The following is a 43,230-nucleotide window of genomic DNA, read 5'->3' as shown; positions in this document are numbered from 1 at the left end:
GTCTAAGACCTGTTCTAATTGCGGATACAAGAAAGAATCGCTGTCCCTATCAGAACGGACGTTCCACTGCGAACATTGTGGAACGTCCATCGACAGAGACTTAAATGCTAGTAAGAACTTAGCGAATTTGGCAGTTTAACAAATTTGGCGGTAAGACCTACCGTGTCAGCCTGTGGAGTAAGTGTGCGATTCGTTTCCTGTGAAATCGCGGGAATTCATATGAATTCCGAGGTATAAGCAGGAGCAAGGTTAGAACCCTTCGGGGTAACCTTGACAACTGGATATCGATGACGGTGCAAGTCCGTCCCGCAAGGTGTGTTGTGTGAAAGCACATCCCCCATCGAGGAGACTGGTTATCAAATTGGTGAAGCGGGGATGAAAGGAGGTTAAGCCTGGGTCCAAACAGGTATCCCTTCGAGCAAGTGCTTACGGATAGAAAACGAAGTCATGTCAAAAGCGTCGTGACCACAACCCTGCGAAAATTGGACTGAAACGCAGGAACCAAAAGGTTAAGGATATTAGGAAAGGCTTGTACTTATAAGACCTTTCACACACCCGAAACAAACCCGGCGTACAGTGGCATCCTAAAGGTACAACCAATCGGTATCTGGAACGAAGTAACCCCCGTATGGCTCTCAAGGAATAAGGTCGATACCTTGAGTAGGAAACCATCCGCAAGCCTGCGGTGGGCAGGATAGAGTCAGAAGCGAATGCCAACCTGTAATGGGTTGGATAGGCTGACAGACTCTCGATGACTTGGAAGATAAGGTCGAAAGTAGCATGGATACGTCCAAAACGATTGGAAACAATACGGTGAGACTGGAATGGCGAGACATCGACTGGAAGAAGGTCGAGCGTCACGTCTTCCGCCTGCAAAAACGAATTTATCAAGCCAAGCGTCGTGGTGATGTCGCTACAGTTCGCGGACTCCAGAAACTATTGCTAAAAAGCTGGTCAGCCAGAGTGTTAGTGGTTCGTCGGGTAACACAAGATAACCAAGGCAAAAAGACGGCAGGAGTGGATGGTGTTAAATCATTGTCCCCAAAAGCACGTTTGAGCCTTGCAGGTCGTTTGAAACTCAACTCAAAAGCCAAACCCACACGTCGGATATGGCTACCCAAACCTGGGAGAGATGAGAAAAGACCATTAGGAATTCCCACGATGTACGACCGCGCACTACAAGCCTTAGTCAAGATGGCAATCGAGCCCCAGTGGGAGGCAAAGTTTGAACCCAATTCATACGGGTTCAGACCAGGAAGGTCTTGCCATGATGCAATTGATGCCATCCACCAATCCATTAAACAAAAAGCCAAATGGGTATTGGATGCTGACATCTCAAAATGCTTTGATAAGATTGACCACGCCAAACTACTAGACAAACTCGAAACATTTCCTGCCATCAGACGACAGGTACGGGCATGGTTAAATGCTGGCGTCATTGATGCCGGACAGCTATATTCCACGGATGAGGGTACACCACAGGGAGGCGTCATCAGTCCCCTGTTGGCAAATATCGCCCTCCATGGCATGGAAGAAAGCATCAAAGACTTAGTGGAAAGGTTGCCTGGAAAGGGTAGTCGTACAATACGAAGAAACGCAGTATCCTTAATTAGATATGCTGACGACTTCGTAATCATACAGTAATCATACATGAGAGTCAAGATGTAATCAACGAATGCCGTGACCACATCTCGGATTGGCTGAAAGGAATGGGACTAGACCTTAAAGAGGCTAAAACTCGTATCACCCACACATTAGAGGGCAAGGACCCAGGATTTGACTTCCTCGGTTTTACTATACGACAGTGTGAAGTCGGAAAATACAAAACCGGGAAAAACTCCAAGGGCAAGCCTTTGGGCTTCAAAACCATCACCAAACCCAGCAAAAAAGCCGTCCAAACCCACTACGAGAAACTGAAAGGGATAATAGATTCGCACAAAGCAGCCCCTCAAGAAGGCTTGATACAACATCTCAATCCAGTCATAAGGGGTTGGTGCAATTACTATTCCTCTGTGGTGTCAAAAGAAACTTTCTCCTACCTGGACGCACTCCTTTACTGGAAGTTAGCCAGATGGGGAAGATGGAGACACCTAAACAAAACCAATGAATGGGTAGCCCGGAAATACTGGCAAACAATTGGCAATCGCAAGTGGGCATTTGCAACACGTTCGGAAAACAATCCGATGCAGTTGAGAACCCACTCAGAAACACCAATTGTACGCCACGTTAAGGTCAAAGGTGAAGCCAGCCCATACGAAGGCAATTTGAAATACTGGAGTTCAAGGATGGGCAAACAACCTGGAGTTCCTACAAGAGTATCAAAACTTTTGAAGAAACAAAAAGGGAAATGCGCCCATTGTGGACTGACATTCCGTGAAGAAGATGTAATGGAAATCGACCACATCGTCCCGAAAGCTCTAGGCGGAAAGGACAAATACGATAACCTACAACTTCTTCACAAACATTGCCACGATGCAAAAACTGCCAACGATGGTAGTCCTGGTACTCATGACAAGAGCCAAGTTGTTGAGGAGCCGGATGACGCAAAAGTGTCAAGTCCGGTTTTGAAGACGAGTCGGGTGGGCGACTGCCCGGCTTAGTTTAACGGAGCCGACTCCTTTACTAGGAAGCAGGAAGAAACCTTAACGTCTGTGAACGTTTGTTAGTGTTTTAGAGTCGGTGAGAGAATTCTATCATATCATTGCGGCTAAAGCCGCCGAGTGGTTTTTCCGCCCCGCTTGAAAAAGACGGGGCTACCAAACTCCCGAATTTTTTCCGTGTTGGGGCATACCGAGCATGGGAGCATAGGAATAATGAAGGTTTTCCATTTCCCACGCTCGGCCGCTCCCAAGCTTCCAGGCTGCGAAGCTAGCGGATGATGAGTTGGTAGCGACCGCGACCGGTGCGATCGTAGGCGTTGACCAAAACTCGGTAGGAACCAGTGTAGGGGAGGTTGACCCTTAGGGCGGAGTTGGTATTTCCCCGGCGAAAGTCGTCGTTTTCTGCCAGTTTTTCACCGTTTTCGTCTACCAAAATCAAATACGTGTCGAAATCGGGACTTTCTAAAAGGATTTGTACCCGTTGCCCCCGACGCCCGGAAAAGGAGAAGGTGTCGTACAAACTCCTATCAGACAAACGGGAATCGCCCACTTCTAGCTCGCCGCGGCGCTGTAAAATCACTCTAGCGGTGCTGTTGCTGGGAGGTGCGTTGTTGCCATCAGCGATCGCTTGTAGGGTATATTGTCCCGATTCGTTGCTGCGATAGGAGTTGGCTAGCAAGGTGTATGTGCCGTTTCTGGGTAGGGTGACGGCAATACGAGCGTTAGCTTGTCTGCCACTGTCATCATCTTGGGCAATAGGCACCCCATTGGGATCGAATAGAATCAGATAGGGATCGATTTCTTGACTGTTCATGTCGATGGTGACTTGCTGACCCTGTTGCCCAGAGAAGGTATAAACATCAAAAAAGCTATTATCCACTGGCAAAACGTTATCGCCAGGGCGTAACTGTCCGGAAATGCTACGTCCGTTCAGGGCGATCGCTTGCGGTTCTTGTCGGTTTTGCGAGGGTCGGGAGCGTTGGTTAGCCCGCGGGGCATTGCCTTGGCGTACAGAAGCCAAAAAAGATTGCACGCGGGAAACCGAGATGGCAAAACCAATGCCAATATTGCCTTGCGATTGACCGCTGGTAAAAATGGCTGTATTAACACCAATGAGTTCGGCGTCGCTGTTGAGCAAAGGTCCGCCGGAATTGCCGGGATTGATGGCGGCGTCGTGTTGGATGAGTCCCCGTTGGCTGTCCAAACGACTCACAATCCCAGTGGTAAAAGTTCCTTGAAATTGACCGAAGGGATTGCCAATGGCAAAGGCTCGCTGGCCAACTTGAACCGATCCAGTATCGGCTAGGGGAATGGTGGGTAAGTTCTCAGCCCCGCGAATTTGCAAGATCGCTAAATCTTCCGAACTGGCAAAGGCGATCGCTTCTGCTGCCACACGCCGCCCGTCTTCCAGAGTCACGGTAATATTGTCCGAAGCGCCTTCTATTACGTGAGCGTTGGTTAGGACCAAACCATCGGCACTGATAATACTACCACTGCCGGCGCTATTGCCCGCTTCAATGGCAACCACAGCATCGCTGGCTTGTTCGTAGACCTGGATATTGGTGCGTTCTTCTTCATCTGCAGCTAGGGCAGGAGACTCCAGCAAATCAAATCCTCGCTGTTCTGCGGGGGATAGCAAGGTAGCTGCCGCCATTGGTAGCGTCGTCATACCAACTGCCAGCAAGCTAGAAGTAGCGAAACGATAAATCAGTTGCTTGGACATGGGGGATTGACTGGTAGCAGTTATCGGGAATACGGATTGTTTCTATTTTTATTGTCCTCATTCCGTTCCCAAGTAGACCGATTCCTTACCAAAAATCAATAAATTGTTCGGCTCTTTTCTATCCGCTCAACATGGCTTCTACAAATTCGTAGCTAGAGAATGGTCGCAGGTCTTCGATGCCTTCTCCCGCCCCAATAAACCGAATGGGCAATCCCAGCTGTTCCACCACGGAAAAAGCAATGCCGCCTTTAGCAGTTCCGTCCAATTTTGTCAAGACAATGCCGCTGAGATGGGCAGCTTCGGCAAAGACTTGGGCTTGTTGCAATCCATTTTGTCCGAGGGTGGCATCGAGTACCAACAGGGATTCTACTTTGGCATCGTCGGCTTTTTTGTCAATGACCCGGCGGACTTTATTTAATTCCTCCATGAGGTTTTTCTTGTTTTGCAGGCGACCGGCAGTGTCTACCAGCAACAGTTCTGTTTCCCGCGATCGCGCCGCGTTAATGGCATCAAACACCACCGAAGCTGGGTCGGTATTGCTGGTGGGATTGGCAATCACATCCACCTGGCTGCGTTGCCCCCAAATTTTGACCTGTTCGATGGCAGCCGCCCGAAACGTATCGGCAGCAGCAATGAGGCATTTGTAGCCAGATTTCTGGGCAATATGCGCCAGTTTGCCAATGGTGGTGGTTTTGCCGGAACCATTAACCCCCGTTATCAACCAAATATTCAACTGGTCTTTTTCCGGATACAGCAGCGGTGTGGGGCGATCGAGGGTGGGTCGATCCAGAATTTCCCGCAAAATGGTCTTGAGGTAGTTAATGGCGGCTTCTGGGGGCAATGCCTCTTCCCGCAATTTTTCCTGCAAAGCATCGATAATGCGATCGGTGGCTTCAACTCCCACATCTGCCCCCAACAGCAATGCCTCGATTTCCATAATGGCCTCTTCGTTGAGAGGCCCCTGACCGACAATCGATTTCAACTGGTTGATTAAATTGCGACGGGTCTTTTCCAACCCACGCCGCAGTTTTTGCAACCAGGTAATTTCTTCAATAGAAACATCATCGGGGTTGCGACCCTGTTGGGCAAGCAATCGCGCCGACCAGAGAAAACCTTCATCCAGATTGATATCCCCGTAGATATCTTGCAAAGTCAGGGGTTCGTTTGCCGATGGGGTTTCGGTTTCTTCGGTTTCGGGAATTTCTGGTTCTGGTGCTTCCACGGCTTCGGCTTTTAACCGTTCCATGCGCGCTTGCCGTTGGGATTCGGTTTCTGCCCAGATAGGAGTTTTGGGTTCGCTGGGGGGCTCTGGTGGCGTTTCCGATTCGGATTCGACGGTGGTTGCCGCTTCCGAACTGGTAGGCGTTGGGGATTCTGTAGCGGCTGGGGAAGTGGTGGTGGTTTCGGTTTCTGGGGCGGTCTCTTCTTCCTCTGTGGGTTCTGTGGTGGTTTCTGGTTCCGTTTCGGTGGTAGTAGATGGTTCTACCCCTTGACGTGCTTGAATGTTGCGGTAGGCGGCTTTTGCCCACTGCAAATATTCATCCTCTGCCTGTGAGGTTGCCGATGTGGTTTCTGTCTCGGGGGCTTCGGCTGGTGACGTTTCGGCAGATGCTGGAGACTCCTCCGATTTTTCTGCGGATTTGGAAGTATCGGTAAATTGGCGACGGAACCAGTTAAAGACCATTTCTTTTCCGTATCCGATTCACAATTTCAAAGTTGACAGGTTTGGGGATAGGAGGCGAAGCTGCTTTCGCTTTCCGAGGGATCTTCTGTCTTGCGCCTATTCTATAGATATTCTCTCGATGTGCTTTGCGGTGGGAATCTGGGTGGCGACTTCAGCTTCGCGCGTACTTTTTGCTGCTTATTTTACCGTGGAAACGGGGTTGGACTCAACAGCAGTTCCTTATTTGGAGGTGTTGGAGGTGGGAACGCTGCGATCGCGCAGGCGATCGCTGAGACGGCGTAAAATACCGTTAATAAAGCGATGTCCCTCTTCTTCGCTATAGCGTTTGGCAATTTCCACGCATTCGTTGATGGCGACTTGCTGGGGAGTGCCCATATACATCATTTCGGCAGCGGCAATGCGCAATAAATCCCGGTCGATGCGCGGCAGGCGTCTCAACTGCCAGGAAACCAAGGATTGCTGTAAGACTTCGTCGATTTCTTCGCGGTTGGTTTTGACGTTGCTGAGAATTTCCCAGGCATAGGCGCGCACTTCTTTTTGGTTGGCTAGCTGCAAAAATTCTGGCAGCTCCACAGCCATACCAACACGATTGATGGCGGCGCGCGCTAGTTCCATGGCTTCGCGAACCGCGTTTTTGCTGCTTTCCAAATCGGCGGCGCGGGTTTCGCTATCGAAAATAGAGTTTTCGCCGCGTTTGATTTCCAAAGAAGCTGTTTCTAGGAGTTCTTCGCATTCCGAACTGAGGGTGCGGATCGATGCCAGCACTAGGTCGTCTAGTTCGGCGCTTTCTTTGCCGCCGATTTGGCTGAGACTGAGCAGTGCAAGTTCCCGTGCAATTTGCCGAGCTTTCATAGGGGAATTTGTGGGTGGGAATGGGGTTTGCTAAGACTGGTTGGCGTTGTTGGCGGTTTCGGAGATGGAATGGTTTTCTCCAGTAGCCGCCTCGTTGTTATTTTCCAGCGACTCTAGTGTACGACTTTGCAGCTCTTTTGACGAGAGGGCAGGTAGGTTGCTGGGGCTGACAATACCGCCGGAAAGCAAGACTTTGAAGGCGTCTTCAATGGACATGGAAAGGTTGATAACTTCGTCTTCGGGAATAATGGCATACCATCCCGAGGTGGGGTTGGGGGTGGTGGGGATGAAGACACTCAACATGCCGCTTTCTAGGTGGGATTTGAGTTCTCCTTTGATGCTACCGGTCACAAAGGCGATCGCCCAAACACCGCGACGGGGGTATTCCACCAAAATCACTCGATGGAATTTTTCCCGAGAATCCCGCAGCAGGGTTTCGAGAAGTTGTTTGAGGGTTTTGTAGACCGAACCGGCGAGGGGAATTCCTTGAAAGATTCTTTCGCTAACATCCAACAACCAACGCCCCACGATATTGCGTGCCATCAAACCAATCAACAGGATGAGCGTTAGCGGTACGAGAATCCCCACCAACAAGTTCAACAAGCTCACCAGCAACGGATCCAATCCCTCAAAGGGATTGAGCTGCTTGGGAATGCTGGTTAGGGCATCGATGGCCCACCTTGCCATCGTAACGCTAATCCAGATGGTGGTGGCTAGGGGAACAATTGTGAGAAGACCGGCTATGAGGTCGTTTTTGAGATCTTCCATGAAGCGTTGTAGCACGGCAAACCTACTCTCCTTTCTGTATAAACTGGATCCTCATTTTGAGGTGGTTTCTGAATTTATTGTAAATAAATATTACAATTTTTTCTGGGAAATGATTCTATTTTGCCTGCCGCTCGCACCACTGCCGATATTATGTATTTTAGATCGCACTGGGAGTTTCTATACTTGGGTAGGGGTTTCTGGTTGTGCTACTCGATCGCTTTTGGGGGAGGCGTGTCTGAGTTCCCAAACTTTCACTACGATTAAAAACTCATAAAATGCCTGCAAAACGCACCAAGTAAATCCGGGATAGCCATCGAGAATGCCTCCGAGTAGAAAATACATGTAGAAAAAGCGCACCAACGGTCGCAAAGGCGTACGCAGGGAAAGGTCTTTCAAGGCACGCCGCCGTTCTACTTCGGTTTTTCCCAAGAAAATTTGCCGCCAGCTGACTTTACCACTTTCGAGTTGTCTGATGGTTTCTTTGGCTTCGTCGGTGGAGTAACGGTTGTGTTTTTCAATCCAGCGACTCATGCCTTTGCTACAGGTATAGTGCGGATAGGTATTTTGCAAGAAGCTCGTGGGTCCTTGACAAACTTCCCGTTCCGTGTGTCCGTAGTCGGTAAAGAAAACTTGATCCGGACGCAGCAACCGCAGTTGGTAGCGGGGATACTGGGTGGCATGGCGAATCCAGCGGTTCATGAACATTACCCGTTCGGCGACGTAGTATCCCACGCATTCGTTGGTTTGAATGGCTTGCTGGCATTCCCGAAACAGTTCTGGCGTCATGCGTTCGTCGGCTTCGAGAATGTAAACCCACTCATGCTTGGCTGGTACTGCTTGCAGCATCCAGGTCCGCTGTTTGCCGTGGCTTTCAAAGGCATGCTGTACCAGGCGTACGGGATATTGCTGGGCTATCTCGACGGTGCGATCGCTGCTAAAGGAATCTACCACAATTACATCGTCGCTGAGCATGGCCGATTCGATGCAATCGGCGATATCAATTTCTTCGTTGTAAGTAAGAATGTAAATGGAAAACATGGCATCCATAGGCGAAGCTCTTCCCCGGATTGAATTCAACGAAATTTCGATCCTGCCGCTGTTACAGGATCGAGCATTCATTATTTAGAATCAGCTGTACGTGCAGATGCACCGGGGGCACTTTTGACGCTCTTTAACCCCAACCAACCGACCATAATATACGCGATCGCAAGCAAGAGAGAGCTAAATCCAATCCGAATAGAATTTTTTAACGCCTCCGTATTATTTTCTTGTTTTAGTTCCTGCTCCCGTTCGCGGATTTGCGTTAAATTGCGATTGCGGAAATTATCGGCTTGCTGTTGCAAAAATTGGTCTAGAGCATTGGGATTTTCTTTAAACTCTTGCAATCTTTGTGCTTGCTCTTGGGGAACATTTTCCAGGGCTTGCTGGAAGTTTTCTTCGCTTTGCAAGAGGTTTTGAATCTGCTGTCTGACCTGACTTTGTTGCTGTTCCAAGCGTTGGGAGAATTCCTCGCTCCCCAATTGTTCTTCCGCTTGCTGGGATTGCTGTTCGATTTGTTGAATCGTACGCTTGTTCTGGATGCGTACGTCGTTGAGAAACATGGGTACGTACAGTAAATATACTAACCCTAATAAACTTGACAGGATAAGCGCCCAAGTCCGCAAATCCTGATATTTTTTGACGGGTTTGGGCTTGCCCATATAAACATCCGCCACCCAAAAACCTAGTAGCAACAAGGCAATGCCAATCATGGGAATAATACCCCTTTCGACTGTCTGGGTGACAACATTAATGCGCCATCCCCGGTCGAGAAATTGATAGGGAATGGGCAGGACCAAAAAATCGACAATGGCCGATAAAATTAACAAAATCCCAGTCAGCTTGAGGGCACGGGAAGCGATGGGAGCAAATTGGCGGCTGTCTATTACGCTCATGGTTGGTTTCCTAGCAAAAACAAAATATTAAAAAAGGAAAAGAAAATAATGAGTATAAAAATCATACCAGGCAACGAGGGTGGCGATCGCGAAGGGACACAAAAGGGCAAACGGGGGCAAGCCGTTTCCTCAAGATCTTGGCAACACCTCGCCTGCTGATTTTAGCACCCCGTGTTTTGTTTTGACGATAGCCCCACTGTTGCCTGTGGGAAGGAAGGTTGTACGAGGAAAACCCCATCCCCGCAGGCTGGCTTTCTGGATTGTCTTTGGGTAGCGATCGCCTCCCCATCCGATCGCCTACAATAAAAACAATCAAATCATAGCCATTCCGTAGGGAAAGTTGTCCAGCTAGCAGCACTTTTTTTACAAGATTTTTACAATTGAACGATAAGTAGGAGACAACGGCATTCGCCCTCACTCTGGCAGCATTCACGATTATTCACCATTTCACTGAAAACGCTATATTTGTTGTTTTTTTAAACATTTGGGGCGTTAGACTCTCCGATTGTATTTTTTCAAGATAGGTTTATGGAAGCGTTGCTCGTGGAAATTCAAGCTAGCTTTTTAAAATTGCTGGGAACCCTCATTCAATATTTGCCAAGTATTCTCATGGCGACGATTGTGGTTATTTTAACTCGCCATGTTGCCCAATTTGCCGGTAAGGTTGTGCAAAAAACCGCCAAACATACCGTTCGCAACAATTCCTTACAAGTGTTTGCCTTACAAGTCACCCATATTTCGGTTTGGGGAATGGGGTTGCTGCTGGCAAGCGTTTTTCTGTTCCCCGATTTGCGTTTGGGAGATTTGGTGGGTTTGCTGGGGCTGGGGTCGGTAGCTTTTGGTTTTGCTTTTCAAGATATTTTTAAAAACTTTCTGGCAGGCATTTTCCTCTTATTGCAAGAACCGTTTCGCATTGGCGATCGGATTGCGGTGGCTGACTACGAAGGGGCAGTGGTGGAAGTGGCATTGCGTTCGACGCAAATTCAAACCTACGCCGGTGAAATTGTGGTCATGCCCAATTCTATCTTGCTCACCAATCCCGTGCGCGTTCTAACAGCTTTGCCTAACCGCCGCATTGATTTAGCTATTGGGGTGGATACCAGCTTACCTTTTGAAAGCACCAAAGAAATCCTGTTAAACGCGATCGCTGAAGTCGAAGGCATTTTAACTGACCCCGAACCAGAAATTGATGTCACCAGTTTTAGCAGTGGTTTTGTAGATTTGACCATCCGCTACTGGACCTTCCCCGAAATTGCCCAGGTACGGCGTACTCAAACAGAAGCCATTCTTGCCCTCAAACAAGCCTGCGATCGCGCCCAATTAACCATTGAATCCCCCATTCGCACGATCTCCCAAAGCGAACGGCCGGGTGCCGATCGTTTTGTTGCTTCTAACAATACCGTAGAAATTGGTTAACATCTCTTCCCATCGCTTCCCATTTCCTGTTTTAACCGCAGCAATTCAGGCAACTTGCGAGTGGGAATCGTTGGTAACCCGGATCCAACCGCGATTGACCGCGCGTAACAGCCGGTTGATGGCACGCATTTCTTCTTCGCTCAAAGATTCTTCGAGAATGGCAGCCATAAGTCCGTAGCGATCGGCTTTGGTTAGGCAACCGTTGCGGCTGGCGGAGGCGAGAATTTCGGAAATAGCACCGGGGAGGGGTTGAACTTGGGGAAGCATGGCTGTAGGAAGGAATAAGGCTACAGTTCTACTATCCCCAATTTTTCAGCATGTACGTGCGATCGCCGAACAGGAAGTTCTGTGATTTCGATCGCCGGTCAAAAACGGGGATCTTCCCCTGCGGACTCGGACCCAGCAGTTGCCGATCCACCCAAATCCCCTAAGCTGGTGTTGGTGTATAGCCGGCTTTGGCGATTGCTTCTTGCACTTGAGCGTCTGGCTGTTGGGTTTCTACTTGCACCAATTTGCTTTCCGGGTCGGCATTAACTCTAGCCCCAGCATCGATGCTTTGAATGGCTTTGGTAATGTTTTCGGCACAGGCAGAACAAGCCATATCGGAAACTTTATAGGTAATACTCATATCTAGCTCCTCCTCGCGTTCAAAATTCTACTTTCAGGTTAAAAGATCGGCTTTGCGAATGGCCAGTTTCTTAGCTTGCAAGCGTAGCATGTAACTATCCAAGTCTCGCACAACGCTGTTGCTGAGAAAATAGGCACCGATTAAGTTGGGAAACGACATGGCATACAGCATGCCGTCGCTCAGTTTCAAGACCGAACTGGCGTTGACCACCGCACCTACAAAAACACCAAAAACAAATAACACCCGGTAAACCACCAAACTGCGATCGCCGAATAAATAACTCCAACTACGTTCTCCGTAGTATCCCCAGGAAATCATGGTGGAGAAAGCAAACACCAACACGGCAACCGCCAAAACATTGGGGAACCAATCAATAGCAGCGCCAAATGCAGCTGCTGTCAATTGCGCGCCGCCAATAGCAGAAGAATCGGTACTTTCATGAACCCCCGTGGTCAAAATTACCAAGGCAGTTAGGTTGCAAATAATTACCGTGTCGATAAACGGTTCCAGCAGGGCAACCAAACCTTCGCGGATGGGTTCTTTGGTTTTGGCGGCAGAATGGGCGATCGCGGCCGACCCCACGCCAGCTTCGTTGGAGAAAGCAGAACGGCGCAATCCCTGCACCAAAGCACCCACAAAGCCACCGCCGGCAGCATCCAGGGAAAAGGCATCGGTGACGATGGTGGTGGCGGCTTGAGGAATTTCTTGGAAGTTAAGCAGCAATACCCACAAAGCAGCCAATACATAAATTCCACACATGGCAGGCACCAGGGTACCGGCTACCCGACCGATGCGTTGGATCCCCCCTAAAATTACCAGGGCGACCAATAGGGCAACCACGGCACCGTACAGCCATCCCGGTAGCTGGGGCATAACGCTGGCAATGGCGCTGTAGGATTGGTTGGCTTGAAACATGCTGGCACTGCCCAAGGCCGCAGCGATCGCAAATAGGGAAAAGGCGGCAGCGAGGACTTTGCCTAATTGAGCTTTGCCCAGTTCCGCCAAACCGCGATCGAGGTAGTACATGGGACCACCAGCTACCGTGCCGTCGGGTTTGATGGTGCGGTATTTTTGCGCTAGGGTGCATTCAACGAATTTGCTGCTCATACCCAGCAAACCCGCCGCGGTCATCCAGAAAACTGCTCCCGGACCACCGAGAGTAATCGCGATCGCCACCCCAGCAATGTTGCCCAATCCGACGGTGGCAGAAAGGGCTGTAGCGAGTGCCTGGAAGTGGGATACTTCCCCTTCTTCTTCGGGGCTGTCGTATTTTCCCCGTACGATGTCGATGGCATGGCGAAAGGCGCGTATGCTGACAAAGTTGGTCCGTAAGGTGAAAAAGATGGCACCGCCAATTAACCACAAAACCACCAGGGGAACATCACCAATGCTAAAAAAGATGGCGTGGAAAAATAGGGAAACCAGTTGCGAGAAGATCGCATCGATTCCTCGAATGAAGTATTCGGTGATGCTCGGGTTGCTAGCTAAAAAGACGATAGGAAGTCCGAGAAACAAGAAAATATAAATGAAATTTTTTCTCAAAACGATGGGGACATCCTCCAATTTCGTCGTACGTTATTTACAAAAATACATATCGATGCCTGTTTACAATGTTCTACAATAACAGTTTTTAGGAGATTCGCGAAAAAAGAGGTTTGGCGGGGGGTGAAAGAACACCCATGAGCGGTTTTAGCGGTTCTAAAGGAGAGCAGGTGTTATTTTCGCAAAATCGAGTTCTGGTTCCGTTTGATTTTTCGGAAGAATCCACCGAGGCTTTGGAAAAAACATTGGCGTTTGTTGGCGAGGCGACCCATTTGTACGTGATTCACGTTTTACCCCAGCTGAATGTGGGAGAACCGGGGGTTATGTATCAAACTACCAACGATCGCACGCGCAAGCAGCATGTGGAAAAGGTGTTTTGGGAAACCTTTGGCGATCGCTGCTATCAGGGACTTCACTTGCACGTTGCTATCGGCGACCCCAGTGCGGCAATTGTTGATTATGCCAAAGCTCAGGAAATTGAGTTAATTGTGATTCCTTCTCACGGTCGCACAGGACTGCGGCGTTTTTTGTTGGGGTCGGTAGCGGAAAGAGTGATTCGATTTGCTCGATGTCCGGTTTTGGTTTTACGAAAATAACCGATCGTGGGCGGTTTGGCTATTGACAAGTCAGAGAGTTGCTGGTATACTGGGAGCAGACATAGGGGGAGGGAACTCGCCATAAAAAAGGGGAGGTTTTTGCAGACGCCTTTACCCAAACATCTAACCTGCGCAAAAATAGTTTTTTGTTCGTACAAAATACAAACAAAGCCCATGCCAGGCAACATTTGGGCATCTCCCTCCCCACCAAAAGGGGAAGATCGACTCCCCTGCGTACGACTGCTGGTCGATATTATTGGTCGCTGGTGTCGTTCTGCCAAGCGGGATGGGTAAGAATTTCTTTCAAAACGCGGACCCCTCGCAGTTGGTTGGACAAAGGCAAATGGCCCTTGGGAGCGCTTAAATCCCAAGTAAATTCATTGGGATAGCGGGTCCATTTATTTCCAGTTTTCCAGTTAATTTTTTGCCAGAATTTTTCCCAATCTTTGCCAGCCGAAAGCCACAGCTCTCGTTGGACGGAATAGCCAAATTTGCCCTCCGAATAGACCTGCCACAGGGTATTGATGGTACGCAGATCGGTAACTGGCAGGCGCGCGGCTTCGGTGAAATACAGCCATTTTCTTTTTGCCGCCATTTCGCCGCCGAGTTCGCAGAGTTTTTGCGCTGTTTGTCGGTCGGCTTTGAGAAAATCTGCTTGCGCCAGTTGTTCCTGCAATTGCCGATAATCCATGTTTCGGTCGGATTGCAAGGGGACGACGCCTTCGGGGAGGGTATTGCGGACAAAATCTTGGGCTTGGGGATAGTCCTGTTGAATCAAAAGCTGGTAAGCTTTCCCCATGGCAATGGTAGGCGGCTGGTTTTGGCGAGCTTGAAGAAAATCGATGAGCGCTTGGATGCCAGTTTCGCCGCCTTCTGCTAGCTGTTGCAGCAGTTGGATTTGCTTGGTTGGCGGGGCATCTAGGAGTTTTTGAGCGATCGCTTGGACTTCGGATGCGGCAATGGTGGAGTCACTCATAAAGTTCTACAAAATTGAGGATACGATTAACGATCGTAGTAGTTGATGTGGAAATTTCAATGGGAACTAGCGCAATTCTACCGCCATAAGAGCGCACAGATGCCGCTTCTGGCAAAGTTTCTAGGTTGTAATCGCCCCCTTTGACATAAATATCCGGCTGCAATTGCTCGATGAGATGGCTGGCGGTGGTTTCTTCAAAGATTGCTACCGCATCTACTGGTTTGAGAGCGGCTACCATTTCCGCTCGCTGCCCTTGGGGAATAAGGGGTCGGGTAGGTTGTTGGGGTTTTGGTGGTTTGATGGATCGTACCGAGCGATCGCTGTTGACGCCGACAATTAATGTCCGTCCCCATGCCTTTGCAGCTTGCAGGTAACGGACGTGACCGACGTGAAGCAGGTCAAAACAACCGTTGGTAAATACGCACGGTCGCCATTGCTGGGGGCGATCGGCGATCGCTGCTTGGAGGGTGGCTACATCGTACACCAAATGGCTCATGAATTTTCACTCAGTTGGTAGTTATCTTGGCGATCGTTATCCGTAGGGGGTTCGTATCCTTGTTCAAAAGCAAAGCGTACCAATTGGGAGCGATTGTCTAATTTTAATTTATTTAAAATGTGGCTGAGGTGGGTTTGTACCGTGCGGGGGCTAATAAACAAGCGTTCGGCAATTTGTTTGTTGGTATAGCCCTCCACCACTTCCCAAAACACCCTGGCTTCCGCTGGTGTGAGCGGTAGCGGTTCCCGTTCCTCTCCCGATTTGCCACTTTCTGTTGGTTCTGAGTTGGATAGTAGAGGCGATTGCTGGGAGGAGAAGGATTCTGAAGCTCCTCCAGAATTGACACCTTGCTGCATCAAACGTACCATTTCTGAGTAGATACGGCGGGTTCTCTCCAACTGAGCTTCAATTTTGGCGACCAGTTCTCTCGGTTCAAAAGGTTTGATGAGATAGTCATCTGCACCAATGGAATGACCTTCTACCCGATAGTCCAGTTCGTCTCTGCTGGAAAGAAAAATAAACGGAACCAATTGACCGGAACGTTTGGCCCGTAAGCGACGACAAAATTCAAAGCCATCCATTTGGGGCATAATAATATCCGAGACGATCAGATCGGGTGGTTCGCGGTCGAAGACTTCCAGCGCATCAATGCCAGAATGCACCACAGAAACCAAATACCCCTGATTTTCTAAATAACGTTTTAACACCAAGCGCAAGGTTTGGTCGTCATCAACGACGAGAATCTTCTTCATCGGGTCGAACCTCCATGTTCGTTTGTATGGTATCCCCCTACATTGTGAATGATAGTTGCCAACCGGTTGATTTCCCACCCACTTCCCCGATTTTTCCTACTTCCTATTGTGCGTCATGTTAGAGGTCGCTTTTGTGATGTGGGACAAATCTTTACCCAAAGTTGGCATAAAATTCTCCTCAGGGAAGCTCTAAAAAAGAGGGTGGTCTTTTTCTATATCAAATTTTCCCTAACAAAATGGGCGTTTATCTCGCAGAATTTGGTTTCGCGGTTGTTGGCAGCTACCTGGAAAAACTTAGGTAACAGCAATCGTACGTAGGCTGCTGGCTGCATTCACGGCCAGTCTCGGTGTTTTCCTCGGGATATAGATGGTTGGGAAAGGGAGGCGTACGTGCAGAAGGTGGTTTGTTAGGCTGAGTGGGAAATCTTTTCTCGGTGGATAAGTGGTTTGATTGGAAAAGCCAGCGATCGCTACCGGGAACTTGCGTTTTTTCCATCAAGGGAATAGATGGAAACGATACTCAAAACCGAGCGTAAAGTATAAATTATAATATATTGATGGGGAATTTGGAAAATTTTTATTGAGGTCAGCGGCTCAATTGGGGGTCCATGAAGCTGTGGCCTCCCCAACTTGGTTCCTTGGGATCCTCACTTAAAAATCAATTTTGACTCCCCAGGCGATCGCTATTTTCCTGTTTCAGGTAAAATTCCGGCAAACCAATGTCCTGGAAAGCGCCGACGAAAAATCATGGAAAATTATGACGGGGGGGGCGCTTCGGGAAGCGCCGACTTATTTTTCAGAAATGGGATTATAGAAAATCCTGTGCCAAGAAAAAACTAGAGATGGATTTGGAATCCACAGGTTCCCCTGCCAAAATTGCTGCTTTGAGTTCCTCAGCAGAAAGGGTCACCACTTCAATGTCCTCATCTACATCTTGTTCGGGTGGCGTATCCAACGGTTCCAAATCTTTAGCTAGAAAAGCATAAATCATTTCGCTGGAATAACCAGGTGCTAGGGAAAATTCCCCGAGTTTTTGCCATTGATGGGCGCGGTATCCAGTTTCTTCTTCAATTTCTCTGCGAATTGTTGCTTCCGGGTCTTCGTGGGGTTCCACCGTGCCTGCTGGAAACTCTAACAAGCGATCGCAAACGCTGAAGCGATACTGACGTACGAGAATCAGTTTGCCGTCGTTGGTGACGGGAACGCACAAAGCTCCTCCAGGATGTTTGATATACTCAAATTCTGCTTGGGTGCCTTTGGGCAACCGCAATTTTTCCACAACAAAGCGAAATTTGCGTCCTTGATAGGACAAACGTGACCCCAATACTTCTGAAATTTCTTGACCGAGTCCCATAAAAAACCTGCTGTTTTTTTGATTGACTGCTAACTGAAGTTTCTCTCCAACCCGAAAAATTTGGCCAATGAAATAAGGGCGAACTAATGTTCGCCCCGACCTTTGCTGTGGGAGTTTTACAACAACAACCCTAGAAGCGGCTTTGGTTGGGTTTGTAAACGATGAAACTAATCATTTGACACTGACGAATGTTGTCAAATCCTACTACCCGGATGAAGCAATTGGGATATTCTTGACGGCACTCCCGTACTTCATCAAGTACGTCTTGCGGGGAAGATGCTTGGAACAGGGGCAACTTCCACAGGGTCCAATAATGGGTTTCGGCAGCCGAATCTTCGTTAAACTCAATGGCGGGAATAAACCCTTGATCCAGCATATACTGAACCTGACGGGCAATTTGTTGGTCGGTGAGATTGGGTAAGTAAGATAAAGTCTCGTAACGTCGCTCTTTTGGTAAAGTTTTCATCGATGGACTCCGAAAATCTACGCTGAAATTTACGATGGTTCTTCGCTGGAACCTCCTTCCTCAGGAGAAGATTCCTCGTCTGTCAATTCGGGATGGCTACGTTCGGAAGTTCGCGCTTCGGATGCAGGCTGGGATGAGGTCATGCGTTCTAACAACTGGCGGCGCGTTTCCATATTGGATTGCTGGATACCAGTACGCACCATCTCTGGCAAAAAGTCTACCACCGAATTGGCCAGATCTTCGCGCACGGCCAAAATTCGCAACACCAAATCTTTGCGCTCTTGCAGCAGGTTTTGTAGGTAAGCCTCCCCATCTTGGAACACGCCGCCAGAGTATTGCTGCAACCACAAGGCCATGGGTGGGTTGGTTTCTGACAGCTGTTCGATGACCGTGCGCAGTGCTTGGTAGGTGAGGTAATTTTGCAAAACCCGTGCCGTGTTTTTGGCCACTTGTTTCGGATCCACGATCCCCCTTTCCCAGCCTTGGGAATAGTCGATTTCAGGTTTTAAATACCTATTGTATCGAAAACCCAAAATCTGACATCCCCAAGCCGGTCGCTTTGATTTCTTCCGATTAAAGCGTATCCACAGCTTCGTATTCGAATTTGATTTCTTTCCACAGTTCGCAAGCCGCTTGCAGTTCGGGACTCCAGCGGGCGGCTTCTTTGATGATTTCGTTGCCTTCGCGCATGAGGTTGCGACCTTCGTTACGCGCTTGTACGCAAGCTTCCAAAGCCACACGGTTGGCTGTAGCACCGGGTGCATTGCCCCAGGGGTGTCCCAAGGTACCGCCGCCAAATTGCAAGCAGGCATCGTCGCCGAAGATATCCAGCAGGGCGGGCATGTGCCATACGTGAATACCGCCGGAAGCAACGGGTATGACGCCAGCCATGGAAGCCCAGTCTTGGGTGAAGAAGATGCCGCGGGAACGGTCTTCTTCGATGTGGTCTTCGCGCATCAGGTCCACAAAGCCCATGGTGATACCGCGTTCGCCTTCTAGCTTACCAACCACGGTACCGGCGTGTAGGTGGTCGCCGCCGGACATGCGCAAGCACTTGGCGAGGACCCGGAAGTGCATGCCGTGGTTTTTCTGACGGTCGATCACGGCGTGCATGGCGCGGTGAATGTGCAGCAGCAAGCCGTTGTCGCGGCACCATTTGGCGAGGGTGGTGTTGGCGGTGAAGCCACCGGTGAGGTAGTCGTGCATGATGATGGGCATGCCCAATTCTTTGGCATATTCGGCCCGCTTCAGCATTTCCTCACAGGTGGGGGCGGTGACGTTGAGGTAGTGCCCTTTGATTTCGCCGGTTTCGGCTTGGGCTTTGTGGATGGCTTCGGCGACGAAGGAGTAGCGATCGCGCCAACGCATGAAGGGCTGGGAGTTAATGTTTTCGTCGTCTTTGGTGAAGTCTAAGCCACCGCGCAAGCCTTCGTATACGGCGCGACCGTAGTTTTTGGCGGACAGACCCAGTTTGGGCTTAATGGTACAGCCGAGCAGGGGACGACCGTATTTGTTCAGTTTGTCCCGCTCGACGGTGATGCCGTGGGGAGGTCCCTGGAAGGTTTTCAGGTAGGCAACGGGGATGCGAAGATCTTCCAAACGCAGGGCACGTAGGGCTTTAAAACCGAATACGTTCCCGACGATGGAGGTCAGCATATTGGTGACGGACCCTTCTTCAAACAGGTCCAGGGGATAGGCAACGAAGCAGAAGTATTGGTTGTCTTCCCCGGAAACTGGTTCGATGTGGTAGCAGCGACCTTGGTAGCGATCGAGGTCGGTCAACAAGTCCGTCCACACGGTGGTCCAGGTACCGGTGGAGGATTCCGCTGCTACTGCAGCACCAGCTTCTTCAGCGGGTACACCCGGTTGGGGAGTCATCCGGAAGGCAGCTAAGATATCGGTTTCTTTGGGGGTATAGTCGGGCGTGTAGTACGTGAGGCGGTAATCCTTTACCCCAGCTTCGTATCCGCTTTTTGATTGGGCTTGTACCATAAGTTCTCTTTCCTCGCAGGCTACAGAGAGAATTTTTTTACGTTTATGTTCCAGGAGCTAGAAAGTCGGCACGGTTGTCGGTACCGATGCCATGGCAACGGCCGTTGGCAAATGCTCCCCACCAGCAGTAGGGAACGATACAGCCACGGCGTTCGCACCAATAGCAACAGCCCCTAGGCTTGCTAACTTGACTGGCTCCTCGGAGATTTAAAATGGCAATCCCAGACGCAATTGCCTTATCCACTCCTTATCGTAACACGAACTTTTGTATTTTTAAGCATGAAATTTTTTTCCCGTTCGCAAATTTTTATTTCGATTGGCGATCGAAGTAATTAGTTTCTTTAATGGAAGGTAAAAAAAATTTAAAAACTTAGCAGCAATTCCACCAAAAATTATTGATAAAAGTTTACAAAAAATGAGAAAATGGCTTCTGAAATCTGGAAAAGGCACTTTAGAAAATGGCGCTGGGCTACCGGTAAAAACATAGCGGCAATCTCTGGAAAGTGCTACCAAGCAAGCGATCGCCCACGATTTTCTATTGGATAGATGGCTGGAGTTGCTGGAAAAAACTGTCCCGATCTTGGAAAAATTTAAGTAGTCTTACTTAGGGCGATCGCCAAACAATTCCGTAGCGCTATTTTCCCCAAATTTTTACTTCAATTGCAAATAAATCGGCAAAGAAATGCTCCTTTGAACTGTTTTGATGGCTGGCAAGCACAACTTTTTGCTGCTGGTCGGCTGGTTGGCTTCCCCTATTTCTTTTCCTACTAGATGGGAAAAGTTCGTTCTCGCAATTTTTACAATTTTTGTATTGTTTAACTTGCTAGCAGAGGGCTGGAAAAAAGAAGTTCCTCGTAAGGGGCATTGGCCGGATTGTCTGCAGAAGCAGCTTTCTGGGGGCGTCGCTTGCTCCCAGCGCGATCGCTGCTTAAAAATTTTCCGCGGTGCCAGCATCGTCTTCGCTTTCCGTATGGGAATCGTTGTTGCTTGCTGGCGTGTAGTTGCTGGGATGGCGGTGGGGAAACAAGGTAACGAGTAACTGATGGATATAAGCCTGACCGTAGTTGGGACTCGGCATGTGCGGCGACATAGAAGCACCAGTGGCCGCACCACTCGTACCACCATTTTGCGATTGGGAAGTGGCCACACCATCGAGCGAGCTACCAGCTTGGTTTTCAGCCGTTTGACCGTTCTTGCTCTCGGACGCTGAAAACGAGGCATCTGGGGATGGCGAAGCAAAATCCGGTTGCCCGTGGGCAGCACGGACACCACCATTGGAATTACCATGGAACTCGGTAGGTGGTGTGGTTGCACCTGCTTGTGCTGGGGAACTATCGGGATAGCCGTTTCGGTCGGCAGGTGGTGCGGCACCTGATGGGGTAGTACCATTATCGGTATGGTGGTAGCCGCTTGCCTGGGTGACATCGGCAGCTGAAGATGGTGGCGATGGAGAGGGGGTGCGATCGCAAGACTCATCGGAATTGGAAGTTGGGGAACTGGCGGTCGAGGAAGCCTTTTCGGGCACTGCATCGTCCGATAAATCCACCGAACGGGAGCGATCGCCGAGAATTGACCCCGCAGCGATCGCCTCCATAGCCGCAACGCTGGTATTCCAAATCGTGGTAGCGGCACCCACACAAGCGTATTCCCCAATGGTGCCGCGTCCGATCGCCAAAACGCCAGCTCCCAAAACCGCACCCTGTTGGATTTCAATGGTCCCCTCGTGCGCTTCAATAATGGCACCCATGCCGATACAAGCCCCAGCAGCAACCACAATACGACTGTTGGGCGCTGCCTGTAAAATAACGCCCGGCGCGATCGCGGCATTGGGATGAATCGACACGTCACCGCTAACATGAGCTGGTGCCGCACGCGTTTGTAACCCCTCCGATAATGTTTGTAAAGGTGGCAAATACATGGAAAGGGTGGTATGAAATGACTGGCTGCTTGCAACCTGGCAAAGCCAGGAAAGGAAAACGGGGAAAAAGAGAAAAGGCAAACACGGACAGCAGCCTTGAGAGTCAACCCTGCAGCTGCGTATCCCTAGCTTCCCGCTTTGCCTTTCCTCGAAGACAGGGAAGCGGGGTTCCCAAACCACTCAACCAAAACTACTCAGGGCGTTGAATAATCGTTTCCGATACCCGGCGTTTGGCTGTGGGGTCGATGCCTAGCAAGCGCACGTACTCGCCGGCATATTCAGACAAACAGGCTTCTAAGTTGGCAATTACCTCCGACTCCCGCTTGCCTTCAATGGGACCGCAACTGCGCCAGGAACTGGTACGGAAACGGCGCTTGTCTGCATGTTCGGCACCAATGCGATAACCTTGCAACAGCAAATTGCGTACTTGTTCGCGGGTTTCGCCATCCAACTTGCCGGTTGCCGCGCTATTCCCGCTGTAGCTGGAAGCACTGCTCCCGTAGCTGTTGCCCGAATAACCGTTGGTTGTGGTAGTTTGACGTTGTTGTCCCGCAGCCGCTTGGCGCTGTCCCGATTGGGGGGCTTCGTCGTCGGGACGCTGAATAATCGTTTCCAATACCCGGCGTTTGGCGGTGGGGTCAATGCCTAGCAAACGGACGTACTCGCCGGCATGGTCGGCCAAACAAGCAGTTCGGCAAACACTTCATCTTCGCGCTGGGCAGTAATTTGCGGGCAGCTGCGCCAGGAGCTGGTCCGGAAACGACGCTTGTCTGCATGTTCGGTACCGATGCGGTATCCTTGGGAGAGCAGATTGCGTACTTGTTGCTGCACTTCGGGACTCAAGCGGCTGCTGGTTGCCGTACCTGGGGAACTCGAACCCTGGGTGCTGCGAGCGCCACCGTTGTAGCTACTGCCAGAGGAATGGCGGCTCGAAGTTTGCGGTGCCTGGCCGTCGGGACGTTGGATAATGGTTTCCAGCACCCGGCGTTTGGCGGTGGGGTCAATACCGATCAAACGGACGTACTCGCCGGCATGGTCGGCCAAGCAAGCTTCAGTTCGGCAAACACTTCATCTTCGCGCTGGGCAGTAATTTGCGGGCAGCTGCGCCAGGAGCTGGTCCGGAAACGACGCTTGTCCGCATGTTCGGTACCGATGCGGTATCCTTGGGAGAGCAGATTGCGTACTTGTTTTTGAACTTCGGGGTCTAAACTGGTTCTCATGGACTTATAGGAACTCGATGAGCCGCGGTTGGGGCTACCGCCATTGTTAGAAGCGTAGTTTTTACCGTTGGATTGGTTGGCTTCGTTGCGTACGGAAACCAGGCAAGCTTCGTCCGCCGCACAGAAGTAACCGCTGCGCAGGGCTTCGTTAATTTGAACGACGTGGGAAGCAAAATCGCGATCGGCTTCTTGCACCTCGGGCAAGCGATCGGCCTGCTGTTGGTTGGTAATAATGCTTCCAGAGGGAATGTATTTCCCTGCCGGAATTTCCACGTCTTGGATGAGGGCATGCATCATGACGATGGACCCCGATCCAACCCGGGCGTTAAATACGGTGGAGCGAAAGCCGATGAAACACTCGCTGCCGATGTAGGCAGGTCCGTGAATCAGGCTCATATGGGTAATGCAGGAATTGGGACCGATCCAGACGGAATATTCCTGACCGTCGTCGCCTACAACCCGACCTTTTTCCAAACCATGGATGACCACGCCGTCTTGAATATTGGTGCTGTCACCAATGGCAAACGGCGTTCCTTCATCCGCGCGAATGGAGGTTCCAGGTGCAACGAGGACGTTCCCCCCCACTCGTACGTCGCCGATGATGTTGGAAAAGGAATGGACGTACGCCGTCTCGTCAATTTGCGGTTCGGCTAAATTCTTCGACCAAGGTGTCGGAGGAGCCGCTACACTGCGGACTACCATGGGGAATTCCTCCTGAATTCAACAAGTTATACCGAGCACTTGCCAATGGCTACACCCAGGCAGAAGCCTGGCCTAGATGGCGCGCCTTTGATGGTGTCGAAGGCGCTGGTCCCTGGGACCATTGCAACTAGCAAGTGCTTGATGGATGTCTTCTCTTGCCAGTTTTTTTGCGATGGAAGACAAGAACAGGGAACCAAACTAGGCGAACAAGATTGGGGAAATATGCTGACGGGTGCTCGTTCGCGAGCGTGCTTTGCCTCCCAATCGCTTGCTTTGGGAAGTTGGTTTTGCTTAACTGGGGAAGCACAATGCCAGCAGCCAATTTTTGACCTACAAGCACCGCGCCCAAACAGACCACATCATTTCTAATCTTATTCTATGTCCTACGGAAGGTTACTGTCTGGCTAGGGGACGAGGGGTATCGATGCTTTCGCGAAACTGTTCTACTTCTTCTGTATAGCGAATTGGTAACACGTATTCCAGATTTTCATGGGGACGGGCAATAATATGTGTGGAAAGGACTTGACCACCTTTCACTCTTTTGACCCCTTCAACACCTGCTGATACCGAAGCTTGAACTTCCGAAACGTCACCCCGAACGATGACGGTAACGCGACCGGTACCGATTTTTTCGTATCCTACTAAGGTGACGCGGGCGGCTTTCACCATTGCATCTGCGGCTTCGACCACAGCGGGAAAGCCTAGGGTTTCAATCATTCCGACTGCAATTGCCATGGGTTTTTCTCCTGGTTCCTACTACGTGGTTGGCTGCTGGAAGCGCTGAAAACGGGGATGTGTCGATGGGAAATTTGGTGCTGGCGTTTTCCCCTTGATTTGGGGAATCTGACAAACACCGCAATTTCCCACCAACTATGGCCCATTTTCAGCTTTTATAACTCTCTAAACAACCGGTCAGTATGTTCGGAACTGTTCTACTTCTTCTGTATAACGAATGGGCAAGACGTATTCGAGGTTTTCGTGAGGGCGGGCAATGATGTGAGTGGACAATACTTCACCACCATTGACTCGTTTGACACCCTCAACGCCTGCTGCCACCGACGCTTGAACTTCCGAAACATCGCCGCGAACGCTAACGGTGACACGACCGGTTCCAATTTTTTCGTACCCGACGAGCGTTACTCGGGCTGCTTTGACCATAGCATCTGCGGCTTCCACAACGGCTGGGAAGCCCAAGGTTTCTATCATTCCTACCGCGATTGGCATCGAGAGAAACTCCTACTTCCTATAGAGGTGATTCAAACTACTTAGCGGTACGCTTGCGAACCGCCGATCGAAAATTGTCAGAGGTTACGTTTTCTGCTGCTTCCCTAGTTGAAACTGCAAAAAACGCTCTACCTTCTCTAAAAGCGATCGCTGCGATCGCTACAGCGGGATTCCCACTGGCAACAGGGCCAGCGATTGAAGCCGTTTGGATTCCTTGACGGCGGCTTCTAGAGGAGGTAAGGGCAGACTTCTCTCCTTTCTTCAGATTGGATGTGCATCCAGCTTGCCGTTTCCCCAAACCAAAACCATAGCTAGGGGCGATCGCTTTGTACGGCTTGCTGGCGCTAGAATTGAGAAGTCTACCTGTTGATTCTACCCGAGAACCGCCGCATAATTTTTTCTTTCTTCGGTAGAGATTCTGATGTGGTTGCCAAAACAGCAAATCCTCCTGGAGGGGCGCTGCGTATCCCCTGGCAACGTTTCCGTACAAAACCATCCAAGTCCGCGATGTAAGGCGACGAGTTCCCATAGGGAAACCAGGCATTTATTTTTCCATCTCAGATCGTCCTGAGGCTGGCTAAATCTCCCGTTTTCACCACCTCGGAGTTGGTTCTTTTTGCTGGTTTCGGTACATAGGGGCATACTATGGCCTCAATGCCAGGGGAAGGTTGCTTTTTTCTTCGGTGGATTTGCTAGACTAGGGAGAAATTTTTGCCACCAGGGGGAAAGTTGGGTTACTTGATTGTAGAACTCCTCTATGCAACTGACTTTGGGAGTTATACCCGCCTGTGGTTTTTCCGCTGCACGAAAAATTGTCACGGAAAATCCTCGATACGTTTGGAAGCCCTGTCACTTGAGCGCCGGGAGGAAAAACGAACGGCGACTTCACTCGCCTTCCCCACCAAGGGGGAGGAAAACAGGTACAGTTTAGGTTCTTTCCGGTTCTAGCCGAAATCTCCTACCCTGTACGGCGTCATGGTCGCCTCGCCCATGTTATCGGTCGGTACGATCGGAGGCGGTACTGTTTTCCCCCTGGTCCAACTGTTTAACTGCTCGGTTCTAGGGCATGGGACTGGCGTCGCATCCCAAGGTGGTAGGAACTTGAACACTTGCCGATAACGTAGCCCCTAAAGGGCGAAGGGCTGGTCAGCTACCTAAAGATAACAGGCACGAAGCCCCGTCTGGCTACTGCGGGGTGCTGACGGGGAGGGTCATTTTTGATCCCAAAAAAAGGATAGGAAAAGACCGGCTCTTTGACAATATAAATCAAGATGATTTTTTTTAATGAGATGGTTTAATGAAACTTAATTGTGGTTTCCCAATCTCCTTATTGAGCGGAATTTGGCTGGTTGTTCCTGGCCATTTTTTCTGGTTGTTTGGGGGGGGCACCGCTGTCAGAAAAAAACGTATGGCAAGGCGATCGCCGCGATCCGGGTGCCAGACACTGCGAGCGCTCGTTTCCTTGTCTCAACCATCGCGATCGCCGAGTTGCATAAGTAAAAATACGCTCCCACCATCCCCTCCCCAGCAGCATTTCTCAAAGAGGTGGTTCTTTTCTGGTGGATAGCAATGTCAAATTTTCCATAATTTTCGTAAAGATTTTCAAAGCATTTCCCTCTACCTTGACTTGGGCAAACGCGATCGCTGGTTGGAGAACCATCCGGTTAAAAAGCAGCCGGCTGCGGCATGGGAAAACGATCGTTCAAGCATAAATATCCCTAATCTGGCCCACAAACAAACTAAAAGATTCTCTGCCTGCATCTGCGTACCATATTTTCCTATATTTTAGAATGGCCAACTATTGCCTTATAGTAAAAACCACAACCCCCACCACCAACGTTGTTGTCATTAAAATAACGAGCTATTTTTATGACGGATTTTCTATCGCAGAGTAGTTGGTTCATTCCCCTGTATGGGGTCATCGGGACTCTACTGACCCTGCCTTGGTCCTTAGGGGCAATCCGACGAACAGGTCCGCGACCAGCAGCCTATTTGAACCTGTTGATGACGTTCCTGGCGTTCGTCCACGGTTCGATTGTCTTTTTCTGGACCTGGCAGCATCCCACCCCCGTACAAATGGTCTTTCCCTGGTTGCAGATAGCCGATTTGGATCTATCCATTGCCATTGAAATTTCCCCAGTGAACATGGGGGCCTTGGAATTGGTAGCTGGTATCAGCTTGCTATCGCAGCTATTTGCCTTAGGATACATGGAGAAAGACTGGTCCCTGGCCCGTTTTTATGGATTGATGGGCTTTTTCGAGGCGGCCCTATCAGCGATCGCGATTAGCGACTCCTTATTTGTCAGCTACGCCTTGCTAGAAGCCCTCACCCTCTCCACTTACCTACTGGTGGGCTTTTGGTACGCCCAACCCTTGGTGGTGACCGCCGCCAGGGATGCCTTTCTCACCAAGCGCGTGGGGGACATTATCCTGTTAATGGGCATTGTGGCTCTCTCCAGTCTGGGTGCTACCTTTACCTTCTCCGAGCTAGAAGCTTGGGCGGCTACTGCCCCGCTACCACCGCTAACGGCGGCTTTAATTGGTTTGGCCCTGATTGCTGGTCCCACCGGGAAATGTGCCCAATTCCCCCTGAATCTGTGGCTGGATGAAGCCATGGAAGGTCCCAACCCGGCATCGATTATGCGGAACTCCATCGTCGTCTCCGCCGGTGCCTACGTTCTCATCAAATTGCAACCAGTATTGGGTCTGTCTACCGTCGCCTCCAGTGCCTTGGTAGCTTTGGGCATTCTCACCAGCATAGGGGCTTCGTTGATGGCGATCGCGCAAATCGACATCAAACGCGCCCTCTCCCACTCCACCAGTGCCTATCTGGGATTGGTCTTTGTGGCGGTGGGATTGCAACAAGTGGACATTGCCCTGTTGCTACTACTCACCCACGCAGTCAGCAAAGCCCTACTGTTCATGAGTGCCGGGTCGGTCATTCTCAACACCAGCTGCCAAAACATCACTGAATTGGGCGGTCTGTGGTCGCGCATGCCTGCCACTGCTTCGGCGTTTGTCACCGGCAGTGCTGGTTTGGTTGCCCTGGTTCCCATTGCCACCTTCTGGGTCATGCGCCGTTGGGTAAACGGATTTTGGGAGGTTCCCTGGTGGTTGGTACTGCTATTGGTAGCCATCAATACCCTCAGTGCTTTCAATCTAACCCGCGTGTTCCGTTCGGTATTTTTGGGCGAAGCGCAACCCAAAACCCGACGCTGCCCGGAAACCACCTGGCCAATGGCTTTCCCCATGGTTGCTTTAATTGTGGTTACTGGTTTGATGCCTTGGATTCTCCAACGGTGGCAGTTGCTGCTGAGTTGGACTGGTCCTTGGGTAACGGATGACAGCATAATTACCTTAGTTGCCATGCCTGTGATTACTTCCGGGGGATTTGTGGGCTGTTTGGCTGCTTTGGCCATTCCCCTGCCACGGAATTGGGCGCGTTCGGCACAGCGCAACTGGCGGTTTGCTCAGGATTTCCTGGCGTACGATTTTTACATCGATCGCCTCTATCGCATTACCGTGGTGTGGTTGGTGCAGATTTTTTCCACGATTGCCAATTGGTTCGATCGCTACATCCTGGACGGTGCCATCAATTTGGTAGGATTTGCGGCTATCTTTAGCGGTCAAGCCCTACGCTACAACGTTTCCGGCCAGTCCCAGTTTTATTTGCTGACGATTGTGGCTGGGATTAGCGTTTTGTTCCTGTTGATGGCTGGCATGTTTTGACAGGGGCCTGCTGGAGATGGTTATGGCGACGATGTAGAGAAGATAGTCAACACCCTGCAGTAGCCAGACGGGGCTTCATACCTGTTATCTTTAGGTAGCTGACCAGCCTCAGCCCTTTGGAGACTATGTTATCGGCAAGTGTTCAAGTTCCTACTTGGGATGCGACGCCAGTCCCATGCTCTAGAACCGAGCAGTTAATTGGACCAGGGGGAAAACGGTGCCGCCTCCGATCGTACCGACCGATAACATAGGCGAGGTGACCATGACGCCGTACAGGATAGGAGATTCCGGCTAGAACCGGAAAGAACGTAAACTGTACCTCTTTTCGTTCTCCCCCTTGCTGGGGAAGGCGACTAAAGTCGCCGTTCGTTTTTCCTCCCTGCGCTCAAGCGACAGGGCTTGCCAACGTATCGAGGATTTATGTGAAAGGAGTTCGACGCGAACCATGCTTAGCGCTCTGATTTGGGTTCCTTTAGCGGGGATTGCTCTGATTTGGTTGTTGCCTGTATCTGGCGATCGCATTCGCAGTTTGGCTTTAACGGTTGCTTTGGGGGTGCTGGCTTGGACGGTTTATCTAGGCAGCCAGTTTTCCCTGACCCAGGAGGGAATGCAATTTTCTGAGTTGCTGCAGTGGGTGGAATGGATTGGTCTGAACTACCATCTAGGTTTGGACGGTCTTTCTCTGCCGCTGGTGTTTTTAAATGCCTTACTAACTGCGATCGCGATTTACAGCAGCGATGTGCCCAAATCCTCGAAAGAAAGCATTCCCACAATCGAAACCGATAATGGTTCTGGTAACAGTTCCAGCACAGTTGCCGAATCGACGGTCAATCGTCCGCGTTTCTACTACACCCTGATTTTGCTCCTCATGGGGGGCGTCATGGGGGCGTTTTTGGCGCAAGATTTGTTGCTGTTTTTCCTGTTCTACGAACTGGAACTGATTCCCCTGTATTTCCTAATTGCCATCTGGGGAGGCAACCGCCGCGGTTATGCTGCCATGAAGTTTCTGATTTACACGGCGGTTTCCGGTATTGTCATTTTGGCTGCCTTCCTGGGGTCGGTTTGGCTGACCCACCGAACCAGTTTTGACTATGCCCTGTTGCGCGAGCAAATGACGGCTCTCGATGCCGACGGTTCGCTGTTGGTACCATTGGGTGCCCAGGTGGCTTTGCTATTGGGGATTTTGGTTGGCTTTGGCATCAAAATTCCGATCGTGCCGTTCCACACTTGGCTGCCGGATGCCCACGTGGAGGCTTCTACGCCGATTTCCGTGTTGCTGGCTGGGGTGTTGTTGAAACTGGGAACCTACGGTTTGTTGCGTTTCGGTGTGGGGTTGTTCCCGGCAGCTTGGGATTTTCTGGCACCGGCTTTGGCAACTTGGGCGGCGGTCAGTGTCTTGTACGGCGCTTTGACTGCTATTTCCCAAGCGGATATGAAGAAAATGGTGGCTTTTTCTTCCATTGCCCATATGGGATATGTGTTGCTGGCAGCAGCGGCGGCTACCCCTTTAAGTTTGGTGGCGGCTGTGGCGCAAATGGTCAGCCACGGTTTGATTTCGGCGCTACTGTTTCTACTGGTGGGTGTGGTTGGCAAGAAAACCGGTACGCGGGATATCAATGTGCTGCGGGGGTTGCTAAATCCGGAACGTGGTTTGCCGGTGGTGGGAACTCTGACAATTCTGGCGGTGATGGCCAGTGCTGGCATTCCGGGTTTGGTTGGCTTTATTGCTGAGTTTTTGGTTTTCCGCAGCAGCTTTTTGGCGTTTCCGGGGCAAACCCTCCTATGTATGGTGGGGACTGGTTTGACGGCGGTTTACTTCCTGTTGATGGTCAATCGGGTGTTTTTCGGTCGCTTGTCTGTGGAACAGATGCCCCAGGTGAAATGGCGCGATCGCGCGCCGGCTGTGGTGCTAACTTTATTTATCTTTCTGTTAGGATTGCAGCCGAATTTTATGGTGCGTTGGAGCGTCACCCAAGCGACGGATTTGGTGCCCCAGCAATCGGTGGTTCGAGAAACGGAAACAGCGGTCAATTTTCTCTCTTTCTCGGTGGGAACATTGAATTCGGCACAATAAATGTATAGAGGTCGCAGCTTTCCGACGGCGTCTCCCGGCAAGCACTGATTGGCTCTGAATTTGGCAAAGGATCTGAAGAACAAAACCACAACCAACCAACGAGTTCGATATGCTATCCAACAAACTAGAACCTTCCCGACATCCCCTCGCTGAGTACGTCCACCGTTTGGAGGCGGGAGAGCCTTTGTTAAAGGATTCTCCCAGAAATTTGATTGAGGTGGTGGGCGTTCTCAAAAGTTACGGTGTGGTCTTGGATGCCTACTCCCGCAATTTAAATTACATTGCCGAACATCAGTTTTTGGTATTTTTCCCTTTTTTTAAATATTTCAATGGGGAAATTACCTTGGGTAAGTTATTGCGGTATCTGTGGCACGATCGCATTAACTACGAATATGCGGAATATTGCATGAAAGGCATGTTCTGGCATGGCGGTGCGGGATTGGATGCGTATATTGATTCCCCGGCGTATCGAGAAACCACGGAACGCTTGATTCAAGCGAAGTTTCGCCGCAATCCTTTGGTGTTGGCGTTTCACAGCTTGTTTCCTGAGTTTCTGCCGGAGCACATGCGCCAAATGGCTTACTACACGGCGTTGGGACAGTTTTGGCGGGTGATGAGCGATATTTTCTTGTCTTTAAGCGATCGCTACGACCGCGGTGAAATTCAGTCCATCCCCGATGTGGTGAGCCATATTCTGGCTGGTTTGGTTCAAGATGCCAACCGACCAATTACGTACAAAGTTTCCCTTCGCGGCGAAACTTACGAACTCATTCCCGAATCTGCTAACCTCACTTTCTTGAACGATACGGCGGTTCCTTACGTGGAGTCGATCTTTTTCCGCGGTGCGCCGTTCCCCGGTACGGTTTCTTACAATGCCCAAGCCTATCAAGTTCCTGCTGCACAGGAGGATTTTGCGTACGGAGCTTTGTATGCCGATCCGATTCCGGTTGGAGGGGCTGGTATTCCACCCACGCTACTGGCACAAGATTTGCGGCATTTTATCCCCGATTATTTGCATAATATATACCGCCAGGAAAACCGTCAGGAAACTGACTTGCGGGTCAAAATTGCGGAAAGTTTCCAAAAATCGATGTATTGCGTGACGACGGCTGCCATTCAAGGGTTAGCCCCCCATCCTTTGAATACAGAAGATATGCATCAAGCGAAGGAAAACCGCCGGTATCTGGAACAGTGGATGGATCGGTTTGTCCATTCTCGGATTCACGATGTCAATCGTTAGTTCGTTTTCTTCCCTATACCAGGAAATTCAATGGGGACGAAGCTTTCTTCGTCCCTACAGATTTTTTGGCAATTTTTTTGCTTTATTTGGTCGAAAAGACTATTTACGCTGCGCAAAGCTCCCCTACGCCAATTATTTCTGGCAGATTATTAAGAAATTGGGATCAGCTATTGACTTTTTCGCAAATCGGTTTTACTATTTTGATATATCTATATAATAGGGAAGGTGTGTGTGTTAGAAAGCACTTTCTAGGGGGATCTGGCATTGGCTTTTGCCTGTAGAAACATCGTCGCGGTTGAGAAGGCAGGTACGGGATTTCAGGACATGAGCGAGCGCCAGGAAGTGGCCATTTTCTTGATTTGCCGGTAAAGCTACGACTCGGTCTGAAAAAAACGAAAGAAAAAAGTGAAATTTTTTTTCACTACCTCCGTAAATATGGTATTTTATTAGTAGACACTCTTAGATAATGGGAATAGACGCCGTTTTCAAATAAAAGGCACTATTCCCATTATCTAAATTTTATGTCAAAAACTCTCCAAAGTCAATCCCTAGTTGCCAAAAATTTCACTTTGCCCATGGGAGCAATTTCCCAGTCAAAATCTATGCATGCAATAGATAAACGATATATTTTTGTAGGAGCGTTTTGGGAAGCACCCCAATCGAGGAAATTGGAAGATACCGGAAAATCATGGTTTCTGAAATGGTATCATCGATATCAATCGTAATGACAATGGACTGCGGATGTATGGCTAGGGAAGATGTTGGCTGCTGCTTCTCTTGCAATCTTTTCCTAAGATTTCAGGATTTCTTGAAACCGCTGTACGGTATGTTTGTTTTCTTCTTCGCTGCCAACCGTAATCCGCAAGCCGCCGCCGGTGTGGCGAATAAGTGTTCCTCTAGCTTTCATGCCGTCGGCAATTTCTTGCATCTTGCGTTCGTTGGCGGCGGCATTCCCTTGAAAACGCAGATAAATAAAGTTGGCATTGCTCGGCCAAACTTGTACGCCGGGGAGTTTTTGGAAAGCGGCGATTAACTTTTGGCGTTGCTTTTGAATTTCGGAAACCACCTGCAATAGTTCCTCGCGGTGACTTAAAACGGCTCTGGCAGCTGCTTGGGAAAAACTAGGTAGGTTGTAAGGTAGGCGAATTTTTTCCAAAGTTGCCGTTAGCATGGGATGAGAAATGGCGTATCCTACCCGATGTCCTGCCAAGCGAAAGGCTTTGGAAAACGTACGCAAAACCACCCAATTGGGATGGCGTGTAATTTCTGGTGCTAGGGTATGCTGGCAAAATTCAAAGTAAGCTTCGTCAATAACCACCAAAACCCGTTCGGGAAGCTCTTGCAACCAAGCAATCTCTCGTTCGGTGAGTTTGTTGGCGGTGGGGGAGTTGGGATGGACCACAAAAACCACTTTGACTGGTGGATCGGCGTCAGCAACCATCTTAGAAGCTGCATCCAGATCGATTTCAAAAGTGCTGGGGTTGCGTTCGACGGTTTTGACGGAAATGCCGAGGGTTTTCGCCAAAATTTCGTACATGGAAAAGGTGGGGTTGGCTACCAGGATGGAACCGTTGTTGCCGATGCAGGTGGCAATGAGTAAAGAACGAATCAGTTCGTCGGAACCATTGCCGACGGAAATATTGGCTGGGTGAAAGTGGCGAACCCCTGCCGATTCGTTGGTATATTCTGCGATCGCTTGTTTGAGCTTACCGTGGCTGCCATCGGGGTAGCGATTAACCGCAATAATGTCTTGATAAGTTTGCGCCAGCTTGGCTTTTAAATCTTGAGGTAAGTCGTAGGGATTTTCGTTGGTATCGAGACGGTCAATTTGTTCTTGTTTGGTATTTTGTTTCCCCAAAAAATCTTCTGGTTGGGGAGTATAAGAAACCAAATCGGCTAAATCGGAACGTAGAAATGAAAACATAGTGTCTATCAAATGGCTATCAAATGAGCTAAGATTGCTTTCTGGAATTAGGCGGCGATGTCGGTTGCCAGATATAATCGGCAATGTCGCTATTGGCGTTCGATGCGTCGGTATCCCTTGGCGGTGGGGAAAGCAAAACCGATTTGTGGGTAAAATCTGGGTTCTGCATGCGTCTGGCTACGCGATTGGGGATGCCGTAGCGATTGGCGATGTGTCCCGAACCTGCCAACACCACCACTTGATATTCTGGATGTTGGGTAGCGTATTTGGCAATATTGGCTGCCATGGTCTCATCCCACAGGAGTTGGGCCAAGTAGAAGAACTCAAAATTACCGCTGGAGTTGTATTCGGCGTGGATGCCGTCAAAAATTTCGCGCAGCCGTTGCCGGTATTGGGGATGATCCGTATGAATTTCGGAACGGGGAGGCAGCCATCGTTGGTCTTCGGAAGTCAACCCCGACCAGCCACCAGTGGCTACCCGGCGGATGGTTTCTGTGGGAACGTTCAGCGCGATCGCGGGTAATTGATGCTTTCTAGCATAGCGCAGAATGGGTGCGTAGTCGTCCCAGTCGTATCCCCAACGTTGTTGATATTCCGTTTTTTCTAAGAGTTGGTCTTCGTCGATTTCCCCACGAATGTACTGGTCTAAGACATCTTGGTAGGGAAGCTGAAACATTTCCATCGCGATCGCTACTTTCCGGTTGCGTTGCTGCAATGCTTGTACAATCGCCAACTGTGCTTGGTGGTCGGCAGCTTTGGTATGAATTTCTCCCAGATAAACCACATCGGCTTTGGCGAGTTCTTGCAAAATTTCCCGTTGCCGCGGCGAGAATGTAGATTTTTCCGGCTGGGGAAGGGAAGACACTTGTTCGATGGCGGTGGTTTCCCGGCTAGCCATCCCCACCGAATCTGATAGTTCGCCAGCCATGGCTACCAACAACACCACGGAAAACAAACAAACTGTTCCCGAGGTCTGCCAATTTCGATGGCTCATTTTCGATCGGGAGAACCAGAAATTTCCCATGCGTAAACCATCCCTGTTGCTATCGCTATTTAGAACCTTAACTCAAACTCAACCGTTGCTTGGCTTTCCCCAGACAAATCTGTAGAACCGCGCAACAGAATATTTTCATTGACCCGATAGCGAAGATTGTACTTCAAAGGATCTTCGCTGGGAACCAACTTGCGAATAGAAAAAGATAAATCGGCGGGTAAATTCACCCCTGCTTCAATTCCCAACGCCAAACTGGAACTGCCAGATTCTTCATCGGGAATGGTTACCGGAAATAGGCGAAAATCGCTCAAGCCAAGGGTATTGGCGATAAACGTATCCACATTGGTTAGCAACGCCGAACCGGCTAAATTGGCGATCGCCAGCCAGCTTTCCCCGCGACCGAAGGTATCCACAAAACCACCACCAATCAAAGCCAAAATTTCCGATTCGCTACGCGGCGGCGAACTGGTCAGTTTCAAATTGTTAAATAATTCGCTAGAACGACCTTCGATAATCGCTTGTACCCGAATTGTACGCAATTCTCCCAAATTGGGTGCCAGGGAAGGGTCGCTAATTTCCGCTTCGGAGGTGGTAATGGAGGCGCGACGGTTGAACTCGGGAACCGAAGCCAGCAACCGCAAATCCAAATTGGGATCGAGACCTTGGCTGGGAACGAATCTCGCCGTATGTTTGTAACCGCGTCGCAGGTTAAAAACGGTGGTAAACAAATTGACCTGTCCTGATTTTAGTTCCACCGTACCGGCAGGACGCAACGTATCCAAGGTTCCCCCAACGCGCAAATCGCCAGTTGCCACAAAATTGAGCACTGCCGGACTGGTAATTCGCAAGTTTTTGCCTAATGTAAGGATAAGATTGTCGAATTCGGTGACAAAGGTTTCCTGGGAATCGGCTGATAGTTCTGTTGTTGGGGTTTGCATGGCAGCGGCGTTGGGGTCGAGAATCACTTTACCGTTGCTGAGGGTAATGCGACCGCCAATTTCGGGATTGAATGCGTGACCGCGAATGGTTAAATTGCCATCAACGCCGCCAATATAAATGCCGCGCAGGTTGGTGCGAATTTGTTCTAAAGTTACTTGTAGAGGATTTTGGCGGTCTTCGTCGTTGCTGGAAAGGGGACGAAACAGAGGCAAAACCCCACTAGCGCGAACATTTCCCTGACTGTATTTACCGGTAATTTGCTCTACCGAAACGCGATCGCCAGCAAAATCCGCTGCAACCGAAACGTCAGTCAGGGGTTCTGGCAGCAATGGTGTGGTAAATACGGACTCGTTCATTTGTATGGTTCCCGTGGCAGCCGGGTCTTGTAGGGTTCCCGAAACATTCAAACGTACTTGTCCGGTTCCTGCTTGCAATTTCACTTGGTTGGTCAGCAAATTTAACGCTTGCATGGCTTCGTCTTGCGCTACCACGGTCATTTCCAAATCGGGGGAGGGAGAAACCTCGGCAAACGGTAGTTGAATGGGAATATCTCCCCGAATTCTAATGGGTTCTGGTGGAGAAACCAAGACTTCGCTGCCAAACTGCAACCGACCGTCGGAATAGTTAAAGCTGGCGAATCCATCTTGAATATCTGTTAAGTTTACCTGACCTTGCGCTAAGGTAATTTCCCCTTTGGCTTGGGGATTGTCAAAACTTCCCGCTACACTAACTTTAGCATTTAATTGGCCGCTCACATCGACCACGGGTAAATCCAGGAAATTTTCTAAAATTCCTACGGGAAATTCTTGAATATTCAATTGAGCTGATTGTTCTTCACCACCAACATTCCCCTTAAACGCCAGCAAAATATCTTTTCGTTCCAGCCGTAAAGGCAGTAAAGTGAGTTTCCCATTTTCAAAGTTACCTTGCAAGAGAAACGTATCGAGTTGGTATCCTCCCCAAGACCAATCTTGACCTTGTACGTTGAAATCTGCTACCAAACCCCGCTGGAGAGATCCTTCTACTTCGATATTGCCGTTAAACTGTCCCTGCAAGGTAGATAGGGGAGGTAAGAGGGAAGCTTCTCGGCGCGCTTGCTGGCGTTGTTTGAGGGAATGCTGAATTTCGGAAAAACGTCGCAGTTGCGTTAGCAAAGGCGCGTCTGGCATGCCAACTGGCGTGGGAACCACATCTTTGGCGGTTCCGTATTGGGGAGGGGTTAATCCTCTGGCGATGTCGTTAATATCAAACCACTGCAAGGCCACCAAGACATCTTGCAGGTAGCCTTCTACCACTTCCAAATCGCCGCGAAAACGGGGGTTTTTCCCTAAAATGACTCCGCCGGAAAAAGCATACTGGCTGTTGCCTTGGACCAATTTGGTGTCAGTGACGGAAATGGTGTTGCCGCTGTAGCGAAATTGGGAGGCAAAGGTTTGTGCTTCGATGCGACCGAGGGGACTGGCGATCGCGGGTTGGTTGACTGTCAGGGAACCGGCTACTTGCAATTGCTGCCAGTCGATGTTGAGGTCGGCAAATAAAGTTCCTCCCAAAACGCGATCGCTCCATCCTGCCAAGGGAAATTCTTGTACTTGCAATTGAAACCAAGGGCAATTCTCAGATATAGGCGCATCGGATGCATCAACTTGTTGGGATGGAGAAGGCTTTTCCGCTGGCGGAGGCATGCATTGGCCGGTTATATCGAGTTTTTCCTGTTGGATGTTGATACGAGTGGGCAAATATTTCTGATTTAACGCCACTTGAATTGCGTCTGATTCTCCTGATAATGCTACTTGAATTCCTTCCGGGGTGACGGAAATCGGACCTGTCAACCGGCGTTCAAATGCCAAGCGATAGGCACCGAATTGGTTGAGGGTCAAATCGCCAGTAATTTCGGGGATCCCCTGCAAGCGATCGGAAACCAAACGACCGCTAAACGTGGCATTGCCTTGTAAATCCTGACGAATTCGATCGGCAATTTGGATATCGGGAAAAGCCAGGGGAAGCTTCGCCAGTGGGTATTCTTGGACATCTACATTCAAGTCGTATCCGGTAATTTGCGGTAGGTCTGCTAAAGCGACATCCAGGCTGCCATTGGCACGGATACCGGCTTCCGATGCTATAGAGGGGAGCTGCAACGTTTGGCCATCCCAGCGGAGGGATACATTTGTCGGACTGGCGAAAATCGGTTCTAAAGCTTGGGGACGAAAGTTCGGAATGTTGAAACTATCCAGAAAACTGGTGGCGATGGGAACGCGGGAAAATTGAAGCTGGCCGTTGGCTTGAATGCCATTTGCGGAAAGATTGCTGAGGGAACCAGCCACATCAAGAGAACTTGTGAGAGTCCCCTGCAAGTTGGGATTTATGGTTTTTAAAGTGAGTTTGCGACTGGCGACAGTGGCGGCAAAGTTGCCCGATTCCAGGGTAAAGTTTTCCACGGCAACGGTTTCCTGTGGGGACAATTGTACTTTGGCGCTGCCGCTGGCTTGCAAGTCACTGGCACCTTGTGGGGTCAGGGGACTGGCTAGCTGAAACTGACCGGAAAATCCTGCCGCTTGGGGGATACCGAGTTTTTCGAGTTGGATATTGGCGATGCTAACGCTGGCTTGAATGGCGTTAGCGGTGGGGTCATTGAGGGTAATTTTAGAATTTAAATCTATGCTGCCACCAGCTAGTTGGAACTTAGTATTGCGGATATCGAGGCGTTGGTTGGCGTAGGTGAGTTCACCGCTGCCTTCAATGCTGGAACGGCGCAAGCGCCATTGGGTTTGTACTTGGGGATTGGTGGCCCAGCCGCGGATTTGGGTGGTGGCGTTGAGTCTTCCCAAACGAAAGGGAAGGGATCCTTCCTGCAAACCGCGTATCAGAAATGGTTCTAAGGGTAGGTTTTGCAGAGCCAGATCTAGGTTTAAGGCTATGCGATCGCTGAAATCGATGCGACCGCCGCCGAAAATTTCGCCGCCGATCCTGGGAGAAGCACTGAGGTTCAGTAATTGCAGCTGGGTTTGGTCGATTTGAAAGTTGCTGCTTGCGCGATCGAGGTCGATGAGGGGGGTAGCGTTGGGTTGGGGATTGTTGCTGGCGTAGATTTGGGTGGTTTGCGTGGTGCGTACTTGACCGCGAACGATGGGATTGGTGAGTGGACCGGTGACACGAACAGCCGCTGCGACTTGGGTCGCGATCGCGATGGGAAGGGAAACTTGTGCTGCGGATAGAACCCGAGAAAGGGGAAGCGATGCCATGTTGGCTTGCAAATCGTAGCGTTCTTGCGCCAAATCCACCGTACCGCTGGCTTCTACGGGGATATTGCTGTAGTTGAGGGTAGCGCGTTCTATGCGAACCTGCTGTTGCTGCAGGCTGAGGTCGGCTTGCTTGAGGGTCACCAGTTGGGGAACGTTTTGGATGTCGAGGGTGGTTGCTTGCAGCTTGGCAGTTCCCTGGAGGTCGGGTAAGGCATTCTCGAAATTCCAGGCAATGTCTATATTGGTTTGCAAGGTTCCCGAGACCACTTGCAAGCGGTCTTGTAGTAGGGAGGAAGGCAGCAAGTTGGTAATGGGAGGTAGCTGTAAATTTTGGCTTTGTAGGTTGCCTTCTAGCTGCGGCGCGGTGTTGGGAGATTGGCGAAATTCTCCCGTTGCGGCGAAATTTCCCCCGGAAATGGGAGCGCCACTGACTTGAAATTGAATTTTTTGGTTGTTGTTGGCAAACTGGGTGACCAGTTGAATTTTATGGAAATCCACGGCTTCGCTACCGTAGGGGTCGAGGGTGAGGCGCGCGTTTTTGGCAGCGATCGCTTGGAGTTGCGGTTGGATGGGCCCTGGTTTTTCTAGTTGTAAATTTAGTTGCAGCCACTTTCCGGGTTGCTGTTGTTCAATGTAAGCTTGGGGGTTGACTAAGGTAATGTCCAAAGGCAGGGTGCGGTTGGTTATGACCTGCCAGAGGTTAAAGTTTACAACGACTGATTCCACAGAAGCGCGATCGCTGTCGGTGTCGGTAGCGGGTACGGTGGTTTCCCCGAAGGTTAACTGGGTTAGGGAAAACTGTTGTAGGGAACCTAAATTGACCGGTCGTTGGACGATATTGGACAAATTGTTCGATACCAATGGCGCGAGTTGGGTTTTCACCCACCAAGTACCGCCAATAGCCGCGGAAAACACTGCCACACCAGCGACTAAGCCAGTACGGCGCACCCAAATTAGCCAGGTAGATTTTCGTTCGGGAGATGGAGAATTCGTCATTGATGGTTGCGATCGCGGTAGACCAAAAGAAGCCTACAGAAAGGATATCCGCATCGTTCGGTTTGCGGTTTATACTGGAGGTAGTACCCATAGCAGTACTTAAAAAGCACGCGGGAACCACATCAGCCGTTGGTTCTTGTGCAAGTGCTTAAATTGTATAGAAGTAGTGGTGGTTTCAAAAGTTTCATCAACCATGCGAGTATATGTTCTGCTCTTTAACGCACGTACTGAGAATGAAGGGATCCATACCCTCAAGGATATGAACTCCCAGCGCAACAAGGTGTTGATGTTTGAATCCGAGGAGGATGCGACCCGCTACGGAGGGATGCTGGAAGCTCAGGACTTTCCCAATCCTACTGTAGAAGAAATCGACGATGAGGAAGTGAAGGAATTTTGTCGCAGCAGTGGTTGCGACTGGGAGTTGGTTCCCAAAGGTTCCCTGGCTTTGCCTCCGGAAGCCAATGTAGAACAGACAGATTGGGATGAAGAGGGTTCTCAATCACCAGAGTCGGCTGAGTCGCCGGAGTCACCTCAAAACGAAACACCGGAACGTGAAAAAACGGATATGTCTCCCGAGGAACTAGAACAGGCGCGCCGCCGTCTGGAGGGTTTGCTGTGAAAGACCGGGGATATCTGCTGACCGAACAAGCCAATGCCAATAGTGGGAATTTGGATCGACTGTCTCCTTTGGCGTTGGTGGATTTGTTCGTCCGCGAAGATAGCCATACCGTAGCCGCGATCGCCGAGGCGCGGGAATCCTTGGCTGATGCCATCAATATCACTAGTGAGGCCCTTTGTCAAGGGGGACGTTTGTTTTATGTGGGGGCCGGAACCAGCGGTCGATTAGGCGTTTTGGATGCGGTAGAATGTCCGCCGACCTTTTGTACGCCACCCGAGATGGTCCAGGGAATTCTTGCTGGCGGCGAAGCAGCGTTGGTACGCAGTTCGGAAGATTTGGAAGACCGCTACGAAGACGGCGCGGCGGCTATTTACGAACGGAAGGTCGGCGGTCGGGATGTGGTCGCTGGGATTACCGCTGGCGGAACGACTCCCTACGTGTTGGGGGCCTTGCAAGCGGCGCAACAAGCCGGCGCTAGTACCATTTTTATGACTTGCGTGCCGGCAGAACAAGCCAGCAGTCCCGCCGATATTGACATTCGCCTGCTGGTGGGTCCGGAAATTGTGGCTGGGTCTACTCGTTTGAAAGCAGGAACCGTTACCAAAATGGCTTTGAATATTTTATCCACTGGGGTGATGGTGCGTTTGGGAAAAGTTTACGGCAATCGCATGGTGGATGTGGCCGCCACCAACGAGAAACTCCGCGATCGCGCCTTGCGAATTTTAATGGATTTAACGGATTTGGACCGTTCGCAAGCTGGTGAGTTGCTAGCCAGTAGCAACAACTCGGTGAAACTGGCGTTGCTGCGCCATTGGAAAGGCATCTCTCTACAAACGGCGCAAACCCTGCTGCAACAGCATCGAGGACACCTACGGCAGGCGTTGCAAGCCGAAAACAAAACTTAATGGATGGTAAGATTTTTTTATTGAACGATCGCTTACCGGTCAAAGTTTCTCCGACGATAGCGGTGCTTCCCGCTTGTTGCAAAGTATTGCCCTGCAATTGCAAACGAATAGGACATTTCTTATGGATATTGCAACGCAAAATTGGACGACACTAGCCATTTTGCTGGCAGCCATTGGTATTTTGGTTTGGGGATTTCGGCGATCGCAACCTTACGGCCGTGTGGGAATTCTGGCTTGGTTGCAATCGGTAACTCTGATGGCCCCTTGGCTGCTGTTTTTCGGATTGCTGGCATTTGGGATTGCGCTCAATATTGCCACCATTTTATTAATATTTCTCCTGTGTACTGGCATTTATATCATCCTGGGAAGGCAAATTCGGCAAATGCGCAACAGCCAGCAGTCGCAACCTCCCCAGCAAACGCCAACCAGCGATTGGCGGCGTTCGGAGGATTCCCCCGCTACGTCCGAATCCGGTCCCGATGAAGGGAGTTTTCGCGCGCCGCCAGCCGAACCTACCTCCCAACCACAACCCACTGGCATTCCCAGCGAGGATTTGCGGGAGATCCAGGGACTTTTTGGCATCGATACCTTTTTTGCCACCGAAACCATTCCCTACCAAGAAGGCGCTATCTTCCGGGGAAATTTGCGTAGCGATGCGGAAACGGCCTACCAACAGCTGTCCGCTAGCTTGCAGGAACAGATGGGCGATCGCTATCGTTTGTTCCTGGTGAACGACCGAGAAGACAAACCCGTGGCTATCGTTCTTCCCAGCAAAAACGACCCCCAACCCCTCAGTACCGGTCAAAAAGTTTTGGCAGCGGTTTTATGGCTAGCTACTTTGGGGACCAGTGTGGAAGCCTTTGGCTTTCTCATGGGGTTTGATGTTTTCCAAAATCCCAATCGCCTGAACGAAGTTTGGCCCCTAGCGGTTGGTTTGTGGTTGATTTTAGGCGTTCACGAACTCTTCCACCAAATTATCGCCAAACGTCGCGGCGTCCGCATGAGTTTTCCCTTTTTCATTCCCACGTGGCAATTGGGGTCCTTTGGCGCTTTAAATCGCTTCACTTCTTTGCTTCCCAGCCGTCAAGTTTTGTTTGATGTGGCGTTTGCTGGTCCGGTGGCTGGTGGCGTTACTTCTCTAGCCATGCTAATTCTCGGCTTTTTTCTGTCTCGGGAGGGGAGTTGGTTTCAAATTCCTTCCGAGTTTTTCCAGGGGTCGATTTTGGTGGGAACCATTGCCAAGGTGACTTTGGGTTCGACGTTGCAGCAGGCGGTGGTAGACATTCATCCTTTGGTTCCCATTGGTTGGTTGGGATTGGTGATTACGGCGTTGAACTTGCTACCTGCCGGTCAGCTAGATGGTGGTAGAATTGTCCAAGCTATTTACGGACGCAAAATTGCCAACCGAACCACCGTTGCTACTTTGCTGTTTCTCGGGGTCGCTTCCTTTTTCAATGTTTTGGCTTTGTACTGGGCCATTTTGATTTTGCTGCTGCAGCGCAATTTGGAACGTCCCTGTCAAAACGACCTTTCCGAACCCAACGATGCCAGCGCCGCTTTGACGCTTTTGGTGTTGTTTTTGGCTTTGGCTACCCTGCTGCCGCTATCTCCTTCGGTGGCCGGTCGTTTGGGGATTGGCGGAATTTGACACTCTCACGAATAGAATTCGTGAGATTCTCGCTTCATTGGGTGTGCCTAGATGGATTAGCTATGCTAGTCCATCCCCGG

The 43,230-nt window shown here is 50.2% G+C and carries 33 protein-coding genes and 2 pseudogenes; 10 read left to right on the top strand and 25 right to left on the bottom strand.

Going from position 1 to position 43,230, the window contains the following annotated elements; translation table 11 throughout:
• Positions 1-139 (top strand): zinc ribbon domain-containing protein (locus AS151_RS20635; protein WP_139240509.1); only part of this gene is annotated, 139 nt, incomplete at its 5' end.
• A gap of 641 nt (positions 140-780) precedes the next feature.
• Positions 781-2,600: pseudogene (ltrA, locus tag AS151_RS22725) on the top strand (group II intron reverse transcriptase/maturase).
• 268 nt (positions 2,601-2,868) lie between these two features.
• On the opposite strand, the gene AS151_RS04595 reads toward ltrA, so the two are convergent.
• The 6 genes from AS151_RS04595 to AS151_RS04570 all read right to left on the bottom strand — a co-directional run bounded on the left by AS151_RS04595 (position 2,869) and on the right by AS151_RS04570 (position 9,561).
• Positions 2,869-4,323 carry a trypsin-like peptidase domain-containing protein gene (locus tag AS151_RS04595; RefSeq protein WP_071515873.1) on the bottom strand — a complete coding sequence of 485 codons (1,455 nt, stop codon included), beginning with the start codon at positions 4,321-4,323 and terminating at the stop codon, positions 2,869-2,871.
• A 118-nt stretch (positions 4,324-4,441) separates the two neighbouring features.
• Complete coding sequence (ftsY, locus tag AS151_RS04590; protein ID WP_071515872.1) at positions 4,442-6,007, bottom strand: signal recognition particle-docking protein FtsY; 1,566 nt, start codon at positions 6,005-6,007, stop codon at positions 4,442-4,444.
• 219 nt (positions 6,008-6,226) lie between these two features.
• Positions 6,227-6,859, bottom strand: a complete 633-nt coding sequence (gene nusB, locus AS151_RS04585; RefSeq protein ID WP_071515871.1) for a transcription antitermination factor NusB — start codon at positions 6,857-6,859, stop codon at positions 6,227-6,229.
• Between the two features lie 30 nt (positions 6,860-6,889).
• On the bottom strand, positions 6,890-7,642 hold the full coding sequence (locus AS151_RS04580) for a DUF502 domain-containing protein (RefSeq protein ID WP_170861313.1): 753 nt from the start codon (positions 7,640-7,642) through the stop codon (positions 6,890-6,892).
• A 162-nt stretch (positions 7,643-7,804) separates the two neighbouring features.
• The gene (locus AS151_RS04575) at positions 7,805-8,665 is read right to left on the bottom strand and encodes a glycosyltransferase family 2 protein (RefSeq protein WP_071515876.1); all 861 of its coding nucleotides are present in this window, start codon (positions 8,663-8,665) and stop codon (positions 7,805-7,807) included.
• A gap of 80 nt (positions 8,666-8,745) precedes the next feature.
• Positions 8,746-9,561 (bottom strand): HpsJ family protein, encoded by an 816-nt coding sequence (locus tag AS151_RS04570; RefSeq protein WP_071515870.1) that lies wholly within the window; start codon positions 9,559-9,561, stop codon positions 8,746-8,748.
• A gap of 528 nt (positions 9,562-10,089) precedes the next feature.
• Between AS151_RS04570 and AS151_RS04565 the strand changes: the two genes are divergently transcribed.
• Positions 10,090-10,977, top strand: coding sequence for a mechanosensitive ion channel family protein (locus AS151_RS04565; RefSeq protein WP_071515869.1), 888 nt, complete (start codon positions 10,090-10,092; stop codon positions 10,975-10,977).
• Between the two features lie 45 nt (positions 10,978-11,022).
• On the opposite strand, the gene AS151_RS04560 is transcribed toward AS151_RS04565, so the two are convergent.
• The 3 genes from AS151_RS04560 to AS151_RS04550 form a co-directional block, all read right to left on the bottom strand.
• Positions 11,023-11,244, bottom strand: coding sequence for a hypothetical protein (locus AS151_RS04560; protein ID WP_071515868.1), 222 nt, complete (start codon positions 11,242-11,244; stop codon positions 11,023-11,025).
• A gap of 160 nt (positions 11,245-11,404) precedes the next feature.
• Entirely contained in the window at positions 11,405-11,605 is a 201-nt protein-coding gene (locus tag AS151_RS04555) for a heavy-metal-associated domain-containing protein (protein ID WP_071515867.1), read from the bottom strand.
• A gap of 33 nt (positions 11,606-11,638) precedes the next feature.
• Positions 11,639-13,147: an alanine/glycine:cation symporter family protein gene (locus tag AS151_RS04550; RefSeq protein WP_084639399.1), complete on the bottom strand. Its 1,509-nt coding sequence runs from the start codon at positions 13,145-13,147 to the stop codon at positions 11,639-11,641.
• 137 nt (positions 13,148-13,284) lie between these two features.
• Between AS151_RS04550 and AS151_RS04545 the strand changes: the two genes are divergently transcribed.
• Positions 13,285-13,743, top strand: coding sequence for a universal stress protein (locus AS151_RS04545; protein ID WP_071515865.1), 459 nt, complete (start codon positions 13,285-13,287; stop codon positions 13,741-13,743).
• 253 nt (positions 13,744-13,996) lie between these two features.
• On the opposite strand, the gene AS151_RS04540 is transcribed toward AS151_RS04545, so the two are convergent.
• The 13 genes and pseudogenes from AS151_RS04540 to AS151_RS04475 all read right to left on the bottom strand — a co-directional run bounded on the left by AS151_RS04540 (position 13,997) and on the right by AS151_RS04475 (position 25,372).
• The gene (locus AS151_RS04540; protein ID WP_071515864.1) at positions 13,997-14,719 is read right to left on the bottom strand and encodes a GUN4 domain-containing protein; all 723 of its coding nucleotides are present in this window, start codon (positions 14,717-14,719) and stop codon (positions 13,997-13,999) included.
• Complete coding sequence (locus tag AS151_RS04535) at positions 14,712-15,215, bottom strand: adenylyltransferase/cytidyltransferase family protein (RefSeq protein ID WP_071515863.1); 504 nt, start codon at positions 15,213-15,215, stop codon at positions 14,712-14,714. The genes AS151_RS04540 and AS151_RS04535 overlap by 8 nt, the downstream gene beginning before the upstream one ends.
• A complete protein-coding gene (locus tag AS151_RS04530; protein WP_071515862.1) occupies positions 15,212-15,967 on the bottom strand; it encodes a response regulator transcription factor in 756 nt (251 codons plus the stop codon). Before AS151_RS04530 ends, AS151_RS04535 begins: the two co-directional genes overlap by 4 nt.
• An 808-nt stretch (positions 15,968-16,775) precedes the next feature.
• Positions 16,776-17,321 carry an NUDIX hydrolase gene (locus AS151_RS04525; RefSeq protein WP_071515861.1) on the bottom strand — a complete coding sequence of 182 codons (546 nt, stop codon included), beginning with the start codon at positions 17,319-17,321 and terminating at the stop codon, positions 16,776-16,778.
• Between the two features lie 130 nt (positions 17,322-17,451).
• Positions 17,452-17,787, bottom strand: a complete 336-nt coding sequence (locus tag AS151_RS04520) for a ribulose bisphosphate carboxylase small subunit (RefSeq protein ID WP_071515860.1) — start codon at positions 17,785-17,787, stop codon at positions 17,452-17,454.
• Positions 17,788-17,816: 29 nt separating this feature from the next.
• On the bottom strand, positions 17,817-18,251 hold the full coding sequence (locus AS151_RS04515; protein WP_071515875.1) for a chaperonin family protein RbcX: 435 nt from the start codon (positions 18,249-18,251) through the stop codon (positions 17,817-17,819).
• Positions 18,252-18,360: 109 nt separating this feature from the next.
• Positions 18,361-19,779 (bottom strand): form I ribulose bisphosphate carboxylase large subunit, encoded by a 1,419-nt coding sequence (locus AS151_RS04510; protein WP_071515859.1) that lies wholly within the window; start codon positions 19,777-19,779, stop codon positions 18,361-18,363.
• A gap of 43 nt (positions 19,780-19,822) precedes the next feature.
• A complete protein-coding gene (locus tag AS151_RS21325) occupies positions 19,823-20,023 on the bottom strand; it encodes a hypothetical protein (protein ID WP_139240508.1) in 201 nt (66 codons plus the stop codon).
• 684 nt (positions 20,024-20,707) lie between these two features.
• Entirely contained in the window at positions 20,708-21,697 is a 990-nt protein-coding gene (locus AS151_RS04500) for a hypothetical protein (RefSeq protein WP_071515857.1), read from the bottom strand.
• Positions 21,698-21,887: 190 nt separating this feature from the next.
• Positions 21,888-23,619 (bottom strand): annotated as a pseudogene (locus AS151_RS04495) (ribulose bisphosphate carboxylase small subunit).
• A gap of 393 nt (positions 23,620-24,012) precedes the next feature.
• Complete coding sequence (locus AS151_RS04485; protein WP_071515855.1) at positions 24,013-24,354, bottom strand: carbon dioxide-concentrating mechanism protein CcmK; 342 nt, start codon at positions 24,352-24,354, stop codon at positions 24,013-24,015.
• Positions 24,355-24,531: 177 nt separating this feature from the next.
• The gene (locus AS151_RS04480; protein ID WP_071515854.1) at positions 24,532-24,843 is read right to left on the bottom strand and encodes a carbon dioxide-concentrating mechanism protein CcmK; all 312 of its coding nucleotides are present in this window, start codon (positions 24,841-24,843) and stop codon (positions 24,532-24,534) included.
• A gap of 37 nt (positions 24,844-24,880) precedes the next feature.
• The gene (locus tag AS151_RS04475; RefSeq protein ID WP_211517522.1) at positions 24,881-25,372 is read right to left on the bottom strand and encodes a hypothetical protein; all 492 of its coding nucleotides are present in this window, start codon (positions 25,370-25,372) and stop codon (positions 24,881-24,883) included.
• Between the two features lie 1,340 nt (positions 25,373-26,712).
• Here AS151_RS04475 and AS151_RS04470 point away from each other — a divergent pair.
• The 3 genes from AS151_RS04470 (at position 26,713) to AS151_RS04460 (ending at position 31,886) form a co-directional block, all read left to right on the top strand.
• A complete protein-coding gene (locus tag AS151_RS04470) occupies positions 26,713-28,572 on the top strand; it encodes an NAD(P)H-quinone oxidoreductase subunit F (protein ID WP_071515852.1) in 1,860 nt (619 codons plus the stop codon).
• A 445-nt stretch (positions 28,573-29,017) separates the two neighbouring features.
• Positions 29,018-30,646, top strand: a complete 1,629-nt coding sequence (locus tag AS151_RS04465; protein WP_071515851.1) for an NADH-quinone oxidoreductase subunit M — start codon at positions 29,018-29,020, stop codon at positions 30,644-30,646.
• A gap of 109 nt (positions 30,647-30,755) precedes the next feature.
• Positions 30,756-31,886 carry a CO2 hydration protein gene (locus AS151_RS04460; protein WP_071515850.1) on the top strand — a complete coding sequence of 377 codons (1,131 nt, stop codon included), beginning with the start codon at positions 30,756-30,758 and terminating at the stop codon, positions 31,884-31,886.
• A 790-nt stretch (positions 31,887-32,676) separates the two neighbouring features.
• On the opposite strand, the gene AS151_RS04450 is transcribed toward AS151_RS04460, so the two are convergent.
• From AS151_RS04450 to AS151_RS04440, 3 genes are read right to left on the bottom strand one after another with little or no spacing between them, the layout of a single operon-like run.
• A complete protein-coding gene (locus tag AS151_RS04450; protein ID WP_071515848.1) occupies positions 32,677-33,810 on the bottom strand; it encodes a histidinol-phosphate transaminase in 1,134 nt (377 codons plus the stop codon).
• 28 nt (positions 33,811-33,838) lie between these two features.
• On the bottom strand, positions 33,839-34,804 hold the full coding sequence (locus AS151_RS04445; protein ID WP_170861311.1) for a ChaN family lipoprotein: 966 nt from the start codon (positions 34,802-34,804) through the stop codon (positions 33,839-33,841).
• A 59-nt stretch (positions 34,805-34,863) separates the two neighbouring features.
• Entirely contained in the window at positions 34,864-39,978 is a 5,115-nt protein-coding gene (locus AS151_RS04440) for a translocation/assembly module TamB domain-containing protein (RefSeq protein ID WP_071515847.1), read from the bottom strand.
• 193 nt (positions 39,979-40,171) lie between these two features.
• Between AS151_RS04440 and AS151_RS04435 the strand changes: the two genes are divergently transcribed.
• From AS151_RS04435 to AS151_RS04425, 3 genes are all read left to right on the top strand, one after another.
• Positions 40,172-40,597 carry a DUF3110 domain-containing protein gene (locus AS151_RS04435; protein ID WP_071515846.1) on the top strand — a complete coding sequence of 142 codons (426 nt, stop codon included), beginning with the start codon at positions 40,172-40,174 and terminating at the stop codon, positions 40,595-40,597.
• Positions 40,594-41,502 (top strand): N-acetylmuramic acid 6-phosphate etherase, encoded by a 909-nt coding sequence (gene murQ, locus AS151_RS04430; protein WP_071515845.1) that lies wholly within the window; start codon positions 40,594-40,596, stop codon positions 41,500-41,502. Before AS151_RS04435 ends, murQ begins: the two co-directional genes overlap by 4 nt.
• A gap of 121 nt (positions 41,503-41,623) precedes the next feature.
• A complete protein-coding gene (locus tag AS151_RS04425) occupies positions 41,624-43,150 on the top strand; it encodes a site-2 protease family protein (RefSeq protein WP_071515844.1) in 1,527 nt (508 codons plus the stop codon).
• The last annotated feature ends 80 nt before the right edge of the window (positions 43,151-43,230 follow it).

Source organism: Geitlerinema sp. PCC 9228, assembly GCF_001870905.1.
Classification (GTDB): domain Bacteria; phylum Cyanobacteriota; class Cyanobacteriia; order Cyanobacteriales; family PCC-9228; genus PCC-9228.
Note: the sequence above shows the minus strand (reverse complement) of the source record. Positions and strands in the feature narration are given on the sequence as shown.

Excerpts from the sequence above, each read along its gene's own strand:
- AS151_RS04595 (WP_071515873.1), bottom strand. The coding sequence starts at position 4,323 with ATGTCCAAGCAACTGATTTATCGTTTCGCTACTTCTAGCTTGCTGGCA.
- ftsY (WP_071515872.1), bottom strand. The coding sequence starts at position 6,007 with ATGGTCTTTAACTGGTTCCGTCGCCAATTTACCGATACTTCCAAATCC.
- nusB (WP_071515871.1), bottom strand. The coding sequence starts at position 6,859 with ATGAAAGCTCGGCAAATTGCACGGGAACTTGCACTGCTCAGTCTCAGC.
- AS151_RS04575 (WP_071515876.1), bottom strand. The coding sequence starts at position 8,665 with ATGTTTTCCATTTACATTCTTACTTACAACGAAGAAATTGATATCGCC.
- AS151_RS04570 (WP_071515870.1), bottom strand. The coding sequence starts at position 9,561 with ATGAGCGTAATAGACAGCCGCCAATTTGCTCCCATCGCTTCCCGTGCC.
- AS151_RS04565 (WP_071515869.1), top strand. The coding sequence starts at position 10,090 with ATGGAAGCGTTGCTCGTGGAAATTCAAGCTAGCTTTTTAAAATTGCTG.
- AS151_RS04560 (WP_071515868.1), bottom strand. The coding sequence starts at position 11,244 with ATGCTTCCCCAAGTTCAACCCCTCCCCGGTGCTATTTCCGAAATTCTC.
- AS151_RS04555 (WP_071515867.1), bottom strand. The coding sequence starts at position 11,605 with ATGAGTATTACCTATAAAGTTTCCGATATGGCTTGTTCTGCCTGTGCC.
- AS151_RS04545 (WP_071515865.1), top strand. The coding sequence starts at position 13,285 with ATGAGCGGTTTTAGCGGTTCTAAAGGAGAGCAGGTGTTATTTTCGCAA.
- AS151_RS04540 (WP_071515864.1), bottom strand. The coding sequence starts at position 14,719 with ATGAGTGACTCCACCATTGCCGCATCCGAAGTCCAAGCGATCGCTCAA.
- AS151_RS04535 (WP_071515863.1), bottom strand. The coding sequence starts at position 15,215 with ATGAGCCATTTGGTGTACGATGTAGCCACCCTCCAAGCAGCGATCGCC.
- AS151_RS04530 (WP_071515862.1), bottom strand. The coding sequence starts at position 15,967 with ATGAAGAAGATTCTCGTCGTTGATGACGACCAAACCTTGCGCTTGGTG.
- AS151_RS04525 (WP_071515861.1), bottom strand. The coding sequence starts at position 17,321 with ATGGGACTCGGTCAAGAAATTTCAGAAGTATTGGGGTCACGTTTGTCC.
- AS151_RS04520 (WP_071515860.1), bottom strand. The coding sequence starts at position 17,787 with ATGAAAACTTTACCAAAAGAGCGACGTTACGAGACTTTATCTTACTTA.
- AS151_RS04510 (WP_071515859.1), bottom strand. The coding sequence starts at position 19,779 with ATGGTACAAGCCCAATCAAAAAGCGGATACGAAGCTGGGGTAAAGGAT.
- AS151_RS04500 (WP_071515857.1), bottom strand. The coding sequence starts at position 21,697 with ATGTATTTGCCACCTTTACAAACATTATCGGAGGGGTTACAAACGCGT.
- AS151_RS04485 (WP_071515855.1), bottom strand. The coding sequence starts at position 24,354 with ATGGCAATTGCAGTCGGAATGATTGAAACCCTAGGCTTTCCCGCTGTG.
- AS151_RS04480 (WP_071515854.1), bottom strand. The coding sequence starts at position 24,843 with ATGCCAATCGCGGTAGGAATGATAGAAACCTTGGGCTTCCCAGCCGTT.
- AS151_RS04475 (WP_211517522.1), bottom strand. The coding sequence starts at position 25,372 with ATGGGAACTCGTCGCCTTACATCGCGGACTTGGATGGTTTTGTACGGA.
- AS151_RS04470 (WP_071515852.1), top strand. The coding sequence starts at position 26,713 with ATGACGGATTTTCTATCGCAGAGTAGTTGGTTCATTCCCCTGTATGGG.
- AS151_RS04465 (WP_071515851.1), top strand. The coding sequence starts at position 29,018 with ATGCTTAGCGCTCTGATTTGGGTTCCTTTAGCGGGGATTGCTCTGATT.
- AS151_RS04460 (WP_071515850.1), top strand. The coding sequence starts at position 30,756 with ATGCTATCCAACAAACTAGAACCTTCCCGACATCCCCTCGCTGAGTAC.
- AS151_RS04450 (WP_071515848.1), bottom strand. The coding sequence starts at position 33,810 with ATGTTTTCATTTCTACGTTCCGATTTAGCCGATTTGGTTTCTTATACT.
- AS151_RS04445 (WP_170861311.1), bottom strand. The coding sequence starts at position 34,804 with ATGAGCCATCGAAATTGGCAGACCTCGGGAACAGTTTGTTTGTTTTCC.
- AS151_RS04440 (WP_071515847.1), bottom strand. The coding sequence starts at position 39,978 with ATGACGAATTCTCCATCTCCCGAACGAAAATCTACCTGGCTAATTTGG.
- AS151_RS04435 (WP_071515846.1), top strand. The coding sequence starts at position 40,172 with ATGCGAGTATATGTTCTGCTCTTTAACGCACGTACTGAGAATGAAGGG.
- AS151_RS04425 (WP_071515844.1), top strand. The coding sequence starts at position 41,624 with ATGGATATTGCAACGCAAAATTGGACGACACTAGCCATTTTGCTGGCA.